We start from the raw sequence: 57,671 nt of genomic DNA on the forward strand, positions 1-57,671 counted from the left end.
AGCTCTTCGCTAAGCAGGGCAGAGTGCTGGGCCTGCTCGGAGGTTTGATCGGCCAGTTGAGCAATGGTGCTGATATTGCGGCTGATCTCATCGGCCACGGCAGTCTGCTCTTCGGTGGCGGCAGCGATCTGGGTGGTCATGTCGGTGATGTTGGCCACCGCTTCGCTGATACCCAGCAGTGCCTGGTCGGCTTCCATGACCCGAGCCACGCCTTCTTCGGCCTGACGATGGCCCGCTTCCATCGTCTGTACGGCGTTGCTGGCAGTTTGCTGCAGCTTGGCGATCAGCCCGTGGATCTGGCCGGTCGATTCGCTGGTGCGTTGTGCCAGTTGACGAACTTCATCCGCGACGACCGCGAAGCCGCGGCCCATTTCGCCGGCACGGGCAGCCTCGATTGCAGCGTTCAGTGCCAGCAGGTTGGTCTGGTCGGCAATGCCTTTGATCACATCAACCACGCCGCCGATTTCGTCACTGTCACGTGCCAGTTGCGTCACGGTCTGCCCGGTTTCGCCGACGGCCTGGGACAGGCGCTGGATGGCTTCGCGGGTTTCCCCTGCGATATCCCGGCCGCGTCCAGTCAGGCGATTTGCTTCCTGGGTGGCATCGGCGGTGCGTTGAACGTGGTTGGCCACTTCTTGAGTGGTGGCGGCCATCTGGTTGACGGCAGCGGCGACCTGTTCGGTTTCAACGCGTTGGCGCTCCAGTCCCGAGGAGCTGTTATGCGCCAGGGTGTCGGATTGACGCGCCTGTTCGTTCAGGTGTTCAGCAGTGTCCTGTAGGCGGGTCAGGCAGGTCTTGAGGCGTGCATCCTGGCTGAGCATTGCCATTTCCAGGCGGCCCTGAACTCCACGGCTGTCGCTGTACATTTGGGCGATCAGCGGGTCAGAGGTGGTCTGCTCGGCCAGACGCAGCAGGCGCTTGAGGCCGCGTTGTTGCCAGGTCAGGCCCATCAGGCCCAGTGGCACGGACAAGCCAGCGGCCAGGGCAAAGCCCCACGAATGGCCGAGCCAGTTACCGATCAGGAAACCGATCTGGCTGACCAGAATGAACGGTAGCCAGTCCAGCAGCACCGGCAGCCACTTGTCACGCTTTGGAATAGCCGACTTGCCCTGGTTGATTCGCTCGTACAACCCTTGGGCGCGGCGTATTTGTTCAGCCGTCGGTTTTACCCGCACGGACTCGTAGCCGACGACCTGATTGTTTTCAAAAACAGGAGTCACGTAGGCGTTGACCCAGTAGTGATCACCGTTCTTGCAGCGGTTCTTGACGATACCCATCCATGGCAGTCCCTGTTTCAGGGTGCCCCACATGTGAGCAAATACCGCCGGCGGCACGTCCGGATGGCGAACCAGGTTGTGTGGGGCGCGCAACAGCTCCTCTCGCGAGAAACCGCTGATTTCGACGAAGGCATCGTTGCAGTAGGTAATCAGACCTTTGGCATCGGTAGTCGAAATCAAACGTTGTTGATCTGGAAACGTCCGTTCGCGCTGGGTAATCGGCTGGTTATTACGCATTAGCTGTTCAATCCGGAAGGCTTTCGAGGGGTATCGGCAGCGAGTTGTTTTTATTGAGTCGATTTTTGCAGCCGTTGATCGAGCGCAGGGTTTTCAATCACGACCTGAGTTATGCGAAAAAAGCTGTAGATTTTAGAAAATTGCAAGCATTCTTTCATGCTTTTGACATAAAAGTCAGCAACTGACCAGTCGTTCACACTTTGGCTCATTTATTCAGCATTGGGTAGGTGAACAAACTGAAATGCAGCAGGTTCAGGGTGAAGTGGCTGACAACTGCTGCCAGCAGCCCGCCATGGCGGTAAACCAGGCCGTAACCTGCGCCTGCAATGCTTGCCAGTACCACCCATTGCCAACCGCCACCGAGGTGGGCCAGGCCGAATACGCCTGCGGCCAACAGCAGCGCCAGGCGCTGGCCATGCTCACGGTGCCTGAGCAGGTGTTGCAGGCCACCCTGAATGTACCCGCGAAACAGCACTTCTTCGGTCAGGCTCACCAGCAGCAGGTTGTTGGCCAGCCATAGCCAGCCCTGTGTTGGCCATTTCGGTGCCCAGGCGACAACGCCGAGCAAGTGTGCACTGCCCAGGCAGGCCATGGCGGTCATGGTTGCAATCATGGGGACGCTGGTGGAGGTGTTGCGTGTGCCGGCCAGCATCCACGGGCAAGCCAGCAGTATCCAGAACGCGATCAGCGGCTTATCCAGGTTCAGGTACATCGAGTAGGGTGCGGCGTCGGTACTGAAGCGTTGCGCGTCGATGACTTTGGCGCTGTTGAAGCCGGGAAGCCAATGCAGGGCCAGCCCCGCCGCGAGCAGCACGAACAGCCCATGGCCGCAGGCCTTCAACCAGCTGCTGCGAGGTCGTTGCACAAGCGCTGCCGCACACAGCAGCAGGATTAACCCGGGTAGGGCGGCACGTGTCAGTTGGCCCTGGCTCAGCGCGAAGGCGTAACCGAGGCAGAGCAGGGCAAGGGCAACCCCACGAGGTGATGGCATGTCGATTACCTTACGGTGAAGTCCGCGATGTTGGACTTGAACTGCACGGTAAAAGACACGCCTTTTTACGGGGCAACGACGATGGCCGCAGGGCCATCCATCAGGCCCCCTTGCCGGCGATCAACTGCCGCAGCACGTAGTGCAGGATGCCGCCTGCCTTGAAGTACTCCACTTCGTTCAGGGTGTCGATTCGGCACAAGACCTCCAGGCTATCCTCGCGACCGTTGTCCCGGGTGATACGCAGGCGCAGCGCCATTCCCGGTGAAAGGACAGTCCCGCTCAGGCCAAGGATATCGATACGCTCATCCCCCTTGAACGCCAGGGTCTTGCGATTTTGTCCGGGCCTGAATTGCAGGGGCAGTACGCCCATGCCCACCAGGTTGGAGCGGTGGATACGCTCAAAGCTTTCCGCCAGTACTGCTTTCACACCCAGCAGGTTGGTGCCCTTGGCAGCCCAGTCGCGGCTGGACCCGGTGCCATACTCTTGACCAGCGATCACCACCAGTGGCGTGCCGTCGGTGCGGTAGCGCATGGCGGCATCGTAGATCGACAGTTTCTCGCCGCTGGGAATATGCACGGTGTTACCGCCTTCTTCGCCACCGAGCATTTCGTTGCGGATACGGATATTGGCGAAGGTGCCGCGCATCATCACCTCATGGTTGCCGCGACGAGAGCCGTAGGAGTTGAAATCAGGCGGGGCCACGCCCTTGTCGCGCAGGTAGCGCCCGGCCGGGCTGTCAGCCTTGATGTTGCCGGCTGGCGAGATATGGTCGGTGGTCACCGAATCACCCAGCAATGCCAGGATGCGTGCGCCGTGAATGTCTTGAATCTGTGGCAGCGGGCCAGTGATGTCATCGAAGAACGGTGGGTGTTGAATATAGGTCGAGTCGTTCTGCCAGGCGTAGGTGGCAGCCTGCGGTACCTCGATGGCTTGCCATTGGGCGTCTCCTGCAAAGACTTCGGCATACTCTTTATGGAACATCGCCGTATCGACGCTGGCCACGGCCATGGCAATTTCCTGTTGGCTGGGCCAGATGTCGCGCAGGTAGACGGGTTGGCCGTCCCGGCCAGTGCCCAGCGGTTCTTTGCTCAGGTCGATACGTACGCTGCCGGCCAGGGCATAGGCCACCACCAGCGGCGGCGAAGCCAACCAGTTGGTTTTCACCAGAGGGTGCACACGGCCTTCAAAGTTGCGGTTGCCGGAGAGTACCGACGCTACGGTCAGGTCATGCTCGGTAATCGCCTTTTCGACGGGCGCGTCCAGAGGGCCGGAGTTACCGATGCAGGTGGTACAGCCATAGCCCACCAGGTCGAAGCCAAGGTCGTTCAGGTAAGGGGTCAGGCCTGCTGCCTGGTAATAGTCAGTCACCACTTTTGAGCCGGGTGCCAGCGAGCTCTTCACCCAGGGTTTGCGTTGCAAGCCTTTCTCCACGGCTTTTTTGGCCACCAGCCCGGCAGCCATCATTACGCTGGGGTTGGAGGTGTTGGTACAGGAGGTTATGGCGGCGATGACCACCGCCCCCTCTTGCAGAGCCGGATAATCGCTGCCAGTAGTCACCCCGCCATTGCGCGCGCTCGCCTTGGGTTGCAGGCTCATGAAGTCATCGAAGGCTTGGCGGACCTGCGAAAGCGCCACGCGGTCCTGCGGGCGTTTCGGGCCTGCAAGGCTGGCTTCGACGCTGTTCAGGTCCAGTGCCAGGGTGTCGGTAAAGGCGGGCGCGTGGCCGGGCAGGCGCCATAGGCCTTGCGCTTTGCAATAGGCCTCGACCCGTTTCACGGTTGCCTCGGGCCGACCCGACAGGCGCAGGTAATCCAGGGTGATGTCGTCGACCGGGAAGAAGCCGCAGGTGGCACCGTATTCCGGGGCCATGTTGGCGATCGTGGCGCGGTCGGCCAAGGGCAGGTCGGCCAGGCCGTCGCCATAGAACTCAACGAATTTGCCGACCACGCCTTTCTTGCGCAGCATCTGGGTGACGGTCAACACCAGGTCGGTGGCCGTGATGCCCTCGCGCAGTTTGCCGGTCAATTGGAAGCCAATCACTTCGGGGATCAGCATGGAAACTGGCTGGCCGAGCATGGCTGCCTCTGCTTCGATGCCGCCCACCCCCCAACCCAGTACGCCCAGGCCGTTGATCATGGTGGTGTGCGAGTCAGTGCCAACCAGTGTGTCGGGAAAGGCGTAGGTACGGCCGTCCTCCTCGCGGGTCCAGACGGTCTGCCCCAGATACTCGAGGTTGACCTGATGGCAAATGCCGGTACCTGGCGGTACCACGCGGAAATTGTCGAACGCGTTTTGCCCCCAGCGCAGAAAGGCATAGCGCTCGCCATTGCGCTGCATTTCGATGTCGACGTTTTCACTGAAAGCCTGCTGGCTGGCGTAGCGGTCGACCATCACTGAGTGGTCGATCACCAGGTCCACCGGTGACAGCGGGTTGATGCGCTGAGGGTCTCCCCCGGCCTTGGCCATGGCAGCGCGCATGGCCGCCAGGTCGACCACCGCGGGTACCCCGGTGAAATCCTGCATCAGTACCCGCGCCGGGCGGTACTGGATTTCGCGGTCGGACCGGCGATTTTCAAGCCATTTGGCCAGGGCGGTCAGGTCGCTGCCGGTGACCGTCTTGCCGTCCTCCCAGCGCAACAGGTTTTCCAGCAGTACCTTGAGCGACAGGGGCAGTGCGCTCAGGTCGCCCAGGCTGCGGGCGGCCTCAGGCAGGCTGTAATAGTGATAGAGGCAGTTGCCTACCGTCAGGGTCTTGAGGGTATTCAGGCTGTCGAGCGAGGGCATGGGTCAACTCCTTCTGGGCCGGTGATCGGCAATCGCCCTGCGGTCGCCGAACTCACCGTCAAGGTGTCGGTCCGCAACGCACGGACCTGGCTGAAGGGTCAGGTTAGACCTGATTGCCGGGCCTGGCTAAATACTGGACCGGCGGGACGTGTCACTGGTTCCTAAACTCCTTTATCATTCGCCGATTTGCCGCCGTTGCGCCGTGCGCTCGGCCAGGGTCTGCTGCGTGTGCTGCCGACCGTCCTGGAGTGATTGATGAATACCCTGTTTATGCATTGCCGACCCGGTTTCGAGGGCGAAGTCTGTTCCGAAATCGCCGAGCATGCCGCACGGCTGAATGTGGCCGGTTATGCCAAGGCCAAACCGCAAAGCGCGTGCGCCGAGTTCATTTGCAACGACGCCGAAGGTGCCGAGCGGCTGATGCGTGAACTGCGTTTCTCGCAGTTGATTTTCCCTCGGCAATGGGCCCGTGGCAGTTTTGTCGAACTGCCTGAAACCGACCGGATCAGCGTGCTGCTGGAGACTCTGGCCGAGTACCCGGTGTGCGGCAGCCTCTGGCTGGAGGTCATGGACAGTAACGACGGCAAGGAACTGTCGACGTTCTGCCGCAAGTTCGAGGGGCCGCTGCGCAAGGCGTTGCTCAACGCTGGCCGGCTGGTGGACGACGCTGCCAAGCCGCGCTTGCTGCTGACCTTTGTCAGTGGCCGGCGGGTGTTTGTCGGGTTGGCAGCGGCGGACAATTCGGCCATGTGGCCGATGGGGATCCCGCGACTGAAATTCCCGCGTGAAGCCCCAAGCCGCTCAACCCTGAAGCTGGAAGAAGCCTGGCACCACTTTATTCCACGCGATCAATGGCCGCAGCGCCTGTCTGAAGACATGACCGGGGTCGACCTGGGTGCCGCACCGGGTGGCTGGACCTATCAACTGGTCAAGCGCGGTATGCTGGTGACGGCTATCGACAATGGGCCAATGGCTGAAAGCTTGATGGACACCGGGCTGGTCCAGCACTTGATGGCCGATGGTTTTACCTACAAGCCCAAGCAGACCGTAGACTGGATGGTCTGTGACATCGTCGAGAAGCCGGCGCGTAGTGCAGCACTGCTGGAAACCTGGCTGGGCGAGGGCCTGTGCCGCGAAGCGGTGGTCAACCTGAAATTGCCGATGAAGCAGCGCTATGCCGAGGTTCGGCGTTTGCTGGAGCGCATCGAAGAAGGCTTCAAGGCGCGCAAGGTCAAGGTATCGATTGGCTGCAAGCAGCTGTATCACGACCGTGAAGAGGTCACCTGCCATCTGCGCCGACTGGATATGAAACCACGTTGAGGCTGTTGCACGTCGCACTGGCTCAGCCAGGCAGTGCAAGACAGTTGTTACCTAGTCTTCGGAGAAAAGCATGACTGACACCGATTCTACCCTGACCGCCGATGCGGTCCTTGATGCCAGTGGTCTGAACTGCCCTGAGCCTGTGATGATGCTGCATCAGTACGTGCGCGATCTTGGCGCGGGTGGCCTGCTCAAGGTCATCGCGACAGACCCTTCGACCCGTCGCGATATTCCCAAGTTCTGCGTATTCCTCGGCCATGAACTGGTCGAGCAGCAGGAGCTGTCGGGTACTTACCTGTACTGGATCCGCAAGAAGCTCGATTAAGCCGCTGCCTGCCGGATGCGTTTGCGTGCACTGCGCACCAGGCGCACCGAGAGCATCAATGCGGCGCAGGTCAAGCCGACAATCAGGCCTTCCCAGAGGCCGCTTGGCCCGCTGGCCGTGCCCAGCCAGTCGGTCAGGCCGAGCAGGTAACCCACCGGCAGGCCAATGCCCCAGTACGCGAACAGGGTCAGGATCATGGTGACCCGCGTGTCCTGATAGCCACGCAGTGCACCGGCGGCAGTGACCTGGACCGCGTCGGAGAACTGGAACAGCGCCGAGTAGACGATCAGCATCGAGGCAATCTGGATGACTGCGCTGTCGGCGGTGTAGATCGAGGCAATCGGTTCGCGCATCAGCAGCATCAGGCTTGCTGAAAAGCAGGCGTAGGCCAACGCCGTGGCCATGCCGACGCCCGCAGCAAAACGTGCCTGGCGTGGCTCGCCGGCGCCGATGGCCTGGCCGACCCGCACGGTGACGGCCATGCCCAGCGAGTAGGGGATCATGAACACCAGGGAGCTGACATTGAGGGCAATCTGGTGCCCTGCAACCACGGTTGAGCCGAGGCTGCCGATCAGCAGGGCAATCACGGCAAAGATGCTCGACTCTGCAAATACTGCGATGCCGATTGGCAGGCCGATACTGAGCAGGCGCTTGATCAGGGCCCACTGCGGCCAGTCGAAGCGGGCAAATACCTCGCTTGGGCGATAAACCGGCGCCCGGGCGATCCAGACCGCCATGCACAGGGCCATGAACCACATGACGATGCCGCTGGCCCAGCCGCAGCCGACACCGCCCATGGCCGGCAGGCCCAGATGGCCATAGATGAAGATGTAGTTCAACGGGATATTCAGCATGAGCCCGGCAAGCCCCAGTACCATGCTCGGGCGTGTGAGCCCCTGGCCGTCGCTGCAGCAGCGCAACACAAAGTAGATGCCTACGGCCGGCAGGCCGAAAGCGATGCCTTTCAGATAACCCATGCAGGGCGCGATCAACTCCGGGTCGACCTTCATCACGTGCAGGATTGGCTCGGCACTGATCAGCAACAGGCTGGCGGCAATTCCGACCGCCAGTGCCAGCCACAGCGCCTGGCGCACCAACGGACCAATCTCGGCAGGCTGGCCGGCGCCGAAGCGCTGGGCAACCTTGGGCGTGGTCGCCAGCAGAATGCCGGTCATCAATAGAAACACCGGCACCCAGATGGAGTTCCCCAGCGCTACGGCGGCAAGGTCCCGCGGGCCGACCCGTCCGGCCATCACCGCATCGACGAAGCCCATGGCGGTCGTTGCCAGTTGCGCGATGATGATGGGGGTGGCCAGGCGCATCAGGGTGCTCAATTCGGCGCGAACACGAGCGGGGCGGGAGAGCGGAGTGGTGTCGGTGGTCATGAGTGTCACAAGGCAGGTGTCCCCATTGAAGGTGTGGAAAATTGCTTAGTCTAACCGTTGACGGATCGGTCAGGAAATAACCTGTGACTGGATTGGCCGGGGCCGATGCGCCTAAACTGCGCTCCCCGATAGGAGATCGCCATGCTTATTGTTGCCGACGAAAATATTCCGCTGCTCGATGCTTTTTTTGCCGGCTTCGGTGAAATTCGCCGTTACCCGGGGCGAGCCATCGACAGCGCCTGTGTGCGGGACGCCGACGTCCTGCTGGTGCGTTCGGTGACTCAGGTTGATCGGGCCTTGCTGGAAGGCAGCACGGTGCGTTTTGTCGGTACCTGCACCATTGGTACGGACCACCTTGACCTGGACTATTTCGAGCAGGCAGGCATTCGCTGGTCCAGTGCACCCGGCTGCAATGCCCGCGGCGTCGTGGACTATGTACTGGGAAGCCTGCTGACGCTGGGCGAACTGGATGGCGTTGATCTGGCCAAGCGTACCTATGGTGTGGTGGGGGCTGGTGAAGTCGGACGTCGGCTGGTCGAGGTGCTGCGCGGGCTAGGTTGGTCGGTGCTGGTCTGTGATCCGCCGCGGCAGGCTCGCGAGGGTGGGGATTATGTCGACCTGGAGCGTATTCTCGCCGAGTGCGACGTGATCAGCCTGCACACGCCGCTGACTCGTAGCGGTGAGGACGCAACCTGGCATCTGCTCGATCGTGAGCGACTGGCGCGCCTGCGGCCAGGTGCCTGGCTGATCAACGCCAGCCGAGGACCCGTGGTGGATAACAGCGCCCTGCGTGAGCTGTTGCTCGCCCGTGACGATGTCCAGGCCGTGCTGGATGTCTGGGAGGGCGAACCACAGGTTGATCTGGCACTTGCCGACCTGTGTGTTCTGGCCACGCCGCACATTGCTGGCTACAGCCTGGATGGCAAGCAGCGCGGTACCGCGCAGATCTATCAGGCATTCTGCGCCTGGCGAGGCGAGCCCGAGCAGGTGAAACTGGTCGATCTGTTGCCGCGGCCATGGCTGGCGCAACTGAGCCTTGAGGCCGAAACCGATCCGGCCTGGGCCTTGGCCACGCTGTGCCGTGCCGTGTATGACCCGCGCCGTGACGATGCGGATTTTCGCCGCAGCCTTAGCCGTGACCCGGGTAAGCAGCGAGCAGCCTTCGACCTCTTGCGCAAGCAGTACCCGGCGCGTCGTGAAATCGAAGGCCTTGCCGTAAAGGTCAATGGCGAATCGCCGGCCTTGCGGCAGATAATCGCTGCACTGGGGGCTGTGCAGGTCTGAACGGCAGGCAATAAAAACCCGGCGCTGGCGCCGGGTTCAGGAAGTCGGTACCGATCAGGCTTTTTTGGCGGTTTTTTCCCGGCTCTTTTCCAGGTCCTGGCAAGCCTTCTGGATCATCTGCTCGGTGATCGGGATTTCACGACCCTGAGCATCAATGATCGCGCCGCAGGCCGGGTTGGCGTGGGGCGACGCTTGTTGCGATGTGCTGCTGTTCTGCAAGCTCATATCCTGTCTCCTCATCAGGTTGCAAGCTCAGCCTAGATAGGCGCGATGACCGCCGTGTGACAAGGTCCTTCGCGAGTCGCCGCGCATGTGCCAAGTCCACCAGAAAGCCATACAAACTGCCAGTAGCACTTTAGAACGAAATCTACTAGGCACTGCTGGGATGCGGCTTAAGTGCTGTGCTCATGCTGCTGCTCGGGTGTAGGCTGCTGCAAATCGACTGAAAGTGGCATTGTCATGATCCTCCGCGTGTCTTCCCGGCAACGCCAGGCCATTCAACTGGCATGGCGTTTTATCCGCCCGTATCGAAAACAGGCAATCGCCGCGCTGGTCGCGCTAGTGCTGACGGCGGCGATTACCCTGTCGATGGGGCAGGGGATTCGCTTGATGGTTGACCAGGGCTTCATGACGCAGTCGCCAACACTGCTGAATCAGTCTATCGGGTTGTTCTTGTTGCTGGTGCTTGCCCTTGCGGTTGGCACCTTTACGCGCTTCTACCTGGTGTCGTGGATCGGCGAGCGTGTTGTTGCCGATATCCGTCAGCAGGTGTTTGATCACTTGGTCTACCTGCACCCCGGTTTTTTCGAGAGTAACCGCAGTTCAGAAATTCAGTCGCGGCTGACCGCCGATACAACGTTGCTGCAATCGGTGATCGGCTCTTCGCTTTCGTTGTTTCTGCGCAATGCCTTGATGGTGGTGGGTGGCGTTGTGCTGCTGTTCGTGACCAACCCGAAGCTGACCAGCATTGTGGTGTTGGCGTTGCCCCTGGTGCTGGTGCCGATTCTGGTTTTCGGTCGGCGGGTGCGTAGCCTGTCGCGTCAGAGCCAGGACCGGGTAGCGGATGTTGGCAGTTATGTGGCCGAAACCCTGGGGCAAATCAAGACCGTGCAGGCCTACAACCATCAGGCCAGCGACCAGCGTCGTTTTGCTGTGACGGTCGAAGCGGCGTTCGACACCGCGCGCAAACGCATTCTGCAGCGCGCCTGGCTGATCACCCTGGTCATTGTGCTGGTGCTCGGTGCGGTGGGGGTGATGCTTTGGGTGGGCGGCATGGACGTGATCGCGGGGCGGATTTCCGGCGGTGAGCTGGCCGCGTTCGTTTTTTACAGCCTGATCGTCGGCAGTGCGTTTGGCACCTTGAGTGAGGTGATCGGTGAGCTTCAGCGTGCTGCGGGCGCGGCGGAACGTATTGCTGAGCTGTTGGCCGCACGCAGTGAGATCGTTTCGCCGGAGCACGGCGTGATGCACTTGCCGGAAAGGGTCAGCGGCCAGTTGGAACTGCGTGAGGTGTGCTTTGCCTATCCGTCGCGACCGAATCCGGCCGCTATTGATCATTTGAGCCTGGTGGTGGCGCCCGGCGAGACCCTGGCGTTGGTCGGGCCGTCGGGTGCTGGTAAATCAACGCTGTTTGATCTGCTGCTGCGTTTTTACGATCCGCAAGCCGGGCAGATCCTGCTCGACGGCCAGCCCGTTGATCGACTGGACCCTCAGGACTTGCGGCGAAACTTCGCACTGGTCGCTCAGAACCCGGCGTTGTTCTACGGCACTGTCGAGGACAATATCCGCTATGGCCGTGCCGATGCCAGCAGCGCCGAGGTCGAGGCCGTCGCACGCAGTGCCTACGCCCATGAGTTCATCCTGCAGCTGCCTCAAGGCTATCAAACCCACCTGGGCGAGTCCGGGCTTGGGCTTTCCGGCGGTCAGCGCCAGCGTTTGGCCATTGCCCGGGCGCTCTTGGTGGATGCGCCGATCCTCTTGCTCGACGAGGCGACCAGTGCGCTGGACGCACAGAGCGAGCACTTGATCCAGCAAGCCTTGCCAGGGTTGATGGCCGGACGAACCACGCTGGTGATCGCTCACCGCCTGGCAACCGTGCAGCATGCCGACAGGATCGCTGTCATTGATCAGGGCCGGCTGGTGGCGGTCGGCACTCATCGGCAGTTGATTGCCGAAAGCCCGCTGTATGCACGGCTGGCGGCGTTGCAGTTCAGCGCTGCAGATACGCCACATGAAGCCGATAACAAGGTGTAAGCGAGGTCTTTACAGTTTTGTGACAGCTCTAATACCGTCTGTCACATTTCTGTAGTAATCCCCTGAGACTATCGTAACCCGTTGTTGCGTAGCACTTGAATGCTTGCCGGCCGTCACGGATGACCGTTTTTTTGCTGATGCTGGCTGCTTGCCAAGGGAGATAAGGATGTCTCCACGTGGCCGATGCGTCTTGCATTGGTACACAGACCTCTACCTTGTTGTGAGACCCTTCCCGATGTTCCTGCGTAAATCTCTACGGATGCAAATTCTCGCTCTGCTTGGCGGAAGCGTGTTGGCAATGCTGCTGATTGCTCTGGTCTGCTTCCAGTTTCTCTCTGCCAGTGTGCGTGGATATGGTGAGTTGGTCGATGGGCCGCTACAGGCCTCGCAGCTGATCGATGAGGCCAACCTGCAATTCAAGGTCCAGGTTCAGGAGTGGAAAAACGTCCTGCTGCGTGGCAAGCAGCCTGCGGAACTGGATAAGTACTGGCAGCAGTTCCAGGCACGCGAGCAGCAAGTGCAGGACATTCTTGCGCAATTGATCAGCAGCAACACACAGGCCTCCGAGCTCCAGGCGCGCCTCTCGCAACTCAAGGACAGCCATCGTCAACTGGGTGCGGCCTATGCCAAAGGCCGCGAAGCCTTTTTGGCAGCAGGCGGTGATCCTGTTGCAGGCGATCAGGCGGTAAAGGGTGTCGACCGGGCAACCAGTGAGCAGATGAGTGAGTTGGTCAGCCAGTTGCGCGCGGATGCCAAGGCGCGCGCTACACACATCAGTGAGGCGGCGCAGCGCACGGTCTGGCTGGGGTTGTTGATCATGTTCGGCTCGGCTGTGCTCGTGGGGCTGCTTAGTGTGTTGCTGGTCAACCGCAACATTGTCGAGCCAATCCGCACGCTGATTGAGTATGTGGCGAACCTCAGTCATGGCCGTTTCGATGCGCGTGTTGCCAGTGACCGTCAGGATGAGCTTGGGCGCCTGGCGTTAGCGGCCAATACCTTGCGTGATTTCCTTGCCGATACCTTTGGGCGTCTGCAGAGCAACGCGGTAGACCTTGAGTCGGCCAGCGGCGAGTTGCGGACCATCGCCGGCGGCATGGCTCGTGGCACGGATGACCAGTTTCAGCGCACCGATCAGGTCGCGACGGCCATGCATGAAATGTCTGCCACGGCGCAGGAGGTCGCACGCCATGCAGCTGAAGCGGCGCGTGCCGCCGACGAGGCAGATCACAATGCCCAGGCAGGCGAGCAGGTGATGCAGGCGACGATCGATACGATTGCCGCCGTTAATCAGGAAATTGTCGGTACCGCAGGCGTTATTCGCAATCTGGAGCACGACAGTGCGCGGATTGGCAAAGTGCTGGAGGTCATTCACGGTATCGCCGAGCAGACTAACCTGCTGGCACTCAACGCGGCCATTGAGGCAGCGCGTGCCGGCGAAGCGGGCCGTGGTTTTGCGGTCGTTGCCGATGAAGTGCGCAGCCTGGCTCAGCGCACCGGCGCGTCGATTGCCGAGATCAATCAGATCATCAGCGCTGTACAGTCGGGTGCCATGGAGGCGGTCAAGGCCATTGAGAGCGGTCAGGTGCGCAGTGAGGAGGGGGCCGCGCAAGTTCAACGTGCGGGGCAAATGCTTCAGCGCATCACCTTGGCGGTGGAAGCGATCCGCGACATGAACCGGCAGATCGCCACGGCTGCGGAGGAGCAGACCAGCGTGGCCGATGATATCTCGCGCAACCTGGTGGAAATCACGCGGATTGCGACCGCCAACCAGGAAGCGGTGGAACATACCGAGCAGGCCGGTGGTCGCCTGCACGAGCTGTCCGGGCAACTGGGCGCCGTTACCGCTCGCCTCAGCGCCTGATCGCCACAGGCGGGGGAAATCCGCCACTTGCCAGCCGCTGAGGCGTGGCAATGTGGCGGTTTTTCGCCATGAAAACCGCTAAATATGCGCGGGCTGACACGTTTTAGCCATTGGCCGTTGGTGTAAGTGCAGTTGGCCCGCTTCCTGCTTTAAGGCGGCGTTGGCTTAGGCCATGCAAGCACCCGGCGGTTGCCGCTTCAGATGACCGCACGGCGTGACGACTGTTCCCCGATCCATCGAACAACCCCAGCCGCCAGCCATCGCGCCGGTGTCCAGGCCTGCTGCCTGAGTACCGGGTCGCCCTCTGCGTTGGCCTGCGCGAGCAAAAACAAAAATCGGGCGTGCACAACGGGGCGAGCGGTCATTGCCAATTACTTCACTTCAATTGGATTGAACTATGAAAAAAATCCTGCTGACGCTCTTGTGCCTGAGCGTCATCGGTTGCTCCAAGCCCAATGAGCCCGAGAAAACCGTAGACGTGCTGCTGATCGGCGGCGGCATCATGAGTGCAAGCCTTGGGACCTACCTCAACGAGCTGGAACCTGAATGGTCCATCGACATCTATGAGCGCATGGATAAGGTTGCCGAAGAAAGCTCCAATGCCTGGAACAACGCCGGTACCGGTCACTCGGCGTTCTGCGAACTGAACTACACCAGCGAAGGTGCCGACGGAACGATCGATATCAGCAAGGCTGTCGGGGTCAATGAGCAGTTCGAGATCTCCAAGCAGTTCTGGGCCTATCAGGTCGAGCGCAATGTGCTGAACAATCCTAAGTCGTTCATCAACAATGTGCCGCACATGAGCTTCGTCTGGGGCGACAAGAACGTCGAGTTCCTGAAGAAGCGTCATGCTGCCCTGCAACACAGCTCGTTGTTCCGCGGCATGGAATACACCGAAGACCACAAGCAGATCGAGCAGTGGGTGCCGCTGGTCATGGAAGGCCGTGCTGCCGACCAGAAGATCGCAGCCACACGCATGCCGATCGGCACCGACGTCAACTTTGGTGAGATTACCCGCCAGTTGTTCGCGTCGATGACCCAACACGATAACGTCAAACTGCACGTTCAGCATGAAGTCCGCGACATTGTTCGCAATGCAGACAACACCTGGACCGTGGTCGTTGCCGACCTGGCCAACAAAGGCGTCGAAACCAGCGTCAAGGCCAGGTTCGTCTTCATTGGTGCCGGTGGTGGTGCGCTCAAGTTGCTGCAGAAGTCGGGTATTCCTGAAGCCGAAGGCTATGCAGGCTTCCCGGTCGGCGGTCAATTCCTGATGACGGACAACCAGGACATCGTTGCGCGCCACAAGGCCAAGTTGTACGGCAAGGCTTCGGTCGGTGCGCCACCGATGTCGGTTCCGCACCTGGACACCCGAGTGATCGATGGCAAGGAAGTGCTGCTGTTCGGTCCGTTCGCCACGTTCTCGACGAAGTTCCTCAAGAATGGCTCGTTGCTTGACATGTTCGCTGCGCTGACCCGCCACAACATCATGCCAATGACCCACGCCGGTATCGACAACATCGACCTGAGCACCTACCTGATGGGCCAGTTGATGCTGAGCTTCGAAGACCGCATGGCAGCCCTGCGTGAGTATTTCCCGAACGCCCGGAACGACGACTGGAAACTGCTTCAGGCCGGTCAGCGGGTTCAGGTTATCAAGAAAGACCCTGTGCACGGCGGTATCCTGCAGTTCGGTACCGAAGTGGTTGCGTCCGAGGACGGCACCATCGCGGCACTGCTGGGTGCGTCACCTGGTGCTTCGACTGCTGCGCCGATCATGCTGAGTGTGTTGGAGAAGACCTTCAAGGACCGTATCAAGACCCCTGCGTGGCAGGCCAAGCTGAAGGAAATCATTCCAACCTATGGCCAGAAGCTCAACAACAACCTTGAGCTGACCAACAAGACCCGTGCCTGGAGCAGCGAGCGCTTGCAGCTGAACTTCGTACCGGTATTGCCTGAGGAAGCGCCTACCCAGGCTGCGATGTAAGGCACATCATTGGCAAGCCCGCTCCAACAACGGTCGCACAAGGCTGTTGGCGCGGGGCTTGCCAGCGATGCAGGCGCCGCGAACCCGCGGGCACCCTGCTGATGCCATCGCAGGCGTTGAATCAGTGGCGACGCTTCTTGTTGCCGTCGGCCAGGTTGTTGCCCAGAGCACCACCGGCTGCACCGCCCAGGCCTGCACCGATGGCCGAGCCGGTGCTACCACCGAGCTTGCCGCCAATCAGCGAGCCACCTGCCGACCCCAGGCCGCCACCCAGCGCTGCCTCGGCTTTGTTGCCCTTTTTCGCGGCCATTGCGCTGCCCGCTGCACCGCCAACGCCGGCACCGACAGCTGCACCGGTGCTGCCGCCCAGTTTTTGCCCGACAACGTTACCCAGAACGCCGCCCAGGCCGCCGCCGATTGCCGTCGTGCCATCGCCCGCCACTGCGCCTTGTGCGCACAGCAGGCCCAGAGTAATGGCGGCAAGAGTCTTACGCATGTGAAACAACCTCAAACAGGAGAAAAGGGCGCGTATTCTGAGGGTGTTCTTCGATGCCGGCAATCGACACTGACCATCGGCGTAGCACGCGAGCCGCCCTGTTTCAGAGGTCTTGGACCGTGCGGACCTGGTCTTTGTTGACGCGGTTGCGCTTGCCGTCCAGTTGCTCGAATTCGTAGAAACCGGACTCATCATCATACGTTGGCGTGTCGATGGTCTGGATCTCGCGTCCGTCGTTGAGGGTGATCACGGCTGGCGATGAGCAGCCTGCCAAGGTGCCCAGGCCCAGTGCGAGGAGGAGCGCAGGGAGTGTTCGTTGGATCATCGTGTATCTCCAGTCATGGATGGGACGCTGTACGGTTCTTGAGATGCATACCTTTACAGCAAGTTCCTTGTTGATTGCAGCATAGCTGTCAGGGGCTGATCGTGGTCAGGGTAGTGCTGGGCGCGAGTTGATGTGGCCTGTGATATAACACCGGGCATGTGTTCCTACCAATGGATTCAAGGTCCCATGAAAGCCAAGGCTGATGTACCTTTTGTGCCGCTTAACATCGCGGTGTTGACCGTCAGTGATACCCGTACGCTTGAAACCGATACCTCGGGTGAGGTGTTTGTCGAACGCCTGACGACGGCCGGGCACGTCCTTGCGGCGCGTGTATTGCTCAAGGACGATCTCTACAAAATCAGGGCTCAGGTCGCGACCTGGATTGCCGATGAGCAGATTCAAGTGGTGCTGATTACCGGTGGTACAGGGTTTACCGGTCGCGACAGCACGCCCGAAGCGGTGACGTGCTTGCTGGACAAGCAGGTCGATGGTTTTGGTGAGCTGTTCCGGCACATTTCCTTGGCCGATATCGGCACCTCCACCATACAGTCGCGCGCGCTTGCGGGCCTGGCCAATGGCACGCTGGTGTGTTGCCTGCCGGGTTCGACCAATGCATGCCGTACCGGCTGGGACGGCATCCTGGCCGAGCAGTTGGATGCCCGTCATCGCCCGTGCAATTTTGTAACCCACCTCAAGCAGGCCGAACCCTGCCAGAGCCGTGGCTGAGGCCGCGGCGGTGAAGCCGCTGATGTCCGTCGAGCAGGCCCTTGAGCGCCTGCTGGCGTTGGCCGATAGCACGCCTGTTCGTGAGTATGAACAGGTCCGCCTGGCTGAGGCTGAAGGCCGCGTACTGGCCCGTGAGCTGGTTGCCAGCCTGGACCTGCCGCCGTGGCCGAACAGCGCCATGGACGGTTATGCCTTGCGCCTGGCCGATTGGCAGGGTGAGCCGCTGGTGGTGAGCCAACGGATATTTGCCGGTCATGCGCCTGCACCACTGGAGCCCGGCACTTGTGCGCGTATCTTTACCGGTGCGCCAATGCCGGCGGGCGCCGATTGTGTGGAAATGCAGGAAAATGCCGAGGTTCTGGCCGATCAGCGGGTGCGCTTCACCCAGTCGTTGCGCGTTGGTCAGAACATTCGTCCTCAAGGCCAGGAAACACGCGCCGGTGAGCAGGTGCTGGCTGCCGGCACACGCCTGGGGCCTATCGAGTTGGGCTTGGCAGCCTCATTGGGCTGCGCTGAGCTGACGGTGGTTCGGCGTGTGCGGGTAGCGTTGCTGTCCACCGGTGATGAGTTGGTTGAGCCTGGCTTGCCGTTGGGCCCCGGGCAGATCTACAACAGCAATCGACGGCTGCTGGCGGCCTGGTTGCAGCGTTTGGGTTGTGAAGTGGTCGACGTCGGCATTCTTGAGGATGACCTGCAGAAGACCCGCGAATGCCTGGGACGTCTCTCTGACGTCGACCTGATCCTCTCTACCGGCGGTGTTTCGGTCGGTGAAGCCGACTACCTGGGTATCGCCTTGCGCGAGGAAGGCGAGTTGGGGCTCTGGAAGCTGGGAATCAAGCCAGGCAAGCCGCTGACCTTCGGGCATTACCGCGGTGTGCCGGTGGTCGGGCTGCCCGGTAACCCTGCGTCGACGCTGGTGACGTTCGGCCTGTTGACCCGTCCCTACCTGTTGCGCCGCCAGGGTGTTCAGGATGTCGCGCCTCTGCAGTTTGCCGTGCCAGCCGGCTTTGAATGGCCCAAGGCCGGCAGTCGCCGGGAATACCTGCGTGGGCGAATGGAGCACGGGCAGGCGCGGATCTACAAAAACCAGAGTTCTGGCGTGCTGCGCAGTGCCGCCTGGGCAGAGGGACTGGTCGAGGTTCGTGAGGGCCAGACGCTCGTGCCAGGCGACATGCTGCAGTTCATTCCGTTGAGCGAATTACTCGGCTGAGCGGCTTAGCAGTGCGCTGTCCAGATCGGCACCACCTGTTCTGGACAGCGCGCTGAGGCGCGCGTGTACTGCTTCAAGTTGTGCCGCTGCAACGCTCCAGTCGTGCGTTGTACTGACGAACTGGCGAGCAGCGTCCGACAGTTGTCGCATGCGCCAGGGTTGGTTGAGCAGTTGGGTAATCATCAAGGCCAGGCCATCGCTGTCGTCGCAGCCCAGGTAGTGTTCGCCATTGTTTACGGTCAGGCCGGCGACGCCATCGCGGGTAGTGACCACGGGCAGGCCGGCCGCCATGGCTTCCAGCACCTTGACCTTGCAGCCACCTTTATGGCGCAGCGGGGCGAGGAAAATCGCCGAGTGACGTTGTATGTCGCGCAGGTCGGGCAGGTAGCCGATCCACTCGATACGCGGGTCATTCCAGTGCAATTTCAATTGTTCCGGCAGGGCATGGCCCGCGATTGCCACGCGAACCGCCGGGTTGCTCAGCCAGACTTTCGGCATGATGTCGTCGAGGGCCCACTCAATGGCATTGAGGTTGGCGCCGTACTCGAAATTGCCGACAAACAACAGGCGTTGGCTGTGCAGTGCCGGGCTCACAGACTGGTAGTACTCGCAGTCGACGCCATTGATGACCACACGGGCGGTGCGGCCAGTCATTCGGCTGATCAGGCCGGCGTCGTCTTCACTGACCGCAATCACTTCGCTGGCCTGGCGCAGTACCCGTGTTTCCCAGTACCGGTAGCGCCAGCGGTCGAATGTATTGAAAGGGCGCAGCCACAAGGGCAGTCGGTCCTGGCGGGCGGCACCGGCAATGGATTCGACGGTGTGCTCACTGATAATGAACGGCAGTCCGCTCGATTGCAGGGCCTTTTCGAAGGGTTGAAAACTGTAGCTGTGCTCGATCTGTATCACGTCCCAGTGTTCTTGCAGCAAGTGCTCGAAGCAATGCCGCAGGTGGGGCGCCAGGCCGTTGATACTGGCCCGCATCGGGTAGCTGACATAGAACGCTGCGAGCAGGTTGAGCGGGCTGCGCAGCGGGCGCCTGGGCAGTACGATCAAGCGCTCGACCCAGGGTTCGAGCGCTTGCCGTGCCGCGTCCCCGAGGGGGACCTTCGATTGCACCAACAAGGTGATGCGGTGGCCCCGTTGGGCCAGACCGCGTAGCAGGTTGTATTGCCGGGTCTTGCCACCGCTGGTGGTTGGCCAGGGCAGGTTGGGCAGTGTCCAGAGTACGCGCATGAACCCTTTCCTCTATCGCCGGGCGGGTAACGCTGGCCGATATGAAAGGCGCGCCTGCCTGAGTCAGCCGATGATCGGCTCTGGGGCGCGTCCGTAAATATCAGTAAAGCGTACGATGTCGTCCTCGCCCAAATATTCGCCACTTTGTACTTCGATCATCACCAGATCGATGACCCCCGGATTGCGCAGGCGATGGGTGCAGCCGGGTTTGATGAAGGTTGACTCATTGGTGTCGAGCAAAAATTCTTCTTCGCCGTTGGTCACCATCGCCATTCCGCTGACCACGATCCAGTGTTCACTGCGGTGATGGTGCATCTGCAGCGACAGCGACGCTTCCGGGCGAACCATGATGCGCTTGATCTTGAAGCGCGGACCTTCCTCCAGCACGGTGTAGGTGCCCCAAGGACGCGTCACGGTGCGGTGCAGGCGATAGGCGTCATGGCCTTGGCGCTTGAGCTCCTGGGCGATCAACTTGACCTCCTGACTGCGCTGCGCGTCCGCGATCAGCAACGCATCGGGCGTATCAATGATGATCAGGTTGTCCAGGCCAAGGCCTCCGACCAGGCGGCGAGGCGAATCGATGTAGCAGTTGCTCACGTCGTGAAGTACGGTCTCGCCGTTGCATTGGTTGCCGTTGTGATCGCTTTCCTTCAGTTCGCGTACGGCTTGCCAGCATCCGATATCGCTCCAGCCCAGTTCGCTGGGAAGTACCGCAACCCGTTTTGAGGGCTCCATCACTGCGTAGTCGATGGAGATGTCCGGGACTTGCGCAAAACTGTCAGCATCCAGTTCCAGTTGCAACTCACCGTGACCGGTTTTGCTCTGGCTGCGTTCCAGGCATGCGCTTACGGCCGCGAGCAACTGCGGTGCATGCACCTCCAGTTCGTGCAGGATGGCATCCACGCGCATGCAGAACATGCCGGCGTTCCACAGGTGCTGGCCTTCGTCCAGGTAGCGTTGTGCGGTGGCTGCGTCAGGCTTTTCAACGAAGCGCGCAACCTGATGGCCGTGAGCGCCCAGCGGTTGGCCCTTCTCGATATAGCCAAAGCCGGTTTCCGGGCGGCTGGGGACCAGGCCGAACGTGGTTAGCCAGTGCTGTTCGGCCAGTTCCCTGGCATGTCCAACGGCGGTTTCGAAGGCCTGCAGATCACTGATCAGATGGTCGGCTGGCAGTACCAGCAGCTGCGCGTCCTCACCGTAGTGGCGTGCGCAATGCAGGGCGGCGGCGGCAATGGCGGGCGCGGTGTTGCGGCCACAAGGCTCGAGAATGAAGTCCATTGCGACGCGGGCCTGGTTCAGTGCCCGGTACTCATCCAAGGTGCGGAAGAAAACATCGCGGTTGGTCACGGTCAGCACCCGCTCGACATCCTTCAGGTTACTGGCCCGGATGAAGGTCTTCTGTAGCAGGCTCTGACCATCTGGCATGCGCATGAATGGCTTGGGCATGGCTTCGCGGGAAACCGGCCAGAGCCTTGTGCCAGCGCCGCCAGCGATGATGCAGGGAATCAGTACACTCATCTCACATAGCCTCGAAGCAAGGGCGCTGCGATCGTGCAGCGCGACAGGAAGGAACAGGTACCTGGCAGGCGCTTGCACAATGAGTCAATAAACCGACTTTTTTCACCGGCGTCGTCCTTGATTGCCAATATTTTGTCGAATAATGCACGTTAGGCGGCACGCTTTCAATGGCATTTCCATGAATGCGGGTGTTTTCCGACCGCTGATCGTACCCCGCTCTTGCTGTGCCGAGGTCGATATCGGTGCTGCGTGACGTTGCAGCTGGAATGTCGATAGACCTTGGCGCGAGGGGCATGTTAGCGCCTGGGTGTGTCAGGCGTACGCAGGGAGCGTTCAACCGGGATGGCAGGGCGCTTTGGGTGGCAAGCCTGCGGCTCACGGTGTTGCTGAGGGGCATTGCGAGTGCGTCTGCCCGAGGCGTATTCAGTGCTCAGTCGTCCAGGCTGATGATTTGCTCACGTACGGCAAACAGAACCAGGCCGGCCACGTCGTAAATCTGCAGGCGCTTCATGATCTGCGAGCGATGGGTTTCTACGGTTTTAATACTCAGGCCCAGGCCGTTTGCAATCTCCCGGGTGGACTTTCCGCGCACAATCAACCGCAAAATTTCCAGTTGGCGTGCCGTGAGGTTGTGATTATCGGCCGCTTCCGGCTTGTTCGCCTTGGCTTTGAGCAATGCCTGATTGATGACCGTATGGGCAATGGCCGGGCTCAGGTAGCGTTCGTCGCAACGCAGTGCGGCAAGTGCTTGTTCAAGCTCGGTGGCAGTGGTGTCTTTGAGCAGGTAGCCGTGGGCGCCGGTTTCCAGGGCGCGCATGATCAGCTCCGGGTCAGTGTGCATCGACAGAATCAAGACTTTGCAGCGGCTATCGGTTGCGCGCAGCTGTGCCAGGGCGTCAAGGCCGCTGGTTGAGCGCATGGAGATATCCAGCAGGATGATATCCGGGTCAAGTCGTCGAACCAGTTCTGGCAACTGGTTGCCATCATTGGCTTCGCCTATCACGGTGTAGCCCGGAATGTCGGATACCAGTGCGCGTACGCCGGCTCGAATCAGTGAATGGTCATCTACTAGCAGTAATTTACAGGTCATGGGGTCTTACTTGCATTGGCGCGTTCGAGGGTTCGTGGTGCCCATGGGAACAATGCCTGGATCTTTGTGCCGTGGCCGGGCTGGCTGTCTACCGAAAGGCTGCCGCCCAGCAGGTTCACGCGTTCGAGCATGCCGGCCAAGCCGCGCTGGCCGCCCTCGGCAGGGTTGTCTGTGGCCAGGAAACCTTGGCCGTCATCGGTGATCGAGAGTGACAGGCCTTCAGGAAGGCGTTGAATGCAGACGACCAGATTGCTGGCGCGTGCGTGTCGCAAAATGTTTGTGACGGCCTCTTGGGTAATCCGAAAGGCGGCGATTGCGGTTTCCTGCGGGATGCCGTCCATGCGTTGTCTGCAATCGAGGCTCCACAGCACATCGGTGTTCTCCAGCGTGCGCAGCAGGTGCGCGCGCAGGCTTGCTTCCAGGCCAAGGCTGGTCAGTTGCCGAGGATTGAGGATCGCTGAGACATCGCGGACATTGGCCAATGTATCGTCCAGTGTCTTGCGCAGGGTTGTGCAGTGTTCCTGCAACTCCGCCGGCAGGCGACGATAGAGCCAGTCGGCTTGAAGTTTGGCGGCGGTCAGCAACTGGCCGATATCGTCGTGCAACTCGCGGCTCAGGTGTTGGCGCTCACTTTCCTGCACTTTCAGCATGCGCTCGGCAAGTTCCTGCGGGCGCAAGGCGATTGAGCGCGCGCTTCGCAGCAATTGCCATGCAATGCACAGCATGGCCAAGGCCTGCAGTGCCAGCAAACTGCCCGGCATGGGCATCGAATGCAGGTACAGGTACAGGTTTGCGGCAATCGAGCTCAGGCAAAGCCCGGCGGTCAACCAGCGTAATAGGGCGGCTCCGGGTGACCAGCGCTTGAACGTCATGAGGCGTAGGAGCATAGGGAATGAAGCCACTGAATATATCGCTGTTGAAAGCCTGTCAAAGGTCGAACAAGAGGTATTGGTCGTATTGCCTTAAACAACTTGTTGATTGTTGGTTTTACATTGGCATGGTGGCCACGCTTTCAACCAACAGGCAATGCCATGAATTAAGCACTGCGATGCTGTGTGTCGACCGCAGTGATGCATATTAGCACTTCACATACATTTGGTCGCGGGTACCGAAGGTGTCTGAATGGTCAGATTTTACTGGGTGGTACGGTCGTTCCGCTTTTGAGGGATTGTAGCACTTCGCTATCACTGATGCAGGAAAGATACCTTCCCTTACATCAAGGTCGGGTGGGGTTTAAGCGCTTTACCTGGAACTAGTCGAACGCGCTCAAAGTTATGGCTTAGTGTGTTTCTTGTACCGTTCAGGTAACGGCTCTATTGCGGGCTTAGTTTGACTTTAATTCAGGCTAGTTGGCCTTGGAAAACAGCGGCTGGCATGGGGCGACTCGGCTCATTCTGCGCGGCTCGCCTCTTGCGGGTCCAGGGTGTTGGTCAGGTTGCCGATCAGCTCGAGTTGCTCCTGGTTATCCAGGCTGAGAATGCCGGTTTGCGGATCAATCAACTCCAGTTGCCAGGAAAGCAGTGTCAGGCAGTCCGAAAGCACGGTTAGCGCCTCACCGTGCAAACGATTGCGGTATCGCTCTGGCTCAAGCAGAAGTCGTAGTTGAAGGCAGAATTCGGCAATCTCGGATTGGTCGTGGGCCTGTGCGCGATTAGCGAGGGAGCCCAGTGTGTCGACCATGCAGTCGATGGCATCCGGATCGTTGCCGATCAGTTCCAGATGCGTCAGGCATTCCTGGGTCTTGGTCAGCAGAACCTCGGCATCAATCAGAAAGTCTTGTAGCGCGCTCGTGTTGGGTGAGTCGTCTTGCATTATGCGGCTCCCGCAGGGCGCAGGTTGGCGAAGTGCCGATAATCTGCCTGGCAGCGGACGTTTTGCAGTGCCGGAGCAGAAGCTGGCCACAACCGAGCGATAGCAAACAAAAGCCTGACTCCATTCATGCAATGAGAATGGCGTCACATTAATGGCTAATGGATATTGCGAACATCAGGTCTCACCCGATTGCTGCTAGGGGTTTCCCTGATGCTGTCTGAGGTGCCCGTGGAAGGGCATGAAGAGGATGAGCGCAGTAAAGCATGATGCTAAAGTGACATCAATGGGGTGCCCAGCATTTTATTTGAGGGGTCAAGCTGGGCGAAAAACGGCCGATATACGGTTAATGCATTTAATTTGCGAAACAGGGGTTCTTCTAATGGCTGGCATTCTCGACACGGTAGACCAACGGACGCAGCTGGTAGGCGAGAACCGCCTGGAAATCCTCATGTTCCGTCTGGCAGGTCGGCAGTTGTTCGCCATCAACGTGTTCAAGGTTCAAGAGGTGCTTCAACTGCCGAAGTTGACGCTGATGCCTCAGCGCCATCCCTTTGTCTGTGGTGTCGTCAACTTGCGTGGGCAGACACTGCCGGTGATCGATCTTTCTCAGGCGATCGGCATGCGCCCGCTGCAGCCCGGGCCGAACAGCACCATTATCGTCACCGAGTACAACCGTTCCGTACAGGCCTTCCTGGTCGGCGGTGTCGACCGGATCGTGAACATGAACTGGGAGGCTATCATGCCGCCGCCCAGCAGTGCGGGCCGGCAGCATTACCTGACGGCCATCAGCAAGGTTGACGATCAACTGGTCGAAGTCATCGACGTTGAGAAGGTGTTGGCGGAAATCGTTCCGTACAGTGCCAAGGTATCCCGCGACAAGCTCGAGGATCCCTTGCTGGCGCGTGCTTTTGGTCGTGAGGTGTTGCTGGTGGATGACTCTACGGTGGCGCTCGCCCAACTGCGCGACACACTGTCTCAACTTGGCGTGAAAATGCATGTGGCCAGTGACGGGCTGAAGGCGCTGCGCATGCTCAAGGCCTGGGCCGACGCCGGTGAAGACATCTGCGAGAAGCTGTTGATGGTGTTCACCGATGCTGAAATGCCAGAGATGGACGGTTACCGATTGACCACGGAAATCCGCAACGATCCGCGTTTGCGTGGTTTGTATGTGGTCTTGCATACCTCGTTGTCCGGCAGTTTCAACGAATCGATGGTGAAGAAGGTCGGCTGTGACAACTTCCTCTCCAAGTTTCAGCCCGACAAGCTGGTCGACGTGGTGCGCGAGCGTCTGATGTTGGACACGGCCACCGCCTGACGGGAGCAGGCCGGGCAGCGCCAGCCCGGCTGTCGGTGTAAGCTTGCTGCCTTTGACATCTCAGGGAGCAGGCCACATGCAGTTGAGCGCGTTATACCGTTACCCACTCAAGTCGGCCCAGGGAGAATCGTTGCAGCAGTCGTCTTGTGGGCTGTTGGGGCTGACTGGAGACCGGCGCTGGATGCTGGTGGAGCGTGAGAGCGGACGCTTCCTGACCCAGCGTGCGTATCCCCGGATGAGTCAGTTGTCGGCCCTTTATGATGCCGAGGGGGGCTTGGTGTTGAGCGCGGCTGGCCAGGATGCACTTCACGTTTCGGTACCGAGTCCCGATGACGCCTTGCGCGGTGTAACGGTCTGGCGCGATACCTTGCGCGTTCCGGACGCCGGTGATGCAGCGGCGGACTGGTTGAGCGTATTCATGGGTACCGCTGTACGCTTGGTTCATGTGCCTGAACAGCGAACCCGCTACCTGCCTGCCGGGTATGGCGAGAACAGCGACCGTGTCGCCTTTGCTGACGGTTTTCCCTTGCTGTTGATTGGCCAGGCCTCGCTTGATGACCTGGTACAGCGCGTTGGCCGACCGCTGGCAATGCAGCGTTTTCGGCCCAATCTGGTGATTGAGGGGAGTGCCCCGTTTGCCGAGGACGGCTGGAAGCGCATTCGTATCGGCACACAGGCATTTCGTGTGCTCAAGCCGTGCACCCGCTGCATCCTGACCACGATTGATCCACTGACGGGTGAGCGCAGCGCCGACCGTGAGCCGTTGACTACGTTGAAGACGTATCGGCAGAAGGATGGCGATGTGATGTTCGGGCAAAACCTGGTGGCCGACGGCGACGGTGTGCTCGAGGTGGGGATGCCGGTGACGGTGCTGGAGTAACCCTGCTGTTCCCTCGGGCTGGGTAGCCTGCTGGCATGGAACCCGTCAGGGCTCCATGTCGCCGCAGGCGTGTGGCTTACTGATCGTCAAAATAGCGTTCGTGCCAGTCCACGATGGGCTGCGGTGAGTTGAGCTTTTGCCCGTAGATCACCGAGTAGGACAGCACGTTTTGCACATACTGGCGCGTTTCGTCGAAGGGGATCGATTCAACCCAGACGTCGAAGCTCAGGTGGTTGGCGCCTCGCAGCCATTGTCTGACCCGGCCCGGGCCTGCGTTGTAGGCGGCCGAAGCGAGTACCCGGTTGCCATTGAACTGGCCGTGTACCTGACTCAGGTAGGCGGCGCCCAGCTGGATATTCTTCTCCGGGTTCAATACCTGCGCTGGGGATGCCAGGGGGATGCTGAACTTGCGCGCTGTCTCTTTGGCGGTGGCGGGCATCAGTTGCATCAGGCCACTGGCGCCAACACTGGAGCGCGCATCATCCATGAAGGCACTTTCCTGGCGGGTAATGGCAAATACCCAGCTCGAATGCAGTCCGCGGGCTTGCGCTTCACGTACCAGGGTATCGCGGTGGGCCATGGGGAAGCGGATATCCAGGTCATCCCAGTACTGCGCCTGGCTGATGGTACGAATGGCCGGGAAGTACCAGCGCATGTCATAAGCCAGTTTGGCTTGGGCAACCATCTCGTCGCGGTTGAAGTGGCGGCTGACGTGATACCACTCGCGGCGCCCGTCAACGATTTGTCCGCGGGCATGGAACTCCAGTGCGCGGCGTATGCCTGGGGTATTGCGAACCTTGTTGATGACCTGTTGGCTCAGCATTAACGGCTTGTTGTTGAGCTGATAAGGCGTTTGTGCGCGGTCGGCAGCAAGGAACCCGTAGTAATCGCGCTCACGGGCGACGTTCTTGTACAGCAGCGGGACTTGTGGGTTCTTCGGCTGCGCCAATTCCAGGCTGCGAACCTGCCAGTAGCGCCAGCGGCTGCTGCTGGCCAGGTCTTGTGGCAGGCGTTTGGTCAGCTCATGGGCATCCTCCCAGCGGCCCAGGCGCAGCAGCAGGCGAAGGCGCCACTCGGTGACCGTGTTGTCGCGCAACTCCGGGTCATAACGGGTCATCAGCTCGAGCGCGCGCGGGTCATAGCGGCGCGCCAGGGTCAGGCCGATTTCGTTGGCAATCGCAACCTTCTCGTCGCGCGAGAAGTGCATGCGGTTGGCGTAGTCGTCGAGCAGGGCCATGGCCCGCTCCGGGTCCTGGCGAGCCAGGCGCCGCAGGCCGAGGCTGACCACGTCGGCCATTGCCTCGTTGGCTGGGGCAAAGCGGCCAGGCTGATTCAGCAGTTCAGGCTTCTGCGCGACGTCGATCAGCAGCCGGCCTTGCGGGCCGAGGCTGTTCAAGGTCTTGACCAGGTTGTTCGCCAGGGCGTAATTGCGCGCCTGGGCGGCCAGCTTGAGGCGCTGCCAGCGTTTTTCCTCGGTCAACTGGCCTTCGGCGGCCCAGCGGTCGAACAGGGCATCGCAGGCGGTGGGTTGTGACTTGCCGACCAGCCAGAGTTTCTCGGCGCTGGCATAGCCTTCGGCGCGCTTGCCCTGAATCAGTAGGTGTTGGCCGTTGAGGCAGTCGAGCTCGGTGAAGTTGAGCTTGGGGTCGTAGTAACGGGCGAAGGTGTCCCACTCGCCGCGATCGGCAAGCCAACGCAGCCAGCGAAGTTTCATCCAGTTGGCTTGCGGCAGGTCGCCGTGTTCGGCAAGGAACTTCTCGATTTCGGCATTGCTCGCCGTCTTCAGACGAGCGGTCAGTTCGTCATACGCCAGGTAGGGCTCCAGCGGATAATCGCTCAGCGCCTGGGCGTAACGCCGATACGGGCCGCTGTCGCCCTTGGCCAGGGCGCGCTTGGCTTCATCGTAATACTGGCGCTGCAGCGTGATATCGGCCGCCTGTGCGGCGCTGACCGCAGAGGCAGAGAGAACAATGCATGAAACGAGGGTGTACAGGCGACGGCGCATGATACTTCCGAACAGTTTGACCAGAACAAGTGTCGGCGTCGCCAGCACTGATGGGTATTACGTGGTTAAGCTTAGCCGGTTGCCGGGGGCTGATCAAAGCACTGTGCTTGTATCGAGTTGTAATGAAGGGCTTGGCGCATAGAAGGTGCTTCCTTGATGTGAGTGTGTCGCAAACCGGGTAGAATGCGCGCCCGGTTTTTGGAGAAGATCATGACCCTGCTCAAATTCAGCGATGTGTCCCTGGCTTTCGGCGCGATGCCGTTGCTGGACAAAGTGTCCTGGCAAATCGCCCGTGGCGAGCGGGTCTGCATCATCGGCCGCAACGGTACTGGCAAGTCGAGCATGATGCGCCTGGTCAAGGGTGATCAGAAACCCGACGAAGGTGAAATCTGGCGCTCGCCAGGGTTGAAGATCGGCGAACTGCCGCAAGAGCTTCCGGTCGCCGACCAACGGACCGTGTTCGACGTCGTCGCCGAAGGCCTGGACGGTGTCGGTGCGCTGCTTGCCGAGTACCATCACCTGAGCCAGAACATCACCAATGATGCTGACCTGGAAAAGCTCATGCATGTTCAGCATGACCTTGAGGCGCGTGATGGCTGGCGCCTGCAGCAGCTGGTCGACAGCACCCTGAGCCGCCTGCAGTTGCCTGCCGACAAGACCCTCGCCGAGCTTTCCGGCGGCTGGCGTCGTCGTGTTCTCCTGGCGCAGGCGCTGGTGTCCGAACCCGACCTGTTGCTGCTCGACGAGCCCACCAACCACCTGGACATCGGCGCCATTGCCTGGCTTGAAGATGCCTTGAGCGGTTTTGGCGGCGCAGTCCTGTTCATTACCCACGACCGTTCCTTCCTGCAGAACCTGGCGACCCGCATCCTGGAGTTGGACCGTGGCGGCCTGATCGACTGGAACGGCGACTACGCCAGCTTCCTGGTGCACAAGGAGGCCATGCTGGCCGCCGAGGAGACCGCCAATGCGCTGTTTGACAAGCGCCTGGCCCAGGAGGAAGTCTGGATTCGCCAGGGCATCAAGGCCCGGCGTACCCGTAACGAAGGCCGTGTGCGCGCACTGAAGGCCTTGCGCGTCGAGCGCAGTGAGCGTCGCGAGCGTCAGGGCAAGGCCAACATCCAGCTCGACACCGCAGAGAAATCCGGCAAGCAGGTGATGGTGCTGGAAAATGTCAGCTTTGCTCACCCCGGTGGCCCGAAGCTGGTGAATGACTTTTCAATGGTGCTGCAGCGCGAGGACCGTATTGGTCTGCTCGGCGCCAACGGTACCGGCAAGACCACCCTGCTCAAGCTGATGCTAGGCGACTTGCAGCCCATCAGCGGTACGGTGTCGTCCGGTACCCGTCTGGAAGTGGCCTATTTCGACCAGTTGCGCCATCAACTGGATCTGGAAAAAACCGTTATCGACAACCTGGCCGAAGGCCGCGATTTCATCGATATCGATGGTCAGAGCCGTCACGTGCTCAGCTACCTGGGCGATTTCCTGTTCAGCCCACAGCGCGCCCGCACGCCGGTCAAGGCCCTGTCGGGTGGCGAACGTGCGCGTCTGTTGCTCGCCAAGCTGTTCAGCAAGCCGGCCAACCTGCTGGTACTCGACGAACCGACCAACGACCTGGACGTGGAAACCCTCGAACTGCTCGAAGAAGTGCTGTCTGGCTTCAAGGGTACGGTATTGATGGTCAGCCACGACCGGGCGTTCCTCGACAACGTGGTTACCAGCACCTTGGTGTTCGAGGGTGAGGGCCGTGTGCGTGAGTATGTCGGTGGCTATCAGGACTGGATCCGCCAAGGTGGTTCGCCGAAACTGCTCGGTGTAACCGAGAACAAGTCTGGCAAGCCTGAACTCAACAGTGCGGTGGTCAGCGCACCTGAGCCTGAGCCCGCGCCGGCTGCTCAACCGGTAGAGGCGAAGAAGAAGCTCAGCTACAAACTGCAGCGTGAACTGGATGCCTTGCCGGGGCAGATCGATGAACTTGAGCAGAAGATGGCTGCTGTTCAGGCACAAATCGCCGACGCTGGTTTCTATCAGCGCCCGATCGACGAGACCTCGAAGGTGCTGGCGCAGCTGGAGTCCCTGCAGGGTGAGCTGGATGTGCTGGTAGAGCGCTGGGCTGAGCTCGACAGCTGAGGCGGCGGGCCCGGCATGCGATTGCACGCCGGGCCTGGTGTTTTACTCGGCTTTTTTCATCAGGCGTACGGCAAGCACATCGCAGGGAGCGCCATGCAGGACGTCATTGGAGGTCGAGCCCAGTAGCAGGGCCAGGCCATGGCGGCCATGGCTGCCAACCACGATCAGGTCACAACCCTGTTCCTTGGCCAACGTATGGATTTCCTGGCGCGGTTGGCCATAGGGCAGGTGGACGTTGTTCTCGCTCAGTTCAGGGTATTTGTTGATGACGCGATGCATGCGCTCCCTGGCCTGATCGATTTGTTGCTGCTGCAGTTGCGACAGGTCCATCGGCACGTCGCCGCCAAAGGCCATGGCCATGGGCTCAATGACATGCACCAGCGATATTTTGGTTTCGTCGGTGCTGGCGAGTTCGCGGGCACGCTTTATGACCGGATCGCACTCTTCGGTCAGGTCTACAGCGACCAGTATGTGTTCGTACGACATGAGAGGCTCTCCTGGCAATCACAATGGTTAAAGTATGGTCGGTTTCAGGCTGATTGTTCTGGACTGAGATCAATCAGTTCGTCTTTAAGGCTCAATTAGGAACAACAGATATGACGGTCTGGCTGGTGGTGTCAATCCTTGCGCTGATTCTCAGCCCCATGGCGTGGCTGTTGCCGTCCCATCGGCAGAGTGGGCGCATGGCCTTGCGCATGGAGGCCCGGCGTATGGGGCTGGCCATGCAATTGTCGCCGCAAACCTGGCCGCACTGGCTGCCGCAGGAGCCTCCCAGCACGTGTGCGCAGTACCATCGGGCCCGGCGCAAAGGGCGGGTGGACAGCTGGTGCTATTGGCAGGTCGAGGCCGGGCAGTGGCAGAATCAGTGGCGCGAACCCTGTACCGATCCTCACTTGCTGGAGCAGTTCACCAAGCTGCCCGATAGCGTCTACAAAGTCGAGGCGGGGCCGCAGATGATCGCGCTGTACTGGGGCGAGAAGGGGGAGTCGGCTGTATTGCAAGATATTGCCGAAGTGCTCCGCACCCTGGCGTGAGCCCTCAAGCCCTTCAAGCCCTTCAAGCCCTTCAAGAAAAAAGCCCGATCCATTCGTGATCGGGCTACAGGCCAGGCAGGCCGGCTATCGTTCGTGATGGTTCGAGTGTAGCTGTGCTGTCGTCTCAGGCATGCACATTCTGATTTTTCTTTTCTCTCATACGCTGAATGTCCACTGATCGCGGCAGGGCTGCGACGACTATCGTTGATATGAATGATGGTCGATCAACCTGACCGTGGTTTTCCTGTCGCCCAGGAAAAATGACCGGAAAGTCGCGTTTTCACGACACTTTTGTGCATTTGACAACCGAAAGGATTTCGGAGAATGTGTGCACACCCAATCAAACGGGCGTATGAATTGAGCGTTTGTATTACAAGAACGCGCTTACAGAATCCCGACTATCGCGCTGACGGGTGTGCCTGGAGCAAGGGTCCGATAAACGCAGGCTTGTGGCCTGTCGAACCTTTCTTCAGCGATCGGCGTGTACTGTTCAGCTTCCATATCGTGGAGATCAGTTGATGATTTACGAAGGTAAAGCCATCACGGTTAAGGCTCTTGAAAGCGGCATCGTCGAACTGAAGTTCGACCTCAAGGGTGAGTCCGTCAACAAGTTCAACCGTCTTACCCTGAACGAACTGCGTCAGGCCGTGGACACTATCAAGGCCGATGCATCGATCAAGGGCGTAATTGTCAGCAGTGGCAAGGACGTGTTCATCGTCGGCGCGGATATCACCGAGTTTGTCGATAACTTCAAGCTGCCCGAGGCCGAACTGGTCGCCGGCAACCTGGAAGCCAACCGTATTTTCAGCGATTTCGAAGATCTGCCGGTGCCGACTGTGGCCGCGATCAACGGCATCGCCCTGGGTGGCGGCCTGGAAATGTGCCTGGCCGCGGACTACCGCGTCATGGCCAGCAGCGCCAAGATCGGCTTGCCTGAAGTCAAGCTGGGGATCTACCCGGGCTTTGGCGGTACGGTGCGTCTGCCGCGCCTGATCGGTGCCGACAACGCTATCGAGTGGATTGCCGCCGGCAAGGAAAACCGGGCTGAAGACGCGCTGAAAGTAGGGGCCGTCGATGCTGTCGTTGCGCCTGAACTGCTGCAGGCTGCGGCTCTGGACCTGATCAAGCGTGCCATCAGTGGCGAGTTCGATCACAAGGCCAAGCGTCAGCCAAAACTGGACAAGCTCAAGCTCAATGCAATTGAGCAGATGATGTCCTTCGAAACCGCCAAGGGCTTCGTTGCGGGCCAGGCTGGCCCGAACTACCCGGCGCCGGTCGAAGCGATCAAGACCATTCAGAAAGCGGCCAACTTCGGGCGTGACAAGGCCCTGGAAGTCGAGGCTGCCGGCTTCGTCAAACTGGCCAAGACCTCGGTTGCCCAGAGCCTGATCGGCCTGTTCCTGAACGATCAGGAGCTCAAGCGCAAGGCCAAGGCCCATGACGAAATCGCTCGCGATGTGAAGCAGGCCGCGGTACTCGGCGCCGGCATCATGGGCGGCGGCATTGCCTACCAGTCGGCGGTCAAGGGTACGCCGATCCTGATGAAGGATATTCGCGAGGAAGCCATTCAACTGGGCTTGAACGAAGCCTCCAAGCTGCTCGGCAATCGGGTCGAAAAAGGCCGTCTGGCCCCGGCGAAAATGGCTGAAGCGCTGAACGCGATTCGCCCGACCTTGTCCTACGGCGACTTTGCCAACGTCGATATCATCGTCGAAGCCGTGGTCGAGAACCCGAAGGTCAAGCAAGCGGTGCTGGCTGAGGTAGAAGGTCAGGTGAAGGAGGATGCGATCCTGGCTTCCAACACATCGACCATTTCCATCAACCTGCTGGCCAAGGCGCTCAAGCGTCCGGAAAACTTCGTCGGCATGCACTTCTTCAACCCGGTGCACATGATGCCGTTGGTCGAAGTCATCCGTGGCGAGAAGTCCAGTGATGTTGCCGTTGCCACCACCGTGGCCTACGCCAAGAAGATGGGCAAGAACCCGATCGTGGTCAACGATTGCCCGGGCTTCCTGGTCAACCGCGTACTGTTCCCTTACTTCGGTGGTTTCGCCAAGTTGGTCAGCGCCGGTGTCGACTTCGTTCGCATCGACAAGATCATGGAGAAGTTCGGCTGGCCAATGGGCCCTGCCTACCTCATGGACGTAGTGGGTATCGACACCGGCCACCACGGTCGTGACGTGATGGCCGAAGGCTTCCCTGATCGCATGAAGGACGACCGTCGCTCGGCCGTCGATGTGCTGTATGAGGCCAAGCGCCTGGGCCAGAAAAATGGCAAGGGTTTCTATGCCTACGAGACCGACAAGCGCGGCAAGCCGAAGAAAGTCGCCGATGCATCGGTGCTGGAAGTGCTCAAGCCGATCATCTATGAACAGCGCGAGGTGAGCGACGAAGACATCATCAACTGGATGATGATCCCGCTGTGCCTGGAAACCGTGCGTTGCCTGGAAGATGGCATTGTCGAAACCGCTGCCGAAGCGGATATGGGCCTGGTCTACGGCATTGGTTTCCCTCCCTTCCGTGGTGGTGCGCTGCGCTACATCGACTCGATCGGGGTGGCTGAATTCGTTGCCCTGGCCGATAAGTACGCCGATCTGGGGCCGCTGTATCACCCCACCGCGAAGCTGCGTGAAATGGCCCAGAACGGCCAGAGCTTCTTCGGTTAAGCGCCCAACGATATAGAGCGAGAATGAATTTATGAGCCTGAATCCAAGAGACGTGGTGATTGTCGACTTCGGTCGCACCCCGATGGGCCGCTCCAAGGGTGGCATGCACCGCAATACCCGCGCTGAAGACATGTCGGCGCACCTGATCAGCAAAGTGCTGGAGCGTAACGCCAAGGTTGATCCGGGCGAAGTCGAGGACGTCATCTGGGGCTGCGTCAACCAGACCCTGGAGCAGGGCTGGAACATCGCCCGCATGGCTTCGCTGATGACCCAGATCCCGCACACCGCTGCCGGGCAGACGGTCAGCCGTCTGTGCGGCTCCTCGATGAGCGCGCTGCACACCGCCGCCCAGGCAATCATGACCGGCAATGGTGACGTTTTCGTCGTCGGCGGCGTCGAGCATATGGGGCACGTGAGCATGATGCACGGGGTCGATCCGAACCCGCACATGTCGCTGTATGCGGCCAAGGCCTCGGGCATGATGGGCCTGACGGCTGAAATGCTCGGCAAGATGCATGGCATCAGCCGTGAGCAGCAGGATGCCTTTGGTCTGCGTTCGCACCAGCTCGCCCACAAGGCGACGGTCGAAGGCAAGTTCAAGGATGAGATCATCCCGATGCAGGGCTATGACGAAAATGGTTTTCTGAAAGTCTTCGACTACGATGAAACCATTCGTCCGGACACCACCCTGGAAAGCCTGGCTGCACTCAAGCCGGCGTTCAATCCGAAGGGCGGCACCGTGACGGCAGGTACCTCGTCGCAGATCACCGACGGTGCCTCGTGCATGATCGTGATGTCGGCGCAGCGTGCCAAGGACCTGGGCATTCAGCCGTTGGCGGTGATTCGTTCGATGGCGGTGGCTGGCGTGGACCCGGCGATCATGGGCTACGGCCCGGTGCCGGCTACGCAGAAAGCGCTCAAGCGCGCCGGCCTGAAAATTACCGATATCGACTTCTTCGAGCTCAACGAAGCCTTCGCGGCACAGGCCCTGCCCGTGCTGAAGGATCTGAAAGTGCTCGACAAGATGGATGAGAAGGTTAACCTGCACGGCGGCGCGATCGCATTGGGTCACCCGTTCGGTTGTTCCGGCGCTCGAATCTCCGGCACGCTGCTCAATGTCATGAAGCAGAATGGCGGTACCTTCGGTGTCTCGACCATGTGCGTTGGCCTGGGCCAGGGCATTACCACTGTTTTCGAACGCGTCTAAGCGTTGGGTGGTAGGAAGCCGGGGCCTTGTGCCCCGGTTTTTGTTTGTGCAGGATATTTTTCTCAAGAGGGCAGGCAGCATGCAGATACAACCAGGCGTATACCGGCATTACAAAGGGCCTGAGTATCGTGTATTCAGTGTCGCCCAACACTCCGAAACCGAGGAGTGGGTGGTGTTTTATCAAGCGCTCTATGGCGAGTTCGGCCTGTGGGTGCGGCCTCTTTCGATGTTCCTCGAGTCGGTCGAGGTTGACGGCGAGCAGGTGCCACGCTTTGCTTTGGTCAAGGCCGAAGAGACGTTGTTTACCCGTGGCGATGCCGAAGCAGGCTAGTTCACTGCGCTTGACCTCACTCTGTTGCCACTATATATAGCGGTGCCACGTCAGGTACCTGCCGTGTTTTTATTTTCAGTATTCAGGAATTTTCCGATCCATGGGCAAATCGCTGGTCATTGTGGAATCCCCGGCTAAGGCCAAGACCATCAACAAGTACCTGGGCAACCAGTACGTGGTGAAGTCGAGTATCGGCCATATCCGAGACCTGCCCACCAGCGGTTCGGCCAGCGCCAGCAAGGAGCCTGCTGCCAAGCGCGGCAAGGCTGCCGCGGCGGAAGGGCCGGTACTCACGCCCAAGGAGAAAGCGCGCAAGCAATTGGTCGCGCGCATGGGTGTCGATCCGGACCACGGCTGGAAAGCCAAGTACGAGATCCTTCCCGGCAAGGAAAAGGTCATCGAGGAACTGCGCCGTCTGGCCAAGGATGCTGACACCATCTACCTCGCAACCGACTTGGATCGCGAGGGGGAAGCCATTGCCTGGCACCTGCGCGAAGCCATTGGTGGTGATGACGATCGCTACAAGCGCGTGGTGTTCAACGAGATCACCAAGAAGGCCATTCAGGAAGCGTTCTCCCAGCCGGGCGAACTGGATATCGATCGGGTCAATGCCCAGCAGGCGCGTCGCTTCCTTGACCGTGTGGTGGGTTACATGGTCTCGCCGCTGCTGTGGCAGAAAATTGCCCGTGGCCTGTCGGCCGGTCGTGTGCAGTCGGTCGCGGTAAAGCTGGTGGTCGAGCGTGAGCGCGAGATCCGTGCATTCATCCCGGAAGAATACTGGGAGATCCACGCCGACCTGGGCACCGCCAAGAACGCCAAAGTGCGCTTTGAAGTGGCACGTGAGAACGGTGAAGCGTTCAAGCCGCTCAACGAAGCCCAGGCGATGGCTGCGCTGGAAAAGCTCAAGGCGTCCAGCTACAGCATCGTCAAGCGCGAAGACCGCCCGACCAGCAGCAAGCCGTCGGCACCGTTCATCACGTCGACCCTGCAGCAGGCTGCCAGCAACCGCCTGGGCTTCGGCGTGAAGAAAACCATGATGATGGCCCAGCGTCTGTATGAAGCCGGTTACATCACCTATATGCGTACCGACTCGACCAACCTGTCGGTCGATGCCGTGGAAATGGCGCGCAGCTACATCGAAAGCGAGTTCGGCAAGAAGTACCTGCCTGATGCGCCGATTGTATACGGCAGCAAGGAGGGTGCTCAGGAGGCTCACGAAGCGATTCGTCCGTCTGACGTCAATACACATCCAAGCAAGCTCAGTGGCATGGAGCGCGACGCTGAGCGCCTCTATGAGCTGATCTGGCGTCAGTTCGTGGCCTGCCAGATGCCGCCGGCACAGTACCTGTCGACCACTGTCAGTGTGAAAGCCGGTGAGTTCGAACTGCGTGCCAAGGGCCGTATCCTGAAGTTCGACGGTTACACCCGGGTCATGCCGCAACAGAGCAAGCCGGGCGACGATGACGTGCTGCCGGAAATGGAGCAGGGCGAAAGCCTGAAGCTGATCCAGCTCGACCCTAGCCAGCATTTCACCAAGCCGCCGGCACGCTTCTCTGAAGCCAGCCTGGTCAAGGAGATGGAAAAACGTGGTATTGGTCGTCCGTCGACCTATGCCGCCATTATTTCCACCATCCAGGACCGCGGCTATGTCACGTTGCACAACCGCCGTTTCTACTCCGAGAAGATGGGCGATATCGTCACCGAGCGCCTGTCTGAGAGCTTCTCCAACCTGATGGACTACGGCTTCACCGCCGCGATGGAAGAAAACCTCGACGACGTCGCCCAGGGTGAGCGTGACTGGAAGAGCGTTCTCGACGAATTCTACGGCGACTTCAGCAGCAAGCTGCAGGCGGCCGAGTCGAGCGAAAACGGCATGCGTGCCAACCAGCCGACGCTGACCGATATTCCGTGCCGTGATTGCGGTCGTCCGATGATGATTCGTACCGCCTCGACCGGCGTGTTCCTTGGCTGTTCCGGTTACAGCCTGCCGCCGAAAGAGCGCTGCAAGGCGACGGTCAACCTGGTGCCGGGTGACGAGATTGCTGCCGATGACGAGGGTGAGTCCGAGTCGCGGGTGCTGCGCAACAAGCACCGTTGCCCGATCTGTGCCACGGCGATGGATGCCTACCTGCTCGATGAGAAGCGCAAGCTGCATATCTGTGGTAACAACCCGGATTGCGTCGGCTACGAAATCGAAGAGGGCAACTACCGTATCAAGGGCTATGAGGGTCCGAGCCTTGAGTGCGACAAGTGCGGCAGCGAGATGCAGTTGAAGACGGGCCGTTTTGGCAAGTTCTTCGGTTGCACCAACACCGAGTGCAAGAACACCCGCAAGCTGCTCAAGAGCGGTGAGGCGGCGCCGCCGAAGATGGACGCGGTGAAGATGCCGGAGCTCAAGTGCGAGAAGGTCGATGATACCTACGTGCTGCGCGACGGTGCCTCGGGCTTGTTCCTGGCCGCCAGCCAGTTCCCGAAAAACCGTGAGACCCGTGCGCCGCTGGTGATCGAGATCGTTCCGCACAAGGACGAGATTGATCCGAAGTACCATTTCCTGTGCGAAGCGCCCAAGAAAGACCCTGAGGGTCGTCCTGCGGTTATCCGTTACAGCCGCAAGACCAAGGAGCAATACGTGCAGACCGAGGTGGACGGCAAGCCTACCGGCTGGCGTGCCTTCTACGATGGCAATGCCTGGAAGGTCGAAGACAAGCGCTGATCGTTCTGGCGCAGTCGAGGGCCGTATCCGACGTGTGTCGGATGCGGCCTTTTTCATTTCAGGGCCAGACACTGCTTGCGGTCGGGCAGGGCATCCCTGAAACTGGCAGGCCCGCCTTGCAGCCTTTCGGAGGGCATCCAGATGGCCCAGGAACTCTATACCCGCACCAATCAGAAGATCTATTTCGCTGGCTTGGCCCTTGAGGCGCTTGGCAAGGCGCAGGAGAGTCGGGCGATGAATGCCCAGGCGCTGGTTCAGGCCGAGCGTGAGTCGGCGCTCTTCCATCTCTATGGGGCGTTGCTGGGCTTGTGCCACGAAATTGCGGGTTTCTACCGTTTGCCGCAAGCCGGCGCATCGCGTGTCGAGCTGTTGCTGACGCCTGAAGTGCTTGAGGCGGTGGCCATCCCCGAGATGGCCGAGCTGATCGAATTGGCGCGTCAGCCGGAAACCTGGCTGGCGCAACTGATAAGTGCTTATGCCAATTTGTTCCGACCGCCTGTCGCGGCAAAAAAGCCGAAAACCGACGTTACTCAGCCATTGATTCAGGCGGTCAGCCTTGATGAACCTGAGGTTGAGCCGCTATCGCGGGAGGCGTTGGAGCTCTGGCGGCAGAATCTCAAAAGCCTGACCGTTCGTTTCCGTGAGGGCTTGAGTGAGTGCTGAGTTCATCGGTGGCTGGTACAATGCCAGCCTTTCGTGGAGAACAGCCTTTTATGCCAACGTCCTTTCTAGAAATTGTCGAGTTACCTGACGGCCGCATCGAACTGCGCCGCGCCGAGGACGAAGGGTCGTTGGTTACCCTGGATTTCTCTGAGGACGCCAAGGCTTTTCTGCAAGGGCAGCACGTAGAAGTGGCCAAGGCCATGCTCAGCGTGGGCGTGCAGATGGCTGGCAAGCTGGTTGAAGGCGAGATCGAGCGTGAAGACGGCCCACGGGTTCTGCATTAATCGCCCTTGAGGGCTTCTCCGTTCTGGAGAAGCCTTGCCTGCAGATGTATTGACCTGCTGAACGTCAGCCGAGGCGGATGTTCAGGCTTTGCGCGTGCCCGGCACGTGCAGCATTGATCAGTTGTTGGCGGGCCGACGTGCTGACCGGGTTTAACCAGCTCACTACGGTGTGGCTGCGGCCCAGGCGCAAGGCGTCGCAGGCCAGTTGCAGGGCGCTCTGGGTGTTGCGTGGTTGTAGCAGAAGGATGCGTTCGCGGTTCAGGCCGGCATCGCGTAGCCAGGCTTGAGTCAGGCTGGTAGGCGGTGCGATCAGGGTCAGCCAGCGGGCATCCTGTTCTTCGCTCAGTTCACGAAGCATTGGGGCCAACAGGCTTTGGCAGTTCCCCAGTGCACCTCGGAAGGAAAGCTCACTGAATACCTCGGGATCGTTGTTCGGTCGCACAGGTTCTGCCGGCTTCAGGCGGGGCAGGATCGGCTGGGCCAGGAACGCCTCGAACAACGGCAGTTGGGCTTGCTGAGGTACATGGGGGAACTGCATAACGCCTCCTAATTAGCGGCGAATGACGCCGACGCTCAAGCCTTCGATCACCAGTTCCTGCTCTTTGAGGTCGACTTCGATGGGCGCGAACTCAGGGTTTTCGGCTATCAGCCAGACTTTGTTGCCTTCGCGCTTGAAGCGTTTGACCGTGACTTCGTCGCCGATACGGGCAACGACGATCTGGCCGTTACGGGCTTCGCGGCAGGTGTGAACGGCCAGCAGGTCACCGTCCAGAATGCCGACATCCTTCATGCTCATGCCGTGAACGCGCAACAGGTAGTCGGCCTTGGGGTGGAAGAAGCTTGGGTTGATGTTGCAGGATTGCTCAATGTGTTGCTGGGCGAGAATGGGTGCACCGGCAGCGACTCGACCAATGATTGGCAGGCCACTGTCGTCGCTCTTGGCCTCGAAGCCTGGGATGCGGATGCCGCGAGAGGCGCCCGGGGTCATTTCGATCGCGCCTTTGCGGGCCAGTGCCTTGAGGTGTTCCTCGGCAGCGTTGGGCGATTTGAAGCCCAGCTCCTGGGCGATTTCCGCACGTGTTGGCGGGAAGCCGTTGTCTTCCAGGCAGCGTTTGATAAAAGCCAGAATCTCAGCTTGGCGTGGCGTCAGTTTTAGCATGTCGATCGCTCTGTCTTTTTATACAGTGACTGGGATTATATACAGTGGAAGAGGGTTGGCAATACATAAGCTTCACCTGACGGGCTGTTGGCGTTGCAACGACGTCGACTTGCGTGGGCTTGTTGCCTGAAGCCTGCGCCTTGAAGCTGTGATTAAATACGTGACCCGTGAGCCAGAAAACGGCCGCCCAGACTTGACAATACCCTTGCTTGAAACGTATGTTTCAAACAAGTGTTTGTCAGGCGGAGTAGTCATGGCCCAGTCGGAAACCGTTGAACGCATTCTCGATGCAGCAGAACAGTTGTTCGCGGAAAAAGGTTTTGCCGAAACCTCATTGCGGCTGATTACCAGCAAGGCCGGCGTCAACCTGGCGGCGGTGAACTACCATTTCGGTTCCAAGAAGGCGCTGATCCAGGCCGTCTTCTCGCGTTTCCTTGGCCCGTTCTGTGCCAGCCTGGAGCGTGAGCTGGAGCGTCGTCAGGCGCGCCCGGAGCAAAAGCCGACACTCGAAGAGCTGCTGGAAATGTTGGTCGAGCAGGCGCTGGCGGTGCAGCCGCGTAGTGGCAACGACCTGTCCATTTTCATGCGCCTGCTGGGGTTGGCGTTCAGCCAGAGCCAAGGGCACTTGCGGCGTTACCTGGAAGACATGTACGGCAAGGTGTTCCGTCGCTACATGTTGCTGGTCAACGAAGCGGCGCCGCGTATTCCGCCAATCGAACTGTTCTGGCGCGTGCATTTCATGCTCGGTGCCGCCGCGTTCAGCATGTCCGGCATCAAGGCGTTGCGCGCAATTGCCGAAACCGATTTCGGGGTCAACACCTCGATCGAGCAGGTCATGCGCCTCATGGTGCCGTTCCTGGCGGCTGGCATGCGCGCCGAAAGCGGTGTGACCGACGAAGCCATGGCCGCTGCGCAATTGCGTCCGCGGAGCAAGTCGGGCAGTGCGTCAATGCCTGCCAAGGCCTGATGCAACGGCGGGGCGCTTCAGCTAAGCTAGCGCCCCATGCCTACTCTCGATTTACTGCATATTTCCATCGCCGATCAATGCCTCTATGGGTTTGCCCAGGGGCGCCTGGTCGTGCGTCTTCCAGTGTCTACCGCGCTCAATGGTGCGGGGGAAACCAGTGGTTCCGGATGTACCCCTCGCGGTCGCCATCAGGTTCGCGCAAAAATTGGCGCGGGCTTGCCGTGCGGCGCGGTGCTGAGGGGGCGACGCTGGACGGGTGAAACCTGGACGCCGGCACTGCATGAGCAGTTTCCCGGGCGTGACTGGATTCTTTCGCGCATCCTCTGGCTCAGTGGCTGTGAGCCAGGGCGCAATCGCCTTGGGCCGGTCGATACCTTCCGCCGCTATATCTACCTGCATGGCACGCCGGACACGGAACCCATGGGCGTTCCGCTGTCCCATGGTTGTGTGCGCCTACGCAATGCCGACCTGGTGAGCCTGTTCGAGCAGGTACCGGTGCATTGCCCTGTGCAGATCGAAGAAGCCGCGTGCCCCGAGTGGGCCACGGCCTCCCTCAACTGAAGGATCATTTATGAGTGCCAGCCTGCAAGGCTCCCTGATGGTGGACGTCGCCGGTACCTGGTTGACCGCCGAAGATCGTCAACTCCTGCGCCAGCCCGAAGTGGCGGGCCTGATCATTTTTGCCCGCAACATCGACTGCCCGCGCCAGGTGCGAGAACTGACCGCCTCCATTCGCGCCATTCGCCCCGACCTGATCCTGGCGGTCGACCAGGAGGGTGGCCGGGTGCAGCGCCTGCGTCAGGGCTTTGTGCGTTTGCCGGCCATGCGCGCCATTGCCGACAACGACAATGCCGAGTACCTGGCAGAGCAATGTGGCTGGCTGATGGCGACCGAAGTGCTAGCGGTAGGCCTGGACCTCAGCTTCGCGCCAGTGCTGGATCTCGATCATCAGCGCAGTGCGGTGGTCGGCAGCCGTGCGTTTGAAGGTGACCCCGAGCGCGCTACCGTGTTGGCCGGTGCCTTCATCCGTGGCATGAACGCGGCCGGCATGGCAGCCTGCGGCAAGCATTTCCCTGGCCATGGCTGGGCCGAGGCGGATTCGCACGTGGCGATCCCGACCGATGAGCGCAGCCTCGCGCAGATCCGCGCCGCCGACCTGATTCCGTTCACTCGCCTGAGCGGGCAGTTGGCTGCTGTGATGCCGGCGCACGTGATCTATCCGCAGGTCGATAATCAGCCTGCCGGGTTCTCGCGGCGCTGGCTGCAGGACATTCTGCGTGGCGAACTGGGTTTTGACGGTGTGATCTTCAGTGATGACCTGTCGATGGCCGGTGCGCACGTCGTTGGTGACGCTGCCAGTCGAATCGAGGCCGCCTTGAGTGCAGGCTGTGACATGGGGCTGGTGTGCAACGATCGGGCGGCGGCAGAGCTTGCGTTGTCGGCAGCCCAGCGCATGAAGGTAAAGCCCTCGCCACGTATCGCGCGCATGCGCGGGCAAGGCTTTGCCACTACCGAGTATCGCCAACAGCCACGGTGGCTAGCGGCTTTAGGGGCTTTGCAAGAAGCCCAGTTGATCGATTAAGGACACACAATGACTGTTTACGCCATTATCGGCGGTACCGGCCTGACCCAGCTTGAGGGCTTGAACATTCGTCAGGCGCTGCCGATGGACACGCCCTATGGCCGGCCGTCGGCTGACGTATTGGTGGGTGAGTATGCCGGTCGTGAAGTGCTGTTCCTGGCCCGCCATGGCCATCCGCACCGCTTTCCACCGCATAAGGTCAACTACCGTGCCAACCTGTGGGCATTGAAGCAGGCGGGTGCTGAGGCAATCCTGGCGGTGAACGCCGTGGGTGGCATTCATGCGGCGATGGGGACCGGGCATTTCTGTGTGCCGCATCAACTGATCGACTACACCAGCGGTCGTGAGCACACGTATTTTGCCGATGATCTGGAGCAGGTCACGCACATCGACTTCAGCTACCCCTACAGCGAGCCGCTGCGTGCCCGGTTGATTGCCGCGCTGGCAGCCGAAGGTGTCGGTTACAGCAGCCATGGTGTTTATGCCTGCACCCAAGGGCCGCGGCTGGAAACCGTTGCCGAGATCGCCCGTCTTGAGCGTGATGGCTGCGACATCGTCGGCATGACCGGCATGCCGGAAGCCGCATTGGCACGCGAGCTGGAGCTGGACTATGCCTGCCTGGCATTGGTGGTGAACCCGGCGGCGGGTAAATCAACCGCCGTGATCACCATGGCCGAAATCGAGCAGGCACTGCACGATGGCATGGGCAAGGTGAAGTCGACCTTGGCGCGAGTGTTGGCGGGCTGATGGTGCCGCTGCTTTGATCGTGCTGGCGCCCCGCTGACACCCGCGTTAATACCGGGCTCACCCGCTTTTAGGCGGGTGACGACGGCCTGGCAAGGGTGCCAGTAGTGCGTCGATATCGTCGTCGGCCAGTTTCCAGTCTCCGGCCTGGCGCCCATCCAGTACACCGGCTGCCAGTGCAGACTTCTCCTGCTGCAGCTGCTGGATCTTCTCTTCCACGGTGCCGCGGGTAATTAGCTTGTAGACGAACACCGGTTTTTCCTGGCCAATGCGGTATGCACGGTCGGTCGCTTGCTGTTCGGCTGCCGGGTTCCACCATGGGTCGTAGTGAATCACGGTGTCGGCTGCCGTGAGGTTGAGTCCGACGCCACCGGCCTTGAGGCTGATCAGGAAGATCTGCAGCCGGCCGCTCTGGAAGTCTGCAACCGGTGCGCGTCGGTCGCGGGTGTCACCCGTCAACAACGCATAGTCGATACCGCGCTGTTGCAGTTCCTCGGCAATCAGCGAAAGCATGCTGGTGAACTGCGAGAACAGCAGCACTCGACGGCCTTCGGCGAGCAATTCTTCAAGCATCTCCAGCAGGCTGTTGAGTTTGCCCGAGTTCGCGCTGCGTGATGGGCCGGCTGCCTCGGATTTGACCAGACGCAGGTCGCAACAGACTTGGCGCAGCTTCAGCAGTGCCTCAAGAATGATGATCTGGCTGCGGGCAACACCCTTGCGGCTGATCTCGTTGCGGACTTTCTTGTCCATGGCCAGGCGCATGGTTTCATAGACGTCGCGCTGTGCTTCGGTCAAGTCGACCCAGTGGATCATTTCGGTCTTGGCCGGCAGTTCGGTTGCCACTTGCTCCTTGGTTCGGCGCAGCAGGAAGGGCTTTATCCGTGCATTCAGGTGCTGCAAGCGTTCTTCGTCACCCTGGCGCTCAATAGGCACCCGGTAATCGCGGTTGAACGCCTTGTTGTCGCCCAGCCATCCCGGCAGCAGGAAGTGGAACAGTGACCAGAGTTCGCCCAGGTGGTTTTCCAGTGGCGTACCACTCAGGCACAGGCGTTGCCGCGCCTCTAGCTGTCGCGCAGCCTGCGCGGCCTTGCTGGTGGGGCTCTTGATGTACTGGGCTTCGTCCAGGATCAGTACGTGCAGTGGCAGGTGCTTGAGGTGGTCAAGGTCCTTGGGCAGCAGCGCATAGGTTGTCAGGAGCAGGTCGTAGTCCGCCAGCTTGTCGAAGTACTGTCGGCGACCAATGCCTTGCAATGCCAGTACCCGTAACTGCGGAGCAAAGCGCTCGGCTTCATCCTGCCAGTTGGGGATCAGGCTGGTGGGCATTACCACCATTGCCGGTCGATCAAGACGGCCTGCGTTTTTTTCAGTCAGCAGGTGGGCCAGGGTTTGCAGCGTCTTGCCCAGGCCCATGTCGTCAGCCAGGATGCCGCCGACGTCCAGTTCGCGCAGCGCCTGCATCCAGCTCAAGCCTTCAAGCTGATAGGGGCGCAGGGTAGCTTTCAGGCCTTCAGGGGTGGTGACGGCCTGGGTACGAATATCGCGCAGGCGTTCGCCCAAAGCGCGAACCCGCTCACCGCCTTCCCAGGTCAGTGGCAGCTCGAGCAGGGCGTTCAGGCGCGCCGCGTCAGGGCTGGCCAGGCGTACGGTGGTCTCGCCCGGCTCGCGCAGGTAAAAATCCCCCAGGGTGGCCAATACCGGTTTGAGCCGCCCGTACGGCAGGGCGATCTGAAGCGTCTTGCGCGGTGCATGAGGGTGGGGAATGGGCACCAGGATCTGCTCGTCGTCACGGCGTTTGGCCAGGTGTGCACTGTTGAGCAATTCCGGGTGGGTACGCAGCAGGTTGAGCAGGATCGGCAACAGGCTCAAGCGCTCGCCATTGACCACGATGCCCAGTTCGAGGTCGAACCAGTCGCGTTCGGGTGTCTCGACGACCTGGGCGTACCAGTCGTCGACCGGGGTGAGGTCAAAGGCGAAGTCGTCAGCGCAGATGATTTGCCAGCCTTGCTCGCGCAAGTGTGGCAGGTCATTGAGGACAAAACGTAACCAGGCTGCCTCGCTGGGGAGCTCGAACGGCTCGCCGGCACTTTCCGGCAAGGCTTTGCTCTGCCGGGTGGCAACCTTGAAGCCCAGGCTCAGGAGTGTTTCGCGCAGGCTTTGCTCCGCGCCCAGGTGGCGCTGCAGGGGTTGCGCCTGACGCGCATGCAGGGTGCCACTGACATAGTCGCCGGCATAGCCGAAGGCGAGTGCGGCGCGGTGTTGGGTGTAGCGCTGCATGCGCCCGTTGCGAGGCTCGAAGGCGCTGAACTCGATGCTGCCCAGCCACAGGCGTGGCTGGGGTGGAAGCGGGGCTATCACGCGGTCGGGCATTTCAAAGCTTCGTGACCTTGAGCAGCAGTGCCAGATGGCCGCCGTCAAGGTAGTTCAGGTCGCCAAGGCGCATGTTGCTGTTGCTCTGCTTGAACTGTTCGGTCTGGGTAATGCTGCCGTCGGCCGCAAAACGGTTGACCCAGAAACTGGCGTCAGCGCTGATGAAGCGGCCGTCACTCAGGCTCAGGTTGCCTTCCACGGGGAAGTGGCCGAAGTGCCGCTTGCCGTCACTGATGGCGACCTTGCCCGGTTCTGCGCTCAGGTTCTGTTGCCAGGCTTTGCGCAGCAGGATGGTGTACTGGCTGTCGGCCTGCAGCTTTGCCGCTTCGTCGTTCATCGCAGGCTTGCTTTCGTCGGTGCTGCTTAACGTCTTGGCGTCGGCGGCCCAGTCTTCCGGGGCGTACTGGCTGGTAATGGCCGGCACGCTGTTTTGCCGAACCAGAATCATCTCGATCTGATACAGGCCGTCAGCGAAGGCGCTGGTGGAGCAGAGCGCGGCCAGCAGGGCCAGGGAGCGAATCAGGCGCATCGGTTTTCCTTAAGCGGATGTCGGGGTCAGGCGCTCGAACAGCGCCTCGAGGGTATTGAAGCGTTCTTCTGCGCGCTCCATGGGAACCATGAACTTGAACTGCGTTGCGCCCTCGAACTTGTAGCGTTTGGGTTGGCTCTGGATCAGTTTGATCAGTACCAGTGGGTCGACAGGGGTTTCCCCGGCGAACTCGATCTTCCCGCCTTGTGGGCCAGCATCGACTTTCTTGATGCCGAGCTGCTCGGCCTGCAATTTGAGCAGGGTCAGGCGCACCAGGTTCTTGGTCGGCTCCGGCAGCAGGCCGAAGCGATCGATCATTTCCACCTGCAGGTCCTTGAGGCCGTCTTCGTCGGTAGCCGAGGCAATGCGTTTGTAGAGAATCAGGCGTGCATGGACATCCGGCAGGTAGTCCTCGGGAATCAGCGCTGGCACGCGCAGGTTGATTTCCGGGCCGCCGCCGAGCGGTTGATCGAGGTTGGGTTGCGTGCCCTTGCGAATGGCTTTGACCGCACGTTCGAGCATTTCCATGTACAGGGTGAAGCCGACGGCCTGGATCTGGCCGCTCTGGCCTTCGCCGAGCAGTTCGCCCGCACCACGGATTTCCAGGTCGTTGGTGGCAAGGACGAAACCTGCCCCAAGGTCCTGGGTGTTTGCGATGGCTTCCAGGCGCTTTTCCGCATCGGCGGTGATCTGCTGGCGTGGCGGTGTGAGCAGGTAGGCATACGCCTGGTGGTGGCTGCGCCCCACGCGTCCACGTAGCTGGTGCAGCTGCGCCAGGCCGAATTTGTCGGCGCGTTCGATGATGATGGTGTTCGCGCTGGGTACGTCGATACCGGTCTCGATGATGGTCGAGGCAATCAGGACGTTGAAGCGCTTGTGGTAGAAGTCGCTCATCACCTGTTCGAGTTCGCGCTCGCGCATTTGCCCGTGGCCAATGCCGATACGCGCCTCCGGCACCAGTTCGGCGAGGTCGGCAGCACATTTTTCGATGGTCTTCACATCATTGTGCAGGTAGTAGACCTGGCCGCCGCGCAGCAGCTCACGCAGCAGCGCTTCCTTGATGGTGCTTTTGTTCTGCTCCATGACAAAGGTGCGAACCGACAGTCGTCGCGCTGGCGGGGTCGCGATGATTGACAGGTCGCGCATGCCGGACACCGCCATGTTCAGCGTCCGCGGGATCGGCGTGGCGGTGAGGGTAAGAATGTCGACTTCGCTGCGCAGTGCTTTGAGCTGTTCCTTCTGGCGCACGCCGAAACGGTGTTCTTCGTCGATGATCACCAGGCCGAGGTCTTTCATCTTGACGTCGTCCTGCAGCAGCTTGTGCGTGCCGATGACGATATCGATCTTGCCGTCTGCCAGGTCCTGGACGGCGGCGTTGATTTCCTTGGCTGACTTGAAGCGGCTCATCACCTCCACGGTCACCGGCCAGTCGGCAAAGCGGTCGCGGAAGCTGTTGTAGTGCTGTTGGGCGAGCAGGGTGGTGGGCACCAGGATGGCCACCTGGCGTCCGCCATGCACAGCGATAAACGCGGCTCGCATGGCCACTTCGGTCTTGCCGAAGCCGACGTCGCCACAGACCAGGCGGTCCATCGGCTTGGCGGCGAGCATGTCCTCGCGTACCGCTTCGATGGCGGCTTGCTGGTCCGGGGTTTCCTCGAACGGGAAGCCGGCGCTGAAGGTGGCATAGTCGGCTGCCGGGTCGGCAAAGGCATAACCCTTGCGCGCTGCGCGGCGGGCGTAGATGTCGAGCAGTTCGGCGGCTACGTCGCGGACCTGTTCGGCGGCTTTGCGCTTGGCCTTTTGCCAGACTTCCGAGCCCAGGCGGTGCAGCGGTGCCAGGGCGTCGTCGCTACCGGTGTAGCGCGCGATCAGGTGCAGGTTGGCGACCGGTACATAGAGCTTGGCGCCCTCGGCGTAGGCAAGTGTCAGGAACTCGGCGGCCTGGTTGTCGATCTCCAGCGTCGCCAGGCCCAGGTAGCGGCCAACACCGTGGTCGATGTGGACCACCGGCGCGCCTTCGCGCAGTTCGGTGAGGTTCTTGATGACCGCATCGTTAGTGCCGTCGCTGCGCTTCTCGCGGCGTCGACGCTGCATGACGCGCTGGCCGAACAATGGGCTTTCGGCGACCAGTGCCAGGGCGGGGCTTTCCAGCAGCAGGCCGTCGTCCAGTGGCGCGATGGTGATCCCCAGGCGCTCTTTGCTTTGAACGAAGTCGTCCCAGCTGTCGAGGGTCTGTGGGCGCAGCTTCAGGCGTTCGAGCAGCTCCAGCAGCACTTCGCGGCGCCCCGCCGATTCGGCGGTGAACAAGACGCGGCCCGGGAACTGCTCAAGGAAACTGGACAGTGCGGCCAGCGGCTGGTTGGCCTTGGCTTCGATGGCCAGGTTCGGTAGCGTCTGCGCGGCGAAGCGCTCGCGGCCAACACCGCCCTCGCTGTCATCCTGGCTGACCACGATGCGCGGCCAGCGCTTGAGTTGGGCAAAGCAGTCCTCTACCGGCATGAACAGTTCGACGGGGGGCAGCAATGGCCGGTTCGGGTCGATGCGGCGCTCGTCGTAACGGTTGCGCACGTCGCTCCAGAAGTGTTCGGCGGCCTGCTCGATACCCGGCAGGGAAAACACCTGGGTGTCCTGCGGCAGGTAGTCGAACAGCGTCGAGGTTTCCTCGAAGAACAGTGGCAGGTAGTACTCGATGCCTGCGGGAATAATGCCGCTGGTGAGGTCCTGGAAGATCGGGCTGCGGCGGAAGTCGACGTCGAACCGTTCACGAAAGCGCGCCTTGAACTGGGTCACGGCGTCCTTTTGTAGCGGAAATTCGCGCGCGGGCAGCAGGCGTACCGAATCGACCTTGTCGATCGAGCGCTGGGTCTCCGGGTCGAACGTGCGCAGGGTTTCGATTTCGTCGTCGAACAGGTCGATCCGGTAAGGCAGCTTGCTGCCCATCGGGAACAGGTCGATCAGTGCTCCGCGCACGGCAAACTCGCCGTGTTCATAAACGGTGTCGACGCAGCGGTAGCCACTGGCTTCAAGGCGCAGGCGCATCTGCTCGACGTCGAGCTTCTGACCGATATCCAGCACCAGGCTGCTGCCCAGCAGGAAGCGTGTTGGCGCCAGGCGGTGCAGGGCGGTGGTGATCGGTACCACGAGAATGCCGTGGTCGAGTTCCGGCAGCCTATACAGGCTGGCCACGCGTTGAGAGATGATGTCCTGGTGCGGCGAGAACAGGTCGTACGGCAGGGTTTCCCAGTCGGGGAAGGGCAGTACCGGCAACTGCGGTGCGAAGAAGCGCAGTTCCTGCTCCAGGCGGTCGGCCGTCTGGCTGTCGGCGGTCAGCAGCAGGGTAAAGCGCTTGGCGGCGCTGGCGGCTTCGGCAATAGCCAGGCTCAGGGCGGCGCCCGGCAGGTTGCTCCAGGTGTGTTTGCCGGCGGTGGCCGGCAGGTGCGGAAGACGCAGAACTGGCACGGGCGGTCGAGCTCCAAGCGTTGCGACAAAGGGTCGATTGTACCGGGCCTGGGGGCGGCCTGTCAGGCGCGAAGGGGGCAAAAAACCACGGATGTGATGCCGCGATAAGAGGAGCGACAGGCGCGCATTGCTCGAAACACCTCGGGGCGTCATAATGTAGCCCCTTTTTTCTGTCCCTACATGTGGAAGGTTCCCGTGACTCAGAAGCCCGACCAGTGTCTTGGTGAGTGGATTGATCGTGAAGCGCTTGCAGAAGCGATGATCCCGCTTATCGGTCAGCTCTACCGCAATAACAACGTGGTGAGCTCGATCTATGGCCGTAGCCTGATCAACCGTTCAGTGATTGCGATCCTCAAGGCCCACCGCTTTGCGCGTCATCGCCAGTCCGACGAATCCGAACTGTCTGTCCACGAGACATTCCCGCTGCTCAAGGCCATGAGCGAGCTGAAGCTGGGCGCCGCCTCGGTCGACCTGGGCAAGCTGGCTGTCAAGTTCAAGGAACAAGGCAACGGCCGTACCGCCGAGCAGTTCGTGCGCGAAGAAATGGCCGATGTGGTCGGCAAGCAGAACGCTTCGGCACGCAAGGGCACTGATGTGGTCCTGTACGGCTTCGGTCGTATCGGTCGCCTGCTGGCCCGCATCCTGATCGAGAAGACCGGTGGTGGCGACGGCCTGCGCCTGCGCGCCATTGTCGTGCGTAAAGGTGCTACCAACGACCTGGTCAAGCGCGCCAGCCTGCTGCGCCGTGACTCGGTACATGGTCCATTCGATGGCACCATCACCATCGATGAAGAAAACAACACCATCACCGCCAACGGTAACCTGATCCAGGTGATCTACGCGAAGAGCCCAAGTGAAGTCGACTACACCCAGTACGGCATCAAGGACGCTCTGATCGTCGACAACACCGGTGTATGGCGTGATGCCGAGGGCCTGGGCCAGCACCTGGCCTGCCCGGGTGCTTCCCGTGTGATCCTCACCGCGCCTGGCAAAGGTGCCCTGAAGAACATCGTTCACGGTATCAACCACGGCGAAATCAGCCCTGAAGACAAGATCATCTCGGCGGCCTCCTGCACCACCAACGCCATCGTGCCGGTGCTCAAGGCTGTGAATGACAAGTTCGGCATCGTCAACGGCCACGTCGAAACCGTTCACTCGTACACCAACGACCAGAACCTGATCGACAACTTCCACAAAGGCAGCCGCCGTGGTCGTAGCGCTCCGTTGAACATGGTGATCACCGAGACCGGTGCTGCCACCGCTGCCGCCAAGGCACTGCCAGTGCTCAAGGGCAAGCTGACCGGCAACGCTATCCGCGTTCCGACGCCTAACGTCTCGATGGCTATCCTGAACCTGAACCTGGAGAAGGCGACTTCTCGCGAAGAGATCAACGAGTACCTGCGCCAGATGGCCATGCACTCGGACCTGCACAAGCAGATCGACTACGTGAGCTCCCAGGAAGTGGTTTCCACCGACTTCGTTGGTTCGCGCCACGCAGGCGTCGTCGATGCCGAAGCGACTATCTGCAACGATAACCGCGTTGTCCTGTACGTTTGGTACGACAACGAATTCGGTTACAGCTGCCAGGTCGTGCGTGTGATGGAAGACATGGCCGGGGTCAACCCGCCTGCATTCCCGCACTAAGCGGTCATCAGGTTGCACAAGACGGGAACCCCAGGGTTCCCGTTTTTTGTGTCTGGGCTCAAGGAGGCGTAATGGCGCGGTGGGCAGGTGGGGGGCTGGTGATTCTGGCGTTGTGGCTGTGCGGTTGCGACCGTACGCCTTCGCTGGAGCGCATCAGTGGCCCGACCATGGGCAGTACCTACACGGTGCAGTATGTGCGTACGGCTCAGGGCCCGGCGCCGGAACAGGTCCGGTTTGCAGTGGAGGCGGTTCTCCAGCAGATCGACCATACGTTTTCTACCTACCGCAGCGACTCACTGATTGCGCAGTTCAACCGTTTGCCGGCCAACAGTTGTCAGGTCATGCCGGCAGACGTGCTGCAACTGGTGCAGTTGGGTGAGCAGTTGTCGCGGCAAAGCCAGGGCGCCTTTGACCTGACCGTTGAGCCATTGCTTGATGTGTGGGGCTTTGGCCCGCAGTCCCGGGGTGAACAGGTGCCCGGTGCGCAGGCGTTGGCTGCAGCCCGCGGGCGTGTTGGCCACGAACACCTGCAGATCGACGGGCTGCAGTTGTGCAAGGATGCCCCGCTGGAGCTGGGCTTCAACAGCATCGCTGCCGGCCATGCCGTCGATTTGCTGGTCGAGCGAATGCGTGCGCTGGGCGTGAGCAGCTACCTGGTTGAAGTGACAGGTGAACTCAAGGCGGTGGGGCGCAAGCCGGACGGCAATCCGTGGCGCATTGCGCTGGAATGGCCGCGTACCGATCAGCAGGTCGCTCAGCAAGTGCTGGCGCTTGAGGGTTACGGTGTTTCTACATCAGGAGACTATCGCAATTTTTTCGAGCAGAATGGTCAGCGTTTTTCGCATGTCTTTGATGCGCGGCTTGGTGCACCGGTCAGCCATCGTCTGGCTTCGGTCACGGTGCTTGATCCCTCAACGCTGATGGCCGATGGCATGTCCACGGTGTTGCTGATCCTCGGCCCTGAACAGGGCTGGGCGTTTGCCTTGAAATACAATGTAGCAGCAGTTTTCGTGACCCGTGCCGATACAGGCTTCGTCTCCCATGCGACGCCTGCATTTGAGCGACTGATGCACGCGCAGTAACAGACTGTTGCAGTGTGAGATGTAGTGCAGAGAAAAATAGCCTACGACGCGACCAAGGGTTAATGTGCGCGGCGTTCACGCTTGATTAGACTGCACCCGAATATTTTCATGACGCTCTTGGCGGCATGATCTAGCCCCGATCGCCGGCGTGGCGAGCGGGCCTGTTCTGAAGGAGTACGCATGGCTGTCTACAACTACGACGTAGTGGTGCTGGGGTCCGGCCCGGCAGGAGAAGGGGCGGCAATGAATGCCGCCAAAGCAGGGCGCAAGGTGGCGATGGTCGATAGCCGTCGCCAGGTCGGCGGCAACTGCACCCATCTGGGCACCATCCCGTCCAAGGCCCTGCGTCACTCGGTGCGCCAGATCATGCAGTTCAACACCAACCCGATGTTCCGGGCCATTGGTGAGCCGCGCTGGTTCTCGTTCCCGGACGTGCTCAAGAGCGCCGAGAAGGTAATCGCCAAGCAGGTGGCTTCTCGCACCGGCTACTACGCACGTAACCGCGTTGACGTGTTCTTCGGTACCGGCAGCTTCGCTGACGAACAGACCGTCGAAGTGGTCTGCGCCAACGGCGTGGTCGAGAAACTGGTAGCCAAGCACATCATCATCGCTACCGGCTCGCGTCCTTATCGCCCGGCCGATATCGATTTCCATCACCCGCGTATCTACGATAGCGACACCATCCTCAGCCTCGGCCATACGCCGCGCAAGCTGATCGTTTACGGTGCCGGTGTCATTGGTTGCGAATACGCCTCGATCTTCAGTGGTCTGGGTGTACTGGTTGAACTGGTGGACAACCGTGGTCAGTTGCTCAGCTTCCTCGACTCGGAAATCTCCCAGGCGTTGAGCTACCACTTCAGCAACAACAACATCACCGTACGTCACAATGAAGACTACGAGCGTGTTGAAGGGCTGGATAACGGCGTGATCCTGCACCTGAAGTCGGGCAAGAAGATCAAGGCGGACGCCTTGCTCTGGTGCAACGGCCGTACAGGCAACACCGACAAGCTTGGCCTGGAAAACATCGGTATCAAGGTCAACAGCCGTGGCCAGATCGAAGTGGACGAGAACTACCGCACCTGTGTGCCGAACATCTACGGCGCGGGCGATGTGATCGGCTGGCCGAGCCTGGCCAGTGCTGCTCACGACCAGGGTCGTTCGGCAGCGGGCAGCATCGTTGATAACGGCAGCTGGCGCTTCGTCAACGACGTGCCGACCGGTATCTACACCATTCCTGAGATCAGCTCGATCGGCAAGAACGAGCAGGAGCTGACCCAGGCCAAGGTGCCTTACGAAGTCGGCAAGGCGTTCTTCAAGAGTATGGCGCGTGCGCAGATCGCCGGTGAGCCCCAGGGCATGCTGAAGATCCTGTTCCACCGCGAGACCCTGGAAATCCTCGGCGTACATTGCTTCGGTTATCAGGCGTCGGAGATCGTTCACATTGGCCAGGCCATCATGGACCAGCCGGGTGAGTGCAATACCCTGAAGTACTTCGTCAACACCACCTTCAACTACCCGACCATGGCTGAAGCCTATCGGGTAGCGGCCTACGACGGCCTCAACCGGCTTTTTTGAGCGGCTCCGGCCGGTGGCCTGAGCCGGCCGGGGAGACCGATTTCAGCAATTCTCGAGGGTGGCAGTGGCCAAACCGGGAAAGTCTGTAATCAGGCTGTCTACGCCGAAGTCAGCGAGCCTGCGCATCAGCGCCGGTTCGTTGACTGTCCACACCGACACGTGCAAGCCCTGGCGCTGAGCTTTTGCCAGGCGTTCCGGGCTGCACAGTGTCCAGTTCAGCGCAAGCATCTCACAGCCATAGTTCTGGGCGACCTTCAGTGGGTCGAGCCAGGCGTATTCGGCTACCAGGCCGCGCGAGATATCCGGGGTCAGTTCCAGGGCGGCAGCGAGCACTTCCCGTGAGCTGGAGGTGATGGTGATCTTGTCGAGCAGGCCAAAGCGCAGTGCCATTTCGCGGATAGCCAGTACCGTGGTGGCGGCACGCATGCGTGAGGCGCTCTTGACCTCAAGTTGCCAGTGCTCGAAATCACACTTCTCGAACAACTCCTCAAGGCGCGGGATGGGGCACGGGTGCACCCAGCCCGGTCCACCCTTGCGTGCGTCATAGGTCACCAGATCACTGGCGTTGTGCTCAACCACCTTGCCGCGTCGACCCGTGGTGCGCTTGAGTGTCGGGTCGTGAATGACCATCAGTTCATTGTCGGCAGACAGGTGCAGGTCGAGTTCGCAACGCCGCACGCCATGGCTCAGGCACTGCTGGAAGCTGGTCAGGGTATTCTCGGGCGCTTCGCCCTTGGCGCCACGGTGGCCGTAGATCTGGGTCACGTTTGTTCCTTCAAGGTAAAGAGTGAAACTCAGGTGGGCGTTGCGCTGTTCTGCTCCAGTGCCTGGCGCCGTTGTTGCGCCTGGCGTTGCAGGATGTAGCGCGCCAGTAGCTGGCGTTGTGCGTCGGTGATGTCGATGAACTCGGCGCCAATATCGAACAGCCCGTCAGGCTTGCTGTCGCAATGCGTGACCTTGGCGCGTAGCAGCAACCCCAGGGCTTGCGGCATCAACACCATTTTCACCGCGACGCGGCTGCCCACAGCCAGCGCCTGGCGCTGGCGGGCCTCGATGCCGCCTTCGGAGAGTTTTACGGCGTGCGGTTCGCCGATCTGCCCGAGCAGGCTCTGGGCGACTACCTGGCTGAGCAAGTCGATGCGTTTGTTCTGGGCTTTGAGAAAGGCTGCGAGGGTGCGGTCCTTTTCGCTGAGCTGGCGCAACAGGTGCTGTGACTCGAACTCGCTCAGGTGCAGTTCGCTGAGCAGGTTGAACAGTGGTGACGCATCTTGCAACAACTCTGTGCCAGACGCATCGGCAACGTTCAGTGGGCGAATTTCCAGTGCGATCCTATCCTCGATACGGTAGTATTCGCGGCGATCTTCTTCATCTAATGTCGACATGGCGAACCCATGGTAGCGGCGGTGGTCTGAGTGTAAAGCTGCTGTCCAAGCCCCGCCACAAGGACGTTCCTCTTTCATCCGAACAAGCCCCGACATGTTCAGACCTCTCTTCGTATTCATCGGTACGCGTTATACCCGTGCCAAGCGCCGCAACCACTTCGTCTCGTTCATTTCCCTGACCTCGATGATCGGCCTCGCCCTGGGCGTGGTGGTGATGATCGTGGTGCTTTCGGTCATGAATGGCTTCGATCATGAGATGCGTACCCGCGTACTGGGCATGGTGCCCCATGCCACGCTTGAAACCGGCCAGCCCATCAATAACTGGCCTGCACTTGCCGATACAGTAAAGCAGAACCCGCAGGTGGTGGCGGTGGCACCGTTCACCCAGATGCAAGGATTGCTGACTCACGATGGCAAGGTGCAGAAAGTCTTGCTTAACGGTATTGACCCAGGTCAGGAGCGCAAGGTCTCGATCATCGATGACTTTATCCGCCAGGGCCGGCTTGATGACCTGGTGCCCGGCGAGTTCGGCATCATGATCGGCGACAAGGCGGCGACCAAGTTGGGCGTCGGCATTGGCGACAAGCTGACCTTCGTAGCACCTGAAGTGACCGTGACGCCTGCTGGCATGTTCCCGCGCATGAAGCGTTTCACCGTGGTCGGCATCTTCCATGTTGGCGCTGGCGAGATCGACGGCTACCTCGGGTTGACCAACCTCTCCGACCTGTCGCGCTTGCACCGTTGGAAAGCCGACCAGGTGCAAGGCCTGCGCCTGAAGTTCGATGACCTGTTCCAGGCGCCGCGCACGGCCTGGAGCATCGCCCAGAAACTGGGTGACCAGGAGTTCTACGCCCGCGACTGGACCCGCAGCCACGGCAACCTGTACCAGGCCATCCGCATGGAAAAAGCCATGATCGGCCTGTTGCTGCTGCTGATTGTCGCTGTCGCTGCGTTCAATATCATCTCCACGCTGGTGATGGTGGTGAACGACAAGAAGGGCGATATCGCCATTCTGCGCACCCTGGGGGCAACGCCGGGGCAGATCATGGCAATCTTCATGGTCCAGGGTACGGTCATTGGCGTGGTCGGTACGCTTATCGGTGCGGTGATCGGCATTGCCGCTGCCCTGAACGTCAGTGCTGCGATCGCCGGCCTTGAGTCGTTGATCGGCCACAAATTCCTCAATGCCGACGTCTATTTCATCGACTACCTGCCGTCCCAGGTGATGGCCGAGGATGTCTGGATGGTCTGTGGCGCGGCACTGGTCCTGAGTTTCCTCGCCACCCTGTATCCGGCCTGGCGTGCGGCACGCACCCAGCCAGCGGAGGCGCTACGTTATGAGTGAGTTGGGCATGAGTAATAAAGCTGTGCTGAGTTGCCGCAACCTGGGCAAGTCCTATGAAGAGGGCCCGGAGTCGGTTCGGGTGCTCTCGGGCCTGCAGTTGGAACTGCACCCGGGTGAGCGGATTGCCATCGTCGGCAGTTCCGGCTCGGGCAAGAGTACCTTGCTCAACCTGCTGGGTGGCCTGGATACGCCTACCGAGGGCAGTGTCTGGCTGGCTGGTGAAGAGCTTTCGGCGCTGGGTGAGCGGGCCCGAGGCCTGTTGCGCAACCGTGCGCTGGGGTTTGTCTACCAGTTCCACCACCTGTTGCCAGAGTTCACCGCGCTGGAGAACGTCTGCATGCCGCTGCTGATTGGTCGTACCGCCATTCCTGAAGCGCGCGAGCGCGCTGAAGCGCTGCTCAAGCGGGTAGGGCTGGGGCATCGTCTGAGCCACAAACCGTCTGAACTGTCTGGTGGTGAACGTCAGCGCGTGGCCATTGCGCGAGCGCTG

The 57,671-nt window shown here is 60.5% G+C and carries 48 protein-coding genes and 1 pseudogene (1 of these 49 running past the window's edge); 28 read left to right on the forward strand and 21 right to left on the reverse strand.

Annotated elements, in window-relative coordinates:
- From EKA13_RS05685 to acnA, 3 genes are all read right to left on the reverse strand, one after another.
- On the reverse strand, positions 1-1,514 hold a 1,514-nt coding region (locus EKA13_RS05685), incomplete at its 3' end, for a methyl-accepting chemotaxis protein (RefSeq protein WP_065758429.1).
- 205 nt (positions 1,515-1,719) lie between these two features.
- Complete coding sequence (locus EKA13_RS05690; RefSeq protein WP_065758430.1) at positions 1,720-2,505, reverse strand: CPBP family intramembrane glutamic endopeptidase; 786 nt, start codon at positions 2,503-2,505, stop codon at positions 1,720-1,722.
- Between the two features lie 100 nt (positions 2,506-2,605).
- Complete coding sequence (gene acnA, locus EKA13_RS05695; RefSeq protein ID WP_065758431.1) at positions 2,606-5,290, reverse strand: aconitate hydratase AcnA; 2,685 nt, start codon at positions 5,288-5,290, stop codon at positions 2,606-2,608.
- Positions 5,291-5,545: 255 nt separating this feature from the next.
- Here acnA and rlmM point away from each other — a divergent pair, with 255 nt between their 5' ends.
- Positions 5,546-6,610, forward strand: coding sequence for a 23S rRNA (cytidine(2498)-2'-O)-methyltransferase RlmM (gene rlmM, locus EKA13_RS05700; protein WP_065758432.1), 1,065 nt, complete (start codon positions 5,546-5,548; stop codon positions 6,608-6,610).
- Positions 6,611-6,680: 70 nt separating this feature from the next.
- Positions 6,681-6,935, forward strand: coding sequence for a sulfurtransferase TusA (gene tusA / locus EKA13_RS05705; RefSeq protein ID WP_065758433.1), 255 nt, complete (start codon positions 6,681-6,683; stop codon positions 6,933-6,935).
- On the opposite strand, the gene EKA13_RS05710 is transcribed toward tusA, so the two are convergent.
- Positions 6,932-8,320, reverse strand: a complete 1,389-nt coding sequence (locus EKA13_RS05710; protein ID WP_065758434.1) for an MATE family efflux transporter — start codon at positions 8,318-8,320, stop codon at positions 6,932-6,934. The two genes, tusA and EKA13_RS05710, sit on opposite strands and share 4 nt — an antisense overlap.
- 141 nt (positions 8,321-8,461) lie before the next feature.
- On the opposite strand from EKA13_RS05710, the gene pdxB reads away from it, so the two are divergent.
- Entirely contained in the window at positions 8,462-9,604 is a 1,143-nt protein-coding gene (gene pdxB, locus EKA13_RS05715) for a 4-phosphoerythronate dehydrogenase PdxB (RefSeq protein ID WP_065758435.1), read from the forward strand.
- Positions 9,605-9,658: 54 nt separating this feature from the next.
- Here pdxB and EKA13_RS27810 read toward each other — a convergent pair whose 3' ends face one another.
- The gene (locus EKA13_RS27810; RefSeq protein WP_176717399.1) at positions 9,659-9,829 is read right to left on the reverse strand and encodes a PA1571 family protein; all 171 of its coding nucleotides are present in this window, start codon (positions 9,827-9,829) and stop codon (positions 9,659-9,661) included.
- A 234-nt stretch (positions 9,830-10,063) separates the two neighbouring features.
- On the opposite strand from EKA13_RS27810, the gene EKA13_RS05720 reads away from it, so the two are divergent.
- The 4 genes and pseudogenes from EKA13_RS05720 to mqo all read left to right on the forward strand — a co-directional run bounded on the left by EKA13_RS05720 (position 10,064) and on the right by mqo (position 15,705).
- Positions 10,064-11,857, forward strand: coding sequence for an ABC transporter transmembrane domain-containing protein (locus tag EKA13_RS05720; RefSeq protein WP_065758436.1), 1,794 nt, complete (start codon positions 10,064-10,066; stop codon positions 11,855-11,857).
- A gap of 817 nt (positions 11,858-12,674) precedes the next feature.
- Positions 12,675-12,833 (forward strand): annotated as a pseudogene (locus EKA13_RS28760) (HAMP domain-containing protein); the annotation flags it as partial.
- A 171-nt stretch (positions 12,834-13,004) separates the two neighbouring features.
- Entirely contained in the window at positions 13,005-13,718 is a 714-nt protein-coding gene (locus tag EKA13_RS28765) for a methyl-accepting chemotaxis protein (protein WP_425415161.1), read from the forward strand.
- 397 nt (positions 13,719-14,115) lie between these two features.
- Positions 14,116-15,705 carry a malate dehydrogenase (quinone) gene (gene mqo, locus EKA13_RS05730; protein WP_065758438.1) on the forward strand — a complete coding sequence of 530 codons (1,590 nt, stop codon included), beginning with the start codon at positions 14,116-14,118 and terminating at the stop codon, positions 15,703-15,705.
- Between the two features lie 121 nt (positions 15,706-15,826).
- Here the strand turns inward: mqo and EKA13_RS05735 are convergent, their stop codons facing one another.
- Both EKA13_RS05735 and EKA13_RS05740 read right to left on the reverse strand, forming a co-directional pair.
- Positions 15,827-16,201 carry a bacteriocin gene (locus EKA13_RS05735; protein ID WP_065758439.1) on the reverse strand — a complete coding sequence of 125 codons (375 nt, stop codon included), beginning with the start codon at positions 16,199-16,201 and terminating at the stop codon, positions 15,827-15,829.
- A 103-nt stretch (positions 16,202-16,304) separates the two neighbouring features.
- Positions 16,305-16,526: a YgdI/YgdR family lipoprotein gene (locus EKA13_RS05740; protein WP_065758440.1), complete on the reverse strand. Its 222-nt coding sequence runs from the start codon at positions 16,524-16,526 to the stop codon at positions 16,305-16,307.
- A 186-nt stretch (positions 16,527-16,712) separates the two neighbouring features.
- Between EKA13_RS05740 and moaB the strand changes: the two genes are divergently transcribed.
- On the forward strand, positions 16,713-17,252 hold the full coding sequence (moaB, locus tag EKA13_RS05745) for a molybdenum cofactor biosynthesis protein B (RefSeq protein ID WP_065758441.1): 540 nt from the start codon (positions 16,713-16,715) through the stop codon (positions 17,250-17,252).
- Positions 17,253-17,274: 22 nt separating this feature from the next.
- Positions 17,275-18,462: a molybdopterin molybdotransferase MoeA gene (locus EKA13_RS05750; RefSeq protein WP_065758491.1), complete on the forward strand. Its 1,188-nt coding sequence runs from the start codon at positions 17,275-17,277 to the stop codon at positions 18,460-18,462.
- Here EKA13_RS05750 and EKA13_RS05755 read toward each other — a convergent pair.
- The 5 genes from EKA13_RS05755 to EKA13_RS05775 all read right to left on the reverse strand — a co-directional run bounded on the left by EKA13_RS05755 (position 18,451) and on the right by EKA13_RS05775 (position 24,118).
- Positions 18,451-19,698 (reverse strand): glycosyltransferase family 4 protein, encoded by a 1,248-nt coding sequence (locus EKA13_RS05755; protein WP_065758442.1) that lies wholly within the window; start codon positions 19,696-19,698, stop codon positions 18,451-18,453. The two genes, EKA13_RS05750 and EKA13_RS05755, sit on opposite strands and share 12 nt — an antisense overlap.
- Positions 19,699-19,761: 63 nt before the next feature.
- Positions 19,762-21,216 (reverse strand): mannose-1-phosphate guanylyltransferase/mannose-6-phosphate isomerase, encoded by a 1,455-nt coding sequence (locus tag EKA13_RS05760; RefSeq protein ID WP_065758443.1) that lies wholly within the window; start codon positions 21,214-21,216, stop codon positions 19,762-19,764.
- A gap of 430 nt (positions 21,217-21,646) precedes the next feature.
- Positions 21,647-22,306, reverse strand: a complete 660-nt coding sequence (locus tag EKA13_RS05765) for a response regulator (RefSeq protein WP_065758444.1) — start codon at positions 22,304-22,306, stop codon at positions 21,647-21,649.
- A complete protein-coding gene (locus EKA13_RS05770; protein ID WP_065758445.1) occupies positions 22,303-23,193 on the reverse strand; it encodes a sensor histidine kinase in 891 nt (296 codons plus the stop codon). The genes EKA13_RS05765 and EKA13_RS05770 overlap by 4 nt, the downstream gene beginning before the upstream one ends.
- A gap of 502 nt (positions 23,194-23,695) precedes the next feature.
- Positions 23,696-24,118 (reverse strand): hypothetical protein, encoded by a 423-nt coding sequence (locus tag EKA13_RS05775; RefSeq protein ID WP_065758446.1) that lies wholly within the window; start codon positions 24,116-24,118, stop codon positions 23,696-23,698.
- Between the two features lie 379 nt (positions 24,119-24,497).
- Here EKA13_RS05775 and EKA13_RS05780 point away from each other — a divergent pair, with 379 nt between their 5' ends.
- Positions 24,498-25,433, forward strand: coding sequence for a chemotaxis protein CheV (locus tag EKA13_RS05780; protein WP_065758447.1), 936 nt, complete (start codon positions 24,498-24,500; stop codon positions 25,431-25,433).
- 76 nt (positions 25,434-25,509) lie between these two features.
- Entirely contained in the window at positions 25,510-26,313 is an 804-nt protein-coding gene (locus tag EKA13_RS05785) for an MOSC domain-containing protein (RefSeq protein ID WP_065758448.1), read from the forward strand.
- A 76-nt stretch (positions 26,314-26,389) separates the two neighbouring features.
- Here the strand turns inward: EKA13_RS05785 and EKA13_RS05790 are convergent, their stop codons facing one another.
- On the reverse strand, positions 26,390-28,318 hold the full coding sequence (locus EKA13_RS05790; RefSeq protein WP_065758449.1) for a transglycosylase SLT domain-containing protein: 1,929 nt from the start codon (positions 28,316-28,318) through the stop codon (positions 26,390-26,392).
- Between the two features lie 210 nt (positions 28,319-28,528).
- On the opposite strand from EKA13_RS05790, the gene EKA13_RS05795 reads away from it, so the two are divergent.
- Positions 28,529-30,448, forward strand: a complete 1,920-nt coding sequence (locus EKA13_RS05795) for an ATP-binding cassette domain-containing protein (RefSeq protein WP_065758450.1) — start codon at positions 28,529-28,531, stop codon at positions 30,446-30,448.
- Between the two features lie 42 nt (positions 30,449-30,490).
- On the opposite strand, the gene EKA13_RS05800 is transcribed toward EKA13_RS05795, so the two are convergent.
- Positions 30,491-30,934 (reverse strand): universal stress protein, encoded by a 444-nt coding sequence (locus EKA13_RS05800; protein ID WP_065758451.1) that lies wholly within the window; start codon positions 30,932-30,934, stop codon positions 30,491-30,493.
- 110 nt (positions 30,935-31,044) lie between these two features.
- On the opposite strand from EKA13_RS05800, the gene EKA13_RS05805 reads away from it, so the two are divergent.
- The 7 genes from EKA13_RS05805 to EKA13_RS05840 all read left to right on the forward strand — a co-directional run bounded on the left by EKA13_RS05805 (position 31,045) and on the right by EKA13_RS05840 (position 39,346).
- Positions 31,045-31,482, forward strand: coding sequence for a hypothetical protein (locus EKA13_RS05805; RefSeq protein WP_065758452.1), 438 nt, complete (start codon positions 31,045-31,047; stop codon positions 31,480-31,482).
- 518 nt (positions 31,483-32,000) lie between these two features.
- Positions 32,001-34,148 carry a fatty acid oxidation complex subunit alpha FadB gene (gene fadB, locus EKA13_RS05815; RefSeq protein WP_065758453.1) on the forward strand — a complete coding sequence of 716 codons (2,148 nt, stop codon included), beginning with the start codon at positions 32,001-32,003 and terminating at the stop codon, positions 34,146-34,148.
- Positions 34,149-34,179: 31 nt separating this feature from the next.
- A complete protein-coding gene (gene fadA / locus EKA13_RS05820; RefSeq protein WP_065758454.1) occupies positions 34,180-35,355 on the forward strand; it encodes an acetyl-CoA C-acyltransferase FadA in 1,176 nt (391 codons plus the stop codon).
- 79 nt (positions 35,356-35,434) lie between these two features.
- Entirely contained in the window at positions 35,435-35,686 is a 252-nt protein-coding gene (locus EKA13_RS05825; RefSeq protein ID WP_065758455.1) for a DUF1653 domain-containing protein, read from the forward strand.
- Positions 35,687-35,786: 100 nt separating this feature from the next.
- The gene (topA, locus tag EKA13_RS05830; protein WP_065758456.1) at positions 35,787-38,399 is read left to right on the forward strand and encodes a type I DNA topoisomerase; all 2,613 of its coding nucleotides are present in this window, start codon (positions 35,787-35,789) and stop codon (positions 38,397-38,399) included.
- A gap of 141 nt (positions 38,400-38,540) precedes the next feature.
- Positions 38,541-39,062 (forward strand): DUF6586 family protein, encoded by a 522-nt coding sequence (locus EKA13_RS05835; RefSeq protein ID WP_065758457.1) that lies wholly within the window; start codon positions 38,541-38,543, stop codon positions 39,060-39,062.
- A gap of 50 nt (positions 39,063-39,112) precedes the next feature.
- Positions 39,113-39,346 (forward strand): hypothetical protein, encoded by a 234-nt coding sequence (locus tag EKA13_RS05840; protein ID WP_065758458.1) that lies wholly within the window; start codon positions 39,113-39,115, stop codon positions 39,344-39,346.
- A 64-nt stretch (positions 39,347-39,410) separates the two neighbouring features.
- Here the strand turns inward: EKA13_RS05840 and sulA are convergent, their stop codons facing one another.
- Both sulA and lexA read right to left on the reverse strand, forming a co-directional pair.
- A complete protein-coding gene (sulA, locus tag EKA13_RS05845) occupies positions 39,411-39,884 on the reverse strand; it encodes an SOS-induced cell division inhibitor SulA (RefSeq protein ID WP_065758459.1) in 474 nt (157 codons plus the stop codon).
- A gap of 12 nt (positions 39,885-39,896) precedes the next feature.
- Positions 39,897-40,505 carry a transcriptional repressor LexA gene (lexA, locus tag EKA13_RS05850; RefSeq protein WP_065758460.1) on the reverse strand — a complete coding sequence of 203 codons (609 nt, stop codon included), beginning with the start codon at positions 40,503-40,505 and terminating at the stop codon, positions 39,897-39,899.
- 253 nt (positions 40,506-40,758) lie between these two features.
- Here lexA and EKA13_RS05855 point away from each other — a divergent pair, with 253 nt between their 5' ends.
- The 4 genes from EKA13_RS05855 to EKA13_RS05870 are packed head-to-tail and all read left to right on the forward strand — an operon-like array spanning position 40,759 to position 43,801.
- A complete protein-coding gene (locus tag EKA13_RS05855; protein ID WP_065758461.1) occupies positions 40,759-41,472 on the forward strand; it encodes a TetR/AcrR family transcriptional regulator in 714 nt (237 codons plus the stop codon).
- Positions 41,473-41,508: 36 nt separating this feature from the next.
- Positions 41,509-42,033 (forward strand): L,D-transpeptidase, encoded by a 525-nt coding sequence (locus EKA13_RS05860; protein WP_065758462.1) that lies wholly within the window; start codon positions 41,509-41,511, stop codon positions 42,031-42,033.
- Between the two features lie 22 nt (positions 42,034-42,055).
- On the forward strand, positions 42,056-43,054 hold the full coding sequence (gene nagZ / locus EKA13_RS05865) for a beta-N-acetylhexosaminidase (protein WP_176717401.1): 999 nt from the start codon (positions 42,056-42,058) through the stop codon (positions 43,052-43,054).
- 9 nt (positions 43,055-43,063) lie between these two features.
- Complete coding sequence (locus tag EKA13_RS05870; protein WP_065758464.1) at positions 43,064-43,801, forward strand: S-methyl-5'-thioinosine phosphorylase; 738 nt, start codon at positions 43,064-43,066, stop codon at positions 43,799-43,801.
- A 57-nt stretch (positions 43,802-43,858) separates the two neighbouring features.
- Here the strand turns inward: EKA13_RS05870 and EKA13_RS05875 are convergent, their stop codons facing one another.
- The 3 genes from EKA13_RS05875 to mfd are packed head-to-tail and all read right to left on the reverse strand — an operon-like array spanning position 43,859 to position 50,153.
- Complete coding sequence (locus EKA13_RS05875) at positions 43,859-46,165, reverse strand: DEAD/DEAH box helicase (protein WP_065758465.1); 2,307 nt, start codon at positions 46,163-46,165, stop codon at positions 43,859-43,861.
- A 1-nt stretch (position 46,166) separates the two neighbouring features.
- Positions 46,167-46,694, reverse strand: coding sequence for a CsiV family protein (locus EKA13_RS05880; protein ID WP_065758466.1), 528 nt, complete (start codon positions 46,692-46,694; stop codon positions 46,167-46,169).
- Between the two features lie 9 nt (positions 46,695-46,703).
- Positions 46,704-50,153, reverse strand: a complete 3,450-nt coding sequence (gene mfd / locus EKA13_RS05885) for a transcription-repair coupling factor (RefSeq protein ID WP_065758467.1) — start codon at positions 50,151-50,153, stop codon at positions 46,704-46,706.
- 180 nt (positions 50,154-50,333) lie between these two features.
- On the opposite strand from mfd, the gene EKA13_RS05890 reads away from it, so the two are divergent.
- The 3 genes from EKA13_RS05890 to sthA all read left to right on the forward strand — a co-directional run bounded on the left by EKA13_RS05890 (position 50,334) and on the right by sthA (position 54,454).
- Complete coding sequence (locus tag EKA13_RS05890; RefSeq protein ID WP_065758468.1) at positions 50,334-51,797, forward strand: glyceraldehyde-3-phosphate dehydrogenase; 1,464 nt, start codon at positions 50,334-50,336, stop codon at positions 51,795-51,797.
- Between the two features lie 71 nt (positions 51,798-51,868).
- Positions 51,869-52,879: an FAD:protein FMN transferase gene (locus EKA13_RS05895; RefSeq protein ID WP_065758469.1), complete on the forward strand. Its 1,011-nt coding sequence runs from the start codon at positions 51,869-51,871 to the stop codon at positions 52,877-52,879.
- 180 nt (positions 52,880-53,059) lie between these two features.
- Positions 53,060-54,454, forward strand: coding sequence for a Si-specific NAD(P)(+) transhydrogenase (sthA, locus tag EKA13_RS05900; protein WP_065758470.1), 1,395 nt, complete (start codon positions 53,060-53,062; stop codon positions 54,452-54,454).
- A gap of 42 nt (positions 54,455-54,496) precedes the next feature.
- On the opposite strand, the gene EKA13_RS05905 is transcribed toward sthA, so the two are convergent.
- Positions 54,497-55,219, reverse strand: coding sequence for a glycerophosphodiester phosphodiesterase (locus EKA13_RS05905; protein ID WP_065758471.1), 723 nt, complete (start codon positions 55,217-55,219; stop codon positions 54,497-54,499).
- 29 nt (positions 55,220-55,248) lie between these two features.
- Entirely contained in the window at positions 55,249-55,836 is a 588-nt protein-coding gene (locus tag EKA13_RS05910; RefSeq protein ID WP_065758472.1) for a PilZ domain-containing protein, read from the reverse strand.
- A 94-nt stretch (positions 55,837-55,930) separates the two neighbouring features.
- Here EKA13_RS05910 and EKA13_RS05915 point away from each other — a divergent pair, with 94 nt between their 5' ends.
- On the forward strand, positions 55,931-57,181 hold the full coding sequence (locus EKA13_RS05915; protein ID WP_065758473.1) for a lipoprotein-releasing ABC transporter permease subunit: 1,251 nt from the start codon (positions 55,931-55,933) through the stop codon (positions 57,179-57,181).
- Between the two features lie 7 nt (positions 57,182-57,188).
- Positions 57,189-57,671, forward strand: partial view of a lipoprotein-releasing ABC transporter ATP-binding protein LolD gene (gene lolD / locus EKA13_RS05920; RefSeq protein WP_176717400.1) — the 5' portion only. 201 nt of this gene lie beyond the right edge of the window; 483 of the gene's 684 nt are visible here — the first part of the coding sequence; the start codon lies at positions 57,189-57,191; its stop codon lies off the right edge, out of view.

The sequence above is a fragment of the Pseudomonas defluvii genome (assembly GCF_001695625.1).
Classification (GTDB): domain Bacteria; phylum Pseudomonadota; class Gammaproteobacteria; order Pseudomonadales; family Pseudomonadaceae; genus Aquipseudomonas; species Aquipseudomonas defluvii.

Coding starts and splice junctions, on each gene's coding strand:
- EKA13_RS05735 (WP_065758439.1), bottom strand. CDS start 16,201: ATGCGTAAGACTCTTGCCGCCATTACTCTGGGCCTGCTGTGCGCACAA.
- EKA13_RS05710 (WP_065758434.1), bottom strand. CDS start 8,320: ATGACCACCGACACCACTCCGCTCTCCCGCCCCGCTCGTGTTCGCGCC.
- EKA13_RS05790 (WP_065758449.1), bottom strand. CDS start 28,318: ATGCGCCGTCGCCTGTACACCCTCGTTTCATGCATTGTTCTCTCTGCC.
- mqo (WP_065758438.1), top strand. CDS start 14,116: ATGAAAAAAATCCTGCTGACGCTCTTGTGCCTGAGCGTCATCGGTTGC.
- EKA13_RS05770 (WP_065758445.1), bottom strand. CDS start 23,193: ATGCTCCTACGCCTCATGACGTTCAAGCGCTGGTCACCCGGAGCCGCC.
- topA (WP_065758456.1), top strand. CDS start 35,787: ATGGGCAAATCGCTGGTCATTGTGGAATCCCCGGCTAAGGCCAAGACC.
- EKA13_RS05855 (WP_065758461.1), top strand. CDS start 40,759: ATGGCCCAGTCGGAAACCGTTGAACGCATTCTCGATGCAGCAGAACAG.
- EKA13_RS05780 (WP_065758447.1), top strand. CDS start 24,498: ATGGCTGGCATTCTCGACACGGTAGACCAACGGACGCAGCTGGTAGGC.
- EKA13_RS27810 (WP_176717399.1), bottom strand. CDS start 9,829: ATGAGCTTGCAGAACAGCAGCACATCGCAACAAGCGTCGCCCCACGCC.
- EKA13_RS05755 (WP_065758442.1), bottom strand. CDS start 19,698: ATGCGCGTACTCTGGACACTGCCCAACCTGCCCTGGCCAACCACCAGC.
- EKA13_RS05825 (WP_065758455.1), top strand. CDS start 35,435: ATGCAGATACAACCAGGCGTATACCGGCATTACAAAGGGCCTGAGTAT.
- EKA13_RS05775 (WP_065758446.1), bottom strand. CDS start 24,118: ATGCAAGACGACTCACCCAACACGAGCGCGCTACAAGACTTTCTGATT.
- pdxB (WP_065758435.1), top strand. CDS start 8,462: ATGCTTATTGTTGCCGACGAAAATATTCCGCTGCTCGATGCTTTTTTT.
- EKA13_RS05880 (WP_065758466.1), bottom strand. CDS start 46,694: ATGCGCCTGATTCGCTCCCTGGCCCTGCTGGCCGCGCTCTGCTCCACC.
- EKA13_RS05860 (WP_065758462.1), top strand. CDS start 41,509: ATGCCTACTCTCGATTTACTGCATATTTCCATCGCCGATCAATGCCTC.
- sthA (WP_065758470.1), top strand. CDS start 53,060: ATGGCTGTCTACAACTACGACGTAGTGGTGCTGGGGTCCGGCCCGGCA.
- EKA13_RS05720 (WP_065758436.1), top strand. CDS start 10,064: ATGATCCTCCGCGTGTCTTCCCGGCAACGCCAGGCCATTCAACTGGCA.
- EKA13_RS05800 (WP_065758451.1), bottom strand. CDS start 30,934: ATGTCGTACGAACACATACTGGTCGCTGTAGACCTGACCGAAGAGTGC.
- EKA13_RS05795 (WP_065758450.1), top strand. CDS start 28,529: ATGACCCTGCTCAAATTCAGCGATGTGTCCCTGGCTTTCGGCGCGATG.
- EKA13_RS05760 (WP_065758443.1), bottom strand. CDS start 21,216: ATGAGTGTACTGATTCCCTGCATCATCGCTGGCGGCGCTGGCACAAGG.
- moaB (WP_065758441.1), top strand. CDS start 16,713: ATGAAAGCCAAGGCTGATGTACCTTTTGTGCCGCTTAACATCGCGGTG.
- EKA13_RS05785 (WP_065758448.1), top strand. CDS start 25,510: ATGCAGTTGAGCGCGTTATACCGTTACCCACTCAAGTCGGCCCAGGGA.
- EKA13_RS05915 (WP_065758473.1), top strand. CDS start 55,931: ATGTTCAGACCTCTCTTCGTATTCATCGGTACGCGTTATACCCGTGCC.
- EKA13_RS05890 (WP_065758468.1), top strand. CDS start 50,334: ATGTGGAAGGTTCCCGTGACTCAGAAGCCCGACCAGTGTCTTGGTGAG.
- EKA13_RS05910 (WP_065758472.1), bottom strand. CDS start 55,836: ATGTCGACATTAGATGAAGAAGATCGCCGCGAATACTACCGTATCGAG.
- EKA13_RS05895 (WP_065758469.1), top strand. CDS start 51,869: ATGGCGCGGTGGGCAGGTGGGGGGCTGGTGATTCTGGCGTTGTGGCTG.
- EKA13_RS05875 (WP_065758465.1), bottom strand. CDS start 46,165: ATGCCCGACCGCGTGATAGCCCCGCTTCCACCCCAGCCACGCCTGTGG.
- sulA (WP_065758459.1), bottom strand. CDS start 39,884: ATGCAGTTCCCCCATGTACCTCAGCAAGCCCAACTGCCGTTGTTCGAG.
- acnA (WP_065758431.1), bottom strand. CDS start 5,290: ATGCCCTCGCTCGACAGCCTGAATACCCTCAAGACCCTGACGGTAGGC.
- EKA13_RS05765 (WP_065758444.1), bottom strand. CDS start 22,306: ATGACCTGTAAATTACTGCTAGTAGATGACCATTCACTGATTCGAGCC.
- tusA (WP_065758433.1), top strand. CDS start 6,681: ATGACTGACACCGATTCTACCCTGACCGCCGATGCGGTCCTTGATGCC.
- EKA13_RS05835 (WP_065758457.1), top strand. CDS start 38,541: ATGGCCCAGGAACTCTATACCCGCACCAATCAGAAGATCTATTTCGCT.
- EKA13_RS05870 (WP_065758464.1), top strand. CDS start 43,064: ATGACTGTTTACGCCATTATCGGCGGTACCGGCCTGACCCAGCTTGAG.
- rlmM (WP_065758432.1), top strand. CDS start 5,546: ATGAATACCCTGTTTATGCATTGCCGACCCGGTTTCGAGGGCGAAGTC.
- fadA (WP_065758454.1), top strand. CDS start 34,180: ATGAGCCTGAATCCAAGAGACGTGGTGATTGTCGACTTCGGTCGCACC.
- EKA13_RS05690 (WP_065758430.1), bottom strand. CDS start 2,505: ATGCCATCACCTCGTGGGGTTGCCCTTGCCCTGCTCTGCCTCGGTTAC.
- lexA (WP_065758460.1), bottom strand. CDS start 40,505: ATGCTAAAACTGACGCCACGCCAAGCTGAGATTCTGGCTTTTATCAAA.
- EKA13_RS05840 (WP_065758458.1), top strand. CDS start 39,113: ATGCCAACGTCCTTTCTAGAAATTGTCGAGTTACCTGACGGCCGCATC.
- EKA13_RS28765 (WP_425415161.1), top strand. CDS start 13,005: ATGCATGAAATGTCTGCCACGGCGCAGGAGGTCGCACGCCATGCAGCT.
- EKA13_RS05805 (WP_065758452.1), top strand. CDS start 31,045: ATGACGGTCTGGCTGGTGGTGTCAATCCTTGCGCTGATTCTCAGCCCC.
- fadB (WP_065758453.1), top strand. CDS start 32,001: ATGATTTACGAAGGTAAAGCCATCACGGTTAAGGCTCTTGAAAGCGGC.
- EKA13_RS05740 (WP_065758440.1), bottom strand. CDS start 16,526: ATGATCCAACGAACACTCCCTGCGCTCCTCCTCGCACTGGGCCTGGGC.
- EKA13_RS05750 (WP_065758491.1), top strand. CDS start 17,275: ATGTCCGTCGAGCAGGCCCTTGAGCGCCTGCTGGCGTTGGCCGATAGC.